Source organism: Candidatus Polarisedimenticolaceae bacterium, from assembly GCA_036275915.1.
Taxonomy (GTDB): domain Bacteria; phylum Acidobacteriota; class Polarisedimenticolia; order Polarisedimenticolales; family DASRJG01; genus DASRJG01.
In genome coordinates this window covers 632,664-690,334 of record DASUCV010000004.1, presented here as the reverse complement: position 1 = coordinate 690,334, position 57,671 = coordinate 632,664, and the positions used below count along the sequence as shown (strand labels likewise).

The 57,671-nt window shown below is 70.6% G+C and carries 47 protein-coding genes (2 of these 47 cut by a window edge); 18 read left to right on the top strand and 29 right to left on the bottom strand.

Annotated elements, in window-relative coordinates; all coding sequences use genetic code 11:
• Together VFV19_05325 and VFV19_05320 are read left to right on the top strand one after the other, a co-directional pair.
• On the top strand, window positions 1–408 hold the 3' portion of the coding sequence (locus VFV19_05325) for a lipopolysaccharide kinase InaA family protein (protein HEX4823709.1). 405 nt of this gene lie to the left of the window's left edge; only the last 408 of its 813 coding nucleotides appear in the window; its start codon lies off the left edge, out of view; it ends in the stop codon at window positions 406–408.
• A complete protein-coding gene (locus tag VFV19_05320) occupies window positions 405–728 on the top strand; it encodes a hypothetical protein (GenBank protein ID HEX4823708.1) in 324 nt (107 codons plus the stop codon). The genes VFV19_05325 and VFV19_05320 overlap by 4 nt, the downstream gene beginning before the upstream one ends.
• Here VFV19_05320 and VFV19_05315 read toward each other — a convergent pair.
• Window positions 725–1,828 (bottom strand): glycosyltransferase family 9 protein, encoded by a 1,104-nt coding sequence (locus VFV19_05315; GenBank protein ID HEX4823707.1) that lies wholly within the window; start codon window positions 1,826–1,828, stop codon window positions 725–727. The genes VFV19_05320 and VFV19_05315 overlap by 4 nt on opposite strands.
• A 59-nt stretch (window positions 1,829–1,887) precedes the next feature.
• Between VFV19_05315 and VFV19_05310 the strand changes: the two genes are divergently transcribed.
• Both VFV19_05310 and VFV19_05305 read left to right on the top strand, forming a co-directional pair.
• Window positions 1,888–2,058, top strand: a complete 171-nt coding sequence (locus VFV19_05310) for a Trm112 family protein (GenBank protein ID HEX4823706.1) — start codon at window positions 1,888–1,890, stop codon at window positions 2,056–2,058.
• Window positions 2,059–2,202: 144 nt separating this feature from the next.
• The gene (locus tag VFV19_05305) at window positions 2,203–4,851 is read left to right on the top strand and encodes a DUF4388 domain-containing protein (GenBank protein ID HEX4823705.1); all 2,649 of its coding nucleotides are present in this window, start codon (window positions 2,203–2,205) and stop codon (window positions 4,849–4,851) included.
• 3 nt (window positions 4,852–4,854) lie between these two features.
• Here VFV19_05305 and VFV19_05300 read toward each other — a convergent pair whose 3' ends face one another.
• The 6 genes from VFV19_05300 to kdsB are packed head-to-tail and all read right to left on the bottom strand — an operon-like array spanning window position 4,855 to window position 10,105.
• A complete protein-coding gene (locus tag VFV19_05300) occupies window positions 4,855–5,292 on the bottom strand; it encodes a LapA family protein (protein HEX4823704.1) in 438 nt (145 codons plus the stop codon).
• 3 nt (window positions 5,293–5,295) lie between these two features.
• Window positions 5,296–5,841: an HAD family hydrolase gene (locus VFV19_05295; protein HEX4823703.1), complete on the bottom strand. Its 546-nt coding sequence runs from the start codon at window positions 5,839–5,841 to the stop codon at window positions 5,296–5,298.
• 9 nt (window positions 5,842–5,850) lie between these two features.
• Window positions 5,851–6,807, bottom strand: a complete 957-nt coding sequence (locus VFV19_05290; protein ID HEX4823702.1) for a KpsF/GutQ family sugar-phosphate isomerase — start codon at window positions 6,805–6,807, stop codon at window positions 5,851–5,853.
• A 7-nt stretch (window positions 6,808–6,814) separates the two neighbouring features.
• Window positions 6,815–7,660: a 3-deoxy-8-phosphooctulonate synthase gene (kdsA, locus tag VFV19_05285; protein ID HEX4823701.1), complete on the bottom strand. Its 846-nt coding sequence runs from the start codon at window positions 7,658–7,660 to the stop codon at window positions 6,815–6,817.
• A complete protein-coding gene (locus VFV19_05280; GenBank protein ID HEX4823700.1) occupies window positions 7,632–9,302 on the bottom strand; it encodes a CTP synthase in 1,671 nt (556 codons plus the stop codon). The genes kdsA and VFV19_05280 overlap by 29 nt, the downstream gene beginning before the upstream one ends.
• Complete coding sequence (kdsB, locus tag VFV19_05275) at window positions 9,299–10,105, bottom strand: 3-deoxy-manno-octulosonate cytidylyltransferase (GenBank protein HEX4823699.1); 807 nt, start codon at window positions 10,103–10,105, stop codon at window positions 9,299–9,301. The genes VFV19_05280 and kdsB overlap by 4 nt, the downstream gene beginning before the upstream one ends.
• 138 nt (window positions 10,106–10,243) lie before the next feature.
• On the opposite strand from kdsB, the gene pepT reads away from it, so the two are divergent.
• Window positions 10,244–11,503: a peptidase T gene (gene pepT, locus VFV19_05270; GenBank protein ID HEX4823698.1), complete on the top strand. Its 1,260-nt coding sequence runs from the start codon at window positions 10,244–10,246 to the stop codon at window positions 11,501–11,503.
• On the opposite strand, the gene VFV19_05265 is transcribed toward pepT, so the two are convergent.
• A complete protein-coding gene (locus VFV19_05265) occupies window positions 11,500–11,808 on the bottom strand; it encodes a hypothetical protein (GenBank protein HEX4823697.1) in 309 nt (102 codons plus the stop codon). The genes pepT and VFV19_05265 overlap by 4 nt on opposite strands.
• Window positions 11,809–11,834: 26 nt before the next feature.
• Here VFV19_05265 and sthA point away from each other — a divergent pair, with 26 nt between their 5' ends.
• Window positions 11,835–13,223, top strand: coding sequence for a Si-specific NAD(P)(+) transhydrogenase (gene sthA / locus VFV19_05260; GenBank protein ID HEX4823696.1), 1,389 nt, complete (start codon window positions 11,835–11,837; stop codon window positions 13,221–13,223).
• On the opposite strand, the gene VFV19_05255 is transcribed toward sthA, so the two are convergent.
• The 7 genes from VFV19_05255 to VFV19_05225 are packed head-to-tail and all read right to left on the bottom strand — an operon-like array spanning window position 13,220 to window position 21,568.
• Complete coding sequence (locus VFV19_05255; protein ID HEX4823695.1) at window positions 13,220–14,893, bottom strand: DUF6178 family protein; 1,674 nt, start codon at window positions 14,891–14,893, stop codon at window positions 13,220–13,222. The two genes, sthA and VFV19_05255, sit on opposite strands and share 4 nt — an antisense overlap.
• Before the next feature lie 24 nt (window positions 14,894–14,917).
• Entirely contained in the window at window positions 14,918–15,751 is an 834-nt protein-coding gene (locus VFV19_05250; GenBank protein ID HEX4823694.1) for a hypothetical protein, read from the bottom strand.
• Window positions 15,748–16,680: an ABC transporter ATP-binding protein gene (locus tag VFV19_05245; protein HEX4823693.1), complete on the bottom strand. Its 933-nt coding sequence runs from the start codon at window positions 16,678–16,680 to the stop codon at window positions 15,748–15,750. The genes VFV19_05250 and VFV19_05245 overlap by 4 nt, the downstream gene beginning before the upstream one ends.
• Window positions 16,677–17,540, bottom strand: a complete 864-nt coding sequence (locus VFV19_05240; GenBank protein HEX4823692.1) for a hypothetical protein — start codon at window positions 17,538–17,540, stop codon at window positions 16,677–16,679. The genes VFV19_05245 and VFV19_05240 overlap by 4 nt, the downstream gene beginning before the upstream one ends.
• Entirely contained in the window at window positions 17,527–18,462 is a 936-nt protein-coding gene (locus VFV19_05235; protein HEX4823691.1) for an ABC transporter ATP-binding protein, read from the bottom strand. The genes VFV19_05240 and VFV19_05235 overlap by 14 nt, the downstream gene beginning before the upstream one ends.
• A complete protein-coding gene (locus VFV19_05230; protein HEX4823690.1) occupies window positions 18,459–21,029 on the bottom strand; it encodes a FecR domain-containing protein in 2,571 nt (856 codons plus the stop codon). The genes VFV19_05235 and VFV19_05230 overlap by 4 nt, the downstream gene beginning before the upstream one ends.
• Entirely contained in the window at window positions 21,029–21,568 is a 540-nt protein-coding gene (locus tag VFV19_05225) for a sigma-70 family RNA polymerase sigma factor (GenBank protein HEX4823689.1), read from the bottom strand. The genes VFV19_05230 and VFV19_05225 overlap by 1 nt, the downstream gene beginning before the upstream one ends.
• An 88-nt stretch (window positions 21,569–21,656) precedes the next feature.
• Here VFV19_05225 and VFV19_05220 point away from each other — a divergent pair, with 88 nt between their 5' ends.
• Both VFV19_05220 and VFV19_05215 read left to right on the top strand, forming a co-directional pair.
• Window positions 21,657–22,295 carry a phenylalanine--tRNA ligase beta subunit-related protein gene (locus tag VFV19_05220; GenBank protein HEX4823688.1) on the top strand — a complete coding sequence of 213 codons (639 nt, stop codon included), beginning with the start codon at window positions 21,657–21,659 and terminating at the stop codon, window positions 22,293–22,295.
• Window positions 22,296–22,473: 178 nt separating this feature from the next.
• Window positions 22,474–22,821 (top strand): RNA-binding protein, encoded by a 348-nt coding sequence (locus tag VFV19_05215; GenBank protein HEX4823687.1) that lies wholly within the window; start codon window positions 22,474–22,476, stop codon window positions 22,819–22,821.
• A gap of 81 nt (window positions 22,822–22,902) precedes the next feature.
• Here the strand turns inward: VFV19_05215 and VFV19_05210 are convergent, their stop codons facing one another.
• The gene (locus tag VFV19_05210) at window positions 22,903–24,270 is read right to left on the bottom strand and encodes a sigma-54 dependent transcriptional regulator (protein HEX4823686.1); all 1,368 of its coding nucleotides are present in this window, start codon (window positions 24,268–24,270) and stop codon (window positions 22,903–22,905) included.
• Window positions 24,267–25,736 (bottom strand): HAMP domain-containing sensor histidine kinase, encoded by a 1,470-nt coding sequence (locus VFV19_05205; protein ID HEX4823685.1) that lies wholly within the window; start codon window positions 25,734–25,736, stop codon window positions 24,267–24,269. The genes VFV19_05210 and VFV19_05205 overlap by 4 nt, the downstream gene beginning before the upstream one ends.
• A 36-nt stretch (window positions 25,737–25,772) precedes the next feature.
• Here VFV19_05205 and VFV19_05200 point away from each other — a divergent pair, with 36 nt between their 5' ends.
• From VFV19_05200 to VFV19_05190, 3 genes are read left to right on the top strand one after another with little or no spacing between them, the layout of a single operon-like run.
• On the top strand, window positions 25,773–26,993 hold the full coding sequence (locus VFV19_05200) for an efflux RND transporter periplasmic adaptor subunit (protein ID HEX4823684.1): 1,221 nt from the start codon (window positions 25,773–25,775) through the stop codon (window positions 26,991–26,993).
• A 16-nt stretch (window positions 26,994–27,009) separates the two neighbouring features.
• Window positions 27,010–30,102 carry a CusA/CzcA family heavy metal efflux RND transporter gene (locus VFV19_05195; GenBank protein ID HEX4823683.1) on the top strand — a complete coding sequence of 1,031 codons (3,093 nt, stop codon included), beginning with the start codon at window positions 27,010–27,012 and terminating at the stop codon, window positions 30,100–30,102.
• Window positions 30,099–31,316, top strand: a complete 1,218-nt coding sequence (locus VFV19_05190) for a TolC family protein (protein ID HEX4823682.1) — start codon at window positions 30,099–30,101, stop codon at window positions 31,314–31,316. The genes VFV19_05195 and VFV19_05190 overlap by 4 nt, the downstream gene beginning before the upstream one ends.
• On the opposite strand, the gene VFV19_05185 is transcribed toward VFV19_05190, so the two are convergent.
• Window positions 31,310–33,763: a thiamine pyrophosphate-dependent enzyme gene (locus VFV19_05185; GenBank protein HEX4823681.1), complete on the bottom strand. Its 2,454-nt coding sequence runs from the start codon at window positions 33,761–33,763 to the stop codon at window positions 31,310–31,312. The two genes, VFV19_05190 and VFV19_05185, sit on opposite strands and share 7 nt — an antisense overlap.
• Before the next feature lie 134 nt (window positions 33,764–33,897).
• Between VFV19_05185 and VFV19_05180 the strand changes: the two genes are divergently transcribed.
• A complete protein-coding gene (locus VFV19_05180; GenBank protein ID HEX4823680.1) occupies window positions 33,898–36,480 on the top strand; it encodes an SNF2-related protein in 2,583 nt (860 codons plus the stop codon).
• 28 nt (window positions 36,481–36,508) lie between these two features.
• Here the strand turns inward: VFV19_05180 and murB are convergent, their stop codons facing one another.
• Window positions 36,509–37,411 carry a UDP-N-acetylmuramate dehydrogenase gene (gene murB, locus VFV19_05175; protein ID HEX4823679.1) on the bottom strand — a complete coding sequence of 301 codons (903 nt, stop codon included), beginning with the start codon at window positions 37,409–37,411 and terminating at the stop codon, window positions 36,509–36,511.
• Window positions 37,412–37,457: 46 nt separating this feature from the next.
• Between murB and VFV19_05170 the strand changes: the two genes are divergently transcribed.
• Both VFV19_05170 and VFV19_05165 read left to right on the top strand, forming a co-directional pair.
• Window positions 37,458–38,072: a sigma-70 family RNA polymerase sigma factor gene (locus VFV19_05170; protein HEX4823678.1), complete on the top strand. Its 615-nt coding sequence runs from the start codon at window positions 37,458–37,460 to the stop codon at window positions 38,070–38,072.
• On the top strand, window positions 38,069–39,076 hold the full coding sequence (locus VFV19_05165; GenBank protein ID HEX4823677.1) for an anti-sigma factor: 1,008 nt from the start codon (window positions 38,069–38,071) through the stop codon (window positions 39,074–39,076). The genes VFV19_05170 and VFV19_05165 overlap by 4 nt, the downstream gene beginning before the upstream one ends.
• 3 nt (window positions 39,077–39,079) lie before the next feature.
• On the opposite strand, the gene VFV19_05160 is transcribed toward VFV19_05165, so the two are convergent.
• Both VFV19_05160 and VFV19_05155 read right to left on the bottom strand, forming a co-directional pair.
• A complete protein-coding gene (locus VFV19_05160) occupies window positions 39,080–39,880 on the bottom strand; it encodes a hypothetical protein (protein HEX4823676.1) in 801 nt (266 codons plus the stop codon).
• Window positions 39,877–40,740, bottom strand: coding sequence for a PhnD/SsuA/transferrin family substrate-binding protein (locus VFV19_05155; GenBank protein ID HEX4823675.1), 864 nt, complete (start codon window positions 40,738–40,740; stop codon window positions 39,877–39,879). Before VFV19_05155 ends, VFV19_05160 begins: the two co-directional genes overlap by 4 nt.
• Between VFV19_05155 and VFV19_05150 the strand changes: the two genes are divergently transcribed.
• Window positions 40,739–43,048, top strand: coding sequence for an MMPL family transporter (locus VFV19_05150; protein HEX4823674.1), 2,310 nt, complete (start codon window positions 40,739–40,741; stop codon window positions 43,046–43,048). The genes VFV19_05155 and VFV19_05150 overlap by 2 nt on opposite strands.
• On the opposite strand, the gene VFV19_05145 is transcribed toward VFV19_05150, so the two are convergent.
• From VFV19_05145 to VFV19_05135, 3 genes are read right to left on the bottom strand one after another with little or no spacing between them, the layout of a single operon-like run.
• Window positions 43,038–45,080 (bottom strand): oligopeptide transporter, OPT family, encoded by a 2,043-nt coding sequence (locus VFV19_05145; protein ID HEX4823673.1) that lies wholly within the window; start codon window positions 45,078–45,080, stop codon window positions 43,038–43,040. The genes VFV19_05150 and VFV19_05145 overlap by 11 nt on opposite strands.
• Before the next feature lie 26 nt (window positions 45,081–45,106).
• Entirely contained in the window at window positions 45,107–46,087 is a 981-nt protein-coding gene (locus VFV19_05140; protein ID HEX4823672.1) for an NAD(P)H-quinone oxidoreductase, read from the bottom strand.
• Complete coding sequence (locus VFV19_05135; protein ID HEX4823671.1) at window positions 46,087–47,274, bottom strand: DUF2062 domain-containing protein; 1,188 nt, start codon at window positions 47,272–47,274, stop codon at window positions 46,087–46,089. Before VFV19_05135 ends, VFV19_05140 begins: the two co-directional genes overlap by 1 nt.
• Window positions 47,275–47,423: 149 nt before the next feature.
• On the opposite strand from VFV19_05135, the gene VFV19_05130 reads away from it, so the two are divergent.
• Complete coding sequence (locus tag VFV19_05130) at window positions 47,424–48,872, top strand: S1 RNA-binding domain-containing protein (protein ID HEX4823670.1); 1,449 nt, start codon at window positions 47,424–47,426, stop codon at window positions 48,870–48,872.
• A 3-nt stretch (window positions 48,873–48,875) separates the two neighbouring features.
• Here VFV19_05130 and uppS read toward each other — a convergent pair whose 3' ends face one another.
• From uppS to VFV19_05105, 5 genes are read right to left on the bottom strand one after another with little or no spacing between them, the layout of a single operon-like run.
• Window positions 48,876–49,562 (bottom strand): polyprenyl diphosphate synthase, encoded by a 687-nt coding sequence (uppS, locus tag VFV19_05125; protein HEX4823669.1) that lies wholly within the window; start codon window positions 49,560–49,562, stop codon window positions 48,876–48,878.
• Between the two features lies 1 nt (window position 49,563).
• The gene (locus VFV19_05120) at window positions 49,564–49,944 is read right to left on the bottom strand and encodes a transcriptional regulator (GenBank protein HEX4823668.1); all 381 of its coding nucleotides are present in this window, start codon (window positions 49,942–49,944) and stop codon (window positions 49,564–49,566) included.
• Window positions 49,937–50,518 (bottom strand): hypothetical protein, encoded by a 582-nt coding sequence (locus VFV19_05115; protein HEX4823667.1) that lies wholly within the window; start codon window positions 50,516–50,518, stop codon window positions 49,937–49,939. Before VFV19_05115 ends, VFV19_05120 begins: the two co-directional genes overlap by 8 nt.
• 56 nt (window positions 50,519–50,574) lie before the next feature.
• Complete coding sequence (locus VFV19_05110) at window positions 50,575–51,840, bottom strand: NAD(P)/FAD-dependent oxidoreductase (GenBank protein HEX4823666.1); 1,266 nt, start codon at window positions 51,838–51,840, stop codon at window positions 50,575–50,577.
• Window positions 51,837–55,364 (bottom strand): multifunctional oxoglutarate decarboxylase/oxoglutarate dehydrogenase thiamine pyrophosphate-binding subunit/dihydrolipoyllysine-residue succinyltransferase subunit, encoded by a 3,528-nt coding sequence (locus VFV19_05105; protein HEX4823665.1) that lies wholly within the window; start codon window positions 55,362–55,364, stop codon window positions 51,837–51,839. The genes VFV19_05110 and VFV19_05105 overlap by 4 nt, the downstream gene beginning before the upstream one ends.
• A 38-nt stretch (window positions 55,365–55,402) precedes the next feature.
• On the opposite strand from VFV19_05105, the gene VFV19_05100 reads away from it, so the two are divergent.
• Both VFV19_05100 and VFV19_05095 read left to right on the top strand, forming a co-directional pair.
• Window positions 55,403–56,476, top strand: a complete 1,074-nt coding sequence (locus VFV19_05100) for an FAD:protein FMN transferase (protein HEX4823664.1) — start codon at window positions 55,403–55,405, stop codon at window positions 56,474–56,476.
• Window positions 56,473–57,671, top strand: partial view of an aldehyde dehydrogenase family protein gene (locus VFV19_05095; GenBank protein ID HEX4823663.1) — the 5' portion only. Its footprint extends 328 nt past the window's final position; the window shows 1,199 of its 1,527 coding nt (coding positions 1–1,199); it begins with the start codon at window positions 56,473–56,475; its stop codon lies beyond the right edge, outside the window. Before VFV19_05100 ends, VFV19_05095 begins: the two co-directional genes overlap by 4 nt.

Below are 57,671 nucleotides of genomic sequence, written 5' to 3'. Positions count from 1 at the left end.
GACATGGGGTCGCGCGCCCGCCGCGGGACGCTCGACGAGCACGCGCTCGCGGCGGCGCTCGCCGCGGTGCGCGCGATGCACGACCACGGCGTCATCCACCCGGACCTCAATCTCGGCAACGTGCTCGTCCGCGAGACTGCGGTCGCGATCATCGACTTCGATCGCGCGCGCTTCCTCGACGGAGGGGCGCCGTTCGCGGAGCGGCAGGCGGCGATTCGCCGGCTCGAGCGCTCGTGCGCGAAGATCACGGGGTGCGCCGGAGCGCTCGGCCCCGGCTCCGAGCCCCTCTGGTACGAGCTCTATGCCGGGGACGACGCGAGCTTGCGCGCCAGGCTCGAGCGCGGGCGCGCCGTCGGGCGGCTCGCGCTCGCCGCTCACCGTGCGCGCTGGAGGATCACCGGAACATGACGAAGGGATCCCGCCTCGAGGCACTGAAGGCGATGGTGGCCAAGATGCCGGACGACCCGCGCGCCCGTTACTTCCTCGCGCACGAGCTGTTCCGAATCGAGGCGTTCCCGGAAGCTGCGGCCCAGTACGAGGCTTACGTGGCACTCGCCCCGGGCGACGAAGGAGCGGCGCTCAAGAGCCTGGGTCTTTGCCGCGAGCGGACCGGCGAGCGTGCGGCAGCGGCCGACGCCTACCGGCGTGGGATCGACGTCGCGCTCGCGAACGGGCACGACGGTCTCGCCGCCGAGATCCGGTTCCTCCTCGACGCGCTCGACGACTAGGCACGGACGGCGAGGACTTCGCCGACGGCCGGTCCGACCACTTCCGGAGCGAGTCCATCGAAGCCGCCGGCGACACGATCCTTCGCCTTGATGCCGGTGTAGGTCCTGCCCGGCGGGGAGAGCGCCGCGAACGGGACGTTCCAAGGCGAGTTCACGAGCGGATCGGTCGGCCCGTACAGGCCGACGACTGGGCAGCCGACCCCGCACGCGAGGTGGAGGGGTCCGGTGTCGCCGCCCACGAAGAGCTTCGCACCGCGTAGCAGCGCGGCGAGCGTGAGGAGCGACGTCGCGGGCGCGATCGATACGCGCCCGCCGGCCGCCGCGGCGACCGCGCGCGCGTCGTCTTCCTCGCCCGGCCCGGCCGCGACGACCGGCACCACGCCGCTCCGCTCGAGCGCCGCGGCGGCGGCCGCGAAGAGCGCCGCGGGCGGCTTCTTGTACGCCTGGCGCACACTCGCGCCGGGACCGAGAACCGCGTAAGGGCGCGGCGCGCCCGGTAAAGCGGCCGCGATGTCGGCGGCCGCACGCGCATCGGAACGAGGGATCGAGAGACCTGCGTCGGGAACCGGACGGACGGGGAAGCCGAGCGCGCGCACGAGGTCGAGGTTCCGCTCCATCCGCGGCGTGCGCCGGTCGCCCGGCGGGACGCGATGGGTCGTGAACAGCCTGTTGCCCTCCTTCTGCTGGTGGCCCGCGTACCCCAGCCGCACGTCCGCCCCCGACCAGCGGCCGATGAGACCGGCCCGCAAGTCGCCGTGAAAATCGAGGACCAGGTCGGCGTGGAGGCCGCGCACGCGCCCCAAGAGCTCGCGCGTGAGGTTCGCGGCGCCGGGCCAGCCTCCCGGGGAACGGACCAGGCGGCGCAGGCGGCCGCGAGGAAGGTGGACGACCTCGTCGATCTCCTCGTTCGCTTCGATGATCTCGGTCCAGGGCTCCCAGGCGACCCAGCAGATCCTGGCGTCGGGGAGCGCGAAGCGCACGAGCCGGACCGCGGGGAGCGTGCGCACGATGTCGCCCATCGCCCCGAGCCGGATGACGAGGACCGTCAGCCCGCGGCCGCCTTCGCGGAGGCGCTCGTCCAACGCGCGGATGCCGAGCATCGGCGCAGTATAGGTTGGGGGTTTTGCGTCGCGGCCGTCGTTCGTTGTATACAGCGCTCATGACACTCGACGCTCGGCTCAAGGAGATGCTCCGTTGTCCGGCCTGCAAGGGGACGCTCCGCCTGCTGCCGGCGGAAGACGGGCTGGTCTGCGATGCGTGCGCCCGCCTCTACGCGATCGAGGACGGGATTCCGGACATGATCGTCGAGAACGCGCGGCCGTCCCGCTAGCCGTCCTCAGCCCTTTCCGGGCTTTCCTTGACCGCTTTCGTAATCGGACTAAGTTTACGAAGCGGGGTAGGACTCCCCAGCGGTCCGGGATTCCCAGGCACGGGTCGGGGTCCGCTGATCGGGTGTTCCGCCGGCGGGACGCGCATGGATGGAAGCAACGGATCTCGGCTCCCTTCGAGCCTGCTCAGCGGGCGGCTGCAGGGGATCAGTGTTCCCGATCTCCTCTGGGACCTCTGCCGCCATCGTTCGACCGGGGTGCTGCACATCGGCACGCGAGGGATCACGAGGAAGGTCTACATCGACGCCGGACGGATCGTCTTCGCGGCGTCCTCGGACCCCAACGACCGGTTGGGTGAGCTGCTCCTCCGCGAAGGGGTGGTGACGCTCGACCAGCTCGAGCGCGCGATCATGCGCCTGTCGGGCGGGAAGCGGTTGGGAGCGATCCTCGTCGAGTCGGGCCATCTCTCGCCGGAGAACCTCGTCCGCGGGGTCCTCAACCAGGTCAAGGCGATCGTCCTCGGTCTCTTTCCGTTGGAGGACGGCGACTACGCCTTCGCCGAAGGGCCGTTGCCGACGGAAGAAGTCGTCACCCTGAACATGAGGACCGCCGAGGTCCTCCTCCAAGGCATCCGTCAGATCCGGTCCTTCAGCCGGATCCGCAAGAGCGTCGGCTCGCTCCAGACCCGTTACCGTCTCGACGCGGGCTGGGCCTCGCAGCTCGATGGTCTCGAGATCAGGGACGGCGAGCGTGTGCTCCTCCAGCACCTCGAGGCGGCGCCCGCCGCCGGCATCTCGATCGACGGCCTCTGCCGCGAGGTCTTCCTCTCGAACTACGAGCTGTACCAGGCGCTCTGGGCGTTCCGCATCCTCGGCATCGTTCACGAGGTCGACCGCCCGGCGGATGCGCCCTCGCGCCAGGCGACCGACGGACGGCTCGATCGCGTCGGTCTTCCGGAGCTGCTCGTCAGGCTGAGCGGCGAAGGCGTCACGGGCGTCCTCCGCGTCACGCGCGGAACGCTCGAGCGCACCCTCCACATCAAGGAGGGGATGTGCATCTTCTCCACGTCGAGCTCGATCGACGACGGTCTCGTCGCTTACCTCCTCCGCCGCGGCGTCATCTCGCTGCGCGATCGTGAGGAAGCCGCGCGGCGCCGGCTCTCGAACAAGCGCATCGGGACGATCCTCCTCGAGATGGGCGTCATCGACGAGAGCGACCTTCGCACCTCCGTGCGCGAGCAGCTCTCCGAGATCGTGTTCGACACGTTCCGCTGGGACGAGGGCGACTGGTCGTTCGCAGCCGGTGAGCTGCCGACGATCGAGGAGATCACCCTTCACCGGAGCGTCGAGGATCTCGTCTTCGCGGGCGTCCGCCGCGTCACGTCGTGGACGCGCGTGCGGGACGGGTGCGGCGGCCTCGGCGCCCGCCTCGTCCTGAAGCCGCAGTACCTGGCGGTCCTCGACCGCATGAGCGTCGGTCCCGAGGAGTGGGAGCTGATCTCGCTCCTCAAGACGCCGAAGTCGGTCGTCGAGGTTTGCCGCGAGAGCGTGCTCGGCGACTTCCGCTCGTGTCAGATCCTCTGGGCGCTCCGCCTCCTCGGCGCCATCGGCGAGGCGGCTCTCGAAGCCTCCGTCGACGCGATCCTCACGCCGGCCGATGCGCCGGTGGCGACGCCGGTCGAAGCGCCCATCGAAGAGCCGGAGGTCGCCGCCGTCTCGGAGACCGCCGGAGACCCGCAGCCGGTCCCGCTCTCGGCCGCGGACGAAACGGCCGAGATCGTCTCCGAGCCGTGGCGGCTCGCCGCGGAGAAGCCACCCGAGGGCTACCGTCCGCGGATGCCGGAGCCGGAACCGGAGCCCGAGATCGAGAGCGAGGCCGTCTTCGAGACGCAGCCCGAGCCGCCGCCCGCGGTCGAAGAGATCCCCTACGAGGCTCCCGCCCTCGACGAGACCATGCACGAGCCGCCCACGATCGAGATGCCCCAGGCGGCCGCGCCGCAGTCGGAGCCGCAGCCGGAGCCCGAGCCCGAGCCGGCGGTGGCGGCCGACGACGGCCTGCCTCGGTTCGAGCTGGGCGCGCCCGGCACCGGGCTCGAGGACATGAAGGTCGACATGCGCCCGGCCGATGCGCCACGCGAATTCGAGGTGGACGCTCCGGGGGCGGCACCGCTGCCCGAGCCCGAGCCGGTCGCCGCCGCTCCCGAGGTCGAGCCCGAGCCAGAGCCGTCGGCGTCATTCGCCGACTTGGCCGCGGAGATCCAGGCCTCGGCGCTCGAAGCGGGCCACACGATGCGCATCTCGCCGGAAGAAGTCGACGCCGCATTACGGCCGCAAGTTCCGGCCCCGGCCTCGACCCCGGCTCCCGCGCCAGCCATCGTCACGGCGGAGGCACCTCCTGTCGAGATGCCGGTCGCGCCGGAGCCTGAACCGGTACCGCCCGGGCCTGCCTGGGATCCTCCCGCCGCGCTCGAAGGGGAGATCGCCGGCTTCAACGCGCGTCACGTCATCCTGTTCCGCGCCCTCCGCACCGAGGTCGGCGCGGGGGCCGCGAACTTCGTGCGGTCGTGCCGCGCCTCGCTCGCGAACGGCTACTCCGAGATCTTCGCGACCGCCGAGCTCAGGGCCGACGGCTCCTGGGACCCGGAGGCTCTGCGCAAGGCGATCGTCGAGCGCCGTCTCGACGACGCGGGATCGGCGTTCCGTCAGCTCCTCGAGCGCGAGATGGATCGCCTGCGGGTCCACCTGGGCGAGAAGCGCGCCACGGCGATCGCCGGACAGCTCGCAGCGATTCCGTAGCGATCAGACGGCGCGGCCGCCCGTGTACGGGTCGTCGTCGTCGATCTCGTCATAAACGGGCGCGCTCGCAAGCTCGCTTCCCGTTTCGTCCTCCTCCCGCGGCGGCCCCGGCTCGCCGTGCTCGGCGTCGCCCGGGACGTCCGGTTCTCGTCGTCGTCCGGCAGGCTGCGTGCGGAGGAAGTTCAGCTCGGTCTCGAGACGCCGGAGCTCACGCGTGATCTGCCGGTTCTTCAACCGGATGTACGCGCCATCGGCGACCGCCAGGATGCCGACCCCGACGACTCCCGAGAGCATCGACAGGAACACAATCGCCCAGACGGGGACATCCTGGTAGGTCGTCTGCCAGAGGGTGACCGGCGCTCTCGTCTCGAGGTTCGTCATCGCGAACCCCCACAGCGTGAGGATCAACGCGAGGATGATCAGAATGAGGAGGATGCGCATCGGTCACTCCTTCCCGGCAAGGTAGGGCGCGGCGACCCGCTCCCAGCCTCCCTTCGCGCGCAGGATCAGCTCGATGACCTCGCGCACGATACCGCGGCCGCCCGAGGCCGTCCCGACGTGGTGGACGTGCTCGAGGATGCTGCGGTCGGCGTCGGCGGGGGCGACGGCGAGGCCGCAGCGGCGAAACGCCGGAACGTCGACGAGATCGTCGCCGACGAAGCAGATCTCGTCCGCGCCCAAACCGCGCCTCCGCGCGATCTCGACGAGGCAACCCCCTTTGGCCGCAACCTTCTGGTGGATCTCGACGAAGTCGAGCTCGCGCGCCCTGGCCTCGACTGCGGGCGACGACCTCCCGGAGACGACGCCGAAATCGAGGCCGCCCTGCTGGCCCATCCGGATCCCGAGGCCGTCTCGCGCGAAGTACGACCTCGCCTCGTTCCCGTCTGCGAAGACGATGATGCGCCCGTCCGTGAGGACGCCGTCCGCGTCCATCAGGACGAGCCGGACCTTGCGGGCCCGCTCGCGGATTTCGTCGGGTGTCGCAGCCATGGGGCGATCCTAGAACAGCTGCGTCCGCCAGAGGTCGTGGATCTGGACGACGCCTTCGAGGCGACGCCCGGGCCCGACGACCGCGAGCGACGTGATCTTGCGCTCTTCGAGGAGGCGCAGGGCCTCGCCCGCCAGCGCGTCGGGCGACACGACGACCGGTCCCTTCGTCATCGCGTCGGCCACGCGGCCCTCGAGCGGGCGCTCGTTCTTGAGCATGCGGCGCCTGAGGTCGCCGTCGGTGAGGATCCCGGCGAGGCTGCCGTCCGTCTCGACGACGCACGTCATCCCGAGTCCCTTCGCCGACATCTCGCGGACCGCCTCGGCCAGGCCGGCGGTCATGGGAACCCGGGGCAGCGCGTCGCCCGTGCGCATGAGCTCGCGGACCGTGAGCACCTTGCGGCCGAGCCGCCCCCCCGGGTGGGTGCGGGCGAAGTCGCCGGCCGTGAAGCCGCGCTTCTCGTAGCACGCGACGGCGAGCGCATCGCCCATCGCGAGCGCCGCGGTGGTCGAGGCCGTCGGCGCGAGGTCGAGCGCGCACGCCTCCCGCTCGACCGAGACGTCGAGATGGAGGTCCGCATACCGGGCGAGCGTCGAGCCCGGCCTCCCGGTGAGCGCCACGATCGGCACGCCGAGGCGCCGGACGAGCTCGAGGCAGCGCACGAGCTCTTCGGTCTCACCGGAGTTCGAGACGGCGAGCACGATGTCGCCCGGGACGAGCAGGCCGATGTCGCCGTGGAGCGCCTCGGCGGGATGGAGGAAGTACGCCGGCGTGTTCGTCGAGGAGAGAGTCGCGGCGATCTTCTGGCACACGATCCCGGACTTGCCCATCCCCGTGACGACGACGCGCCCCTTGCATGAGACGATGAGGTCGACCGCCGCGTCAAACGCGTCGTCGAGGCGGGCGGCGAGCGCGGCGACCGCCTCGGACTCGATCGTCAGGACCTGGCGTGCGGTCTCGCGCGACACGCGCGCATCATAACAGCGGCGTCGGATGCTTCCGCGCGGCGCCGTCCAGGGCGACGAGGCCGTCCAGGATCGCGGGGAACGACGCCAAAGGGATCTGGCTCGGCCCGTCGCAGAGCGCGTGCTCGGGATCGTCGTGAACCTCGAAGAAGAGCGCGTCGACGCCGACGGCGACGGCGGCGCGCGCGAGCGGGGCCGCGAACCCGCGCTCGCCTCCCGACGCGGCGCCCTGGCCGCCGGGAAGCTGCACGGAGTGCGTCGCGTCGAAGCAGACCGGAACGCCCTCACTCCTGAGGCGCGGCAGCGCGCGGAAATCGACGACGAGGTTGTTGTAGCCGAACGTGGCGCCGCGCTCGGTGATCATGACGTTGGCGTTCCCCGCCTCGCGCACCTTCGAAACCGCGTGCAGCGCGTCCCACGGTGCCAGGAACTGGCCTTTCTTGATGTTGACGGCGCGGCCGGTGCGTGCGGCCGCGACGAGCATGTCGGTCTGGCGGGAGAGCATCGCGGGAACCTGGAGGAGATCGACGACGCGCGCGACCTCCGCCGCCTGCTCCGGCGTGTGAAAGTCGGTCGTCACCGGAAGCCCGGTCTCGCGCTTGACCCGGTCGAGGATCCGAAGGCCCTCGGCGAGCCCCACCCCGCGAAAGGAGGAGGCGGACGTCCGGTTCGCCTTGTCGAACGACGATTTGTAGACGAGCGCGAGACCGCGCGCGCGCGCGATCTCCCCGAGCGCCGTCGCCATGCGCAGCGCATGGTCCTCGCTCTCGATCGAGTCGGGGCCCGCGATGAGCAGGAACGTTCCGTCCCCGCCGGCCGTGACGCCGTCAGCGATGCGGATTCGCGGTGACGGCATCCTGGTCCTGGAAGGCGAGCGTTCCGCGCCGCGCCTGCTTGTGACGGTACGCGGCGGCGACGAACTCACGGAACAGCGGATGCGGCGCCAGCGGGCGCGACTTGTACTCCGGATGGAACTGGCAGGCGAGGAACCACGGGTGCGCGGGGTACTCGACGATCTCGACGAACCGCTTGTCCGGCGAGAGGCCCGTGACGCGGAGGCCGGCCGCCTCGAGCTTCGACAGGAATTCCTGGTTGACCTCGTAGCGGTGCCGGTGCCGGTCGACGGCGACGTCCTCGCCGTACGCGCGCCGCGCGTTCGACCCCTCGGCGAGATTGGCCGTGTACGCTCCGAGCCGCATCGTGCCGCCCAACTCGTCGACGCCCAGGAGATCGCGGAGCTTGTAGATGACCTTGTAGGGCGTGGCCTCGTCGAACTCCGTCGAGTCGGCGCCCGGAAGGCCGGCCAGATGGCGCGCGCATTCGATGACCGCGCACTGGAGGCCGAGGCAGATCCCGAAGAACGGGATCTTCCGCTCGCGCGCGAACCGGATCGCCTCGATCATTCCGGCGATCCCGCGAATGCCGAAGCCGCCCGGCACGAGCACCCCGTCGACCCGCGTCAGCTCCTGCTCGAGCTTGCCGTCGACCATCTCCTCGGCCTCGATCCACCGCAGACGCACCTTGAGGCTCGACGCGACGCCGCCGTGCAGGAGCGCCTCGTTGAGCGACTTGTACGAGTCTTCGTAGCTCACGTACTTGCCGACGATGCCGATCGTCACCTCGTCGACCGGATGCTGGATCCGGTGCACGAGGTCTTCCCAGTCGCGGAGCGACTTCCGCCGGTAGGGGAGGTCCAGGAGCTTCATGACGATCTCGTCGATCCCTTCCGCCGAGAGCGCGAGCGGGACTTCGTAGATCGTCTCGACGTCGCGCGCCGTGATGACCGCGTCTTCCGAGATGTTGCAGAAGAGGGCGATTTTGCGCTTGACCTCCTGCGGGATCGGCCGGTCGCACCGGCACAGCAGGATGTCGGGCTGGATGCCGATCGCCCGGAGCTCGCGGACCGAGTGCTGGGTGGGCTTCGTCTTCAGCTCGCCGGAGGTGCCGATCCACGGCACGAGGGTGAGGTGGACGAACGCGGCGTTGTTCCTCCCGACGTCGAGACGGAACTGGCGGATCGCCTCGAGGAACGGCAGCGACTCGATGTCGCCGACCGTGCCGCCGATCTCGACGATCTGGACGTCGACGTCTTCCGAGACGCGGAGGATCGACTCCTTGATCTCGTCGGTGATGTGCGGGATGACCTGAACGGTCGCGCCGAGGTAATCGCCGCGACGCTCCTTCTCGATGACGCTCTGGTAGATCTTGCCGGTCGTGAAGTTCGTGTTCCTCGTTGCGGTCATCGAGGTGAATCGCTCGTAGTGCCCGAGGTCGAGATCGGTCTCGGTGCCGTCGTCGGTGACGAAGACCTCGCCGTGCTGGAACGGGCTCATCGTGCCCGGGTCGACGTTGATGTACGGGTCGAGCTTCTGCAGCGTGACCTTGAATCCGCGACCCTCGAGGATGCGGCCGATCGACGCCGCGGCGAGCCCCTTCCCGAGGGAGGAGACGACGCCTCCTGTGACGAAGATGTACTTGGGCGTGCGCTTCGGCTTCATCGAGTCATCTCCTGACGGGTGGTCGACATGAGGTGGGCCGCGGCCCGCGCGAGGTCGTCGGGGGTGTCCACGGCGATCGAGCGGAAATCCGACTCCAGGACCCGGATCGTGATCCCGGCCTGGAGGGCGCGCAGCTGCTCGAGGCCTTCGTCGATCTCGAGCGGTGAAGGGGCCATTCCGGTGAGGGCGAGGAGAACGTCTCGCCGGTACGCGTAGAGACCCTGATGCTTCCAGTACCCGGCGATGCCGCCCGGGCGTGAGGCGAGGACCGAGCGGAAATCGGCCTCGAGCACGGTGGAGGACCCGCGGTGGTACGGGATCGGCGCGCGCGAGAAGTACAGCGCGCGCCCGTCGGCGGCGCAGACGACCTTGACGGTCCCCGGATCGAAGAGCGCGTCGGCGGACGGGAGCGGCTCGGCGAGGGTCGCCATGCCCAGCTCGGGGCGATCGTCGAACGCGCCCACGAGACGATCGAGCGCGGTCGCCGTCACGAGCGGCTCGTCGCCCTGGATGTTGACGACGAGGTCGAAGTCCGGGCCGATGCGTTCGACGACCTCGGCGACGCGGTCGGTGCCGGACGCGTGGGCGGGGGAGGTCATGAGCGCCTCGGCGCCGAGGTTGCGGCACGCGTCCGCGATGCGGCGGTCTTCGGTGGCGACGACGACCCGCTCGATCCGCTTCGCCGCGCGGGTCGCGGCCCACACGGCGGAGAGCATCGTGCCGTGTCCGAGGGGAGCGAGGGGCTTTCCGGGAAACCGGGTCGAGGCGTAGCGGGCTGGGATGACGCCCAGGACACGCAGCATCGGCACTCCGCGTGTCGCCCGGCGAACAACCGACCGTGGCGACGTCGCATCCTAGCAAACGGAGGCTGAAGGAACAAGACGGTCTTGCGAGCGGACGCCGGATGCGAGTAGCCTCGCGATCTTCCTCGAGGTGATTCCATGGTGACGACCGACACGAGCCTTCGCGAGGCGTGCCTCAAACGCTTCCTCCACTACGTGACCTTCGACACGCAGTCCGACGAGAACTCCGAGAGCTATCCGTCGACTGCGAAGCAGCTCGACCTGCTGCGGCACCTCGTCGACGAGCTCAAGGCGATCGGCATCAAGGACGCGGCGATCGACGCGCACGGCTACGTTTTCGGGACGATCCCCGCGACGTCGAAGAAGAAGGACGTGCCGGTCGTCGGGTTCATCGCGCACGTCGACACGAGCCCCGAGATGCCCGGCGCGGGCGTCAAGCCGATCGTCCACCGGAACTATCGCGGCAACGATCTCACACTGCCGGACGATCCGGCGGCGGTGATCACGTTCAAGGACAACCCGGCGCTCGCCGACCAGATCGGCTGCGACGTCGTGACGGCGTCGGGAACGACCCTCCTCGGGGCGGACAACAAGGCCGGCGTCGCGGAGGTCGTGACGGCGGCAGACTACCTGATGCGTCATCCCGAGATCCCTCACGGCACGATCCGGGTCGGCTTCACCCCGGACGAGGAGGTCGGGAACGGCACGAAGTACTTCGACGTCGCGAAGTTCGGCGCGGCCTGCGCCTACACGATGGACGGCGAGACGCGGGGCGAGATCGAGATGGAGACGTTCTCCGCCGACGCGATGACGATCACCTTCCAGGGGTTCAACACGCACCCCGGCTATGCGAAGGGCAAGATGGTCAACGCCATCAAGGTCGCCGCGGATTTCATCGGACGGCTGCCGAAGGATGGCTTGAGCCCGGAGAAGACCGATGGGTACGAAGGCTACGTCCACCCGTACGTCATGACCCCGTCCGTCGACAAGACCTCGGTCAAGCTCCTGATCCGCGACTTCAAGGACGCGGGGCTCGGCGAGAAGGAGGCGTGGCTCGAGAAGCTCGCGAAGGAGACGGTCCGCGACTGGCCTGGGTCTACGGTCGAGTGCAAGGTCGAAGAGTCGTACCGGAACATGAAGTCGGTCCTCGATCAGCACCCGCAGGTCGTCGAGAACGCGCGCGAGGCGATCCGACGGACCGGTCTCGCGCTCCGCGAGCATCCCATCCGCGGGGGCACCGACGGCTCGAAGCTGTGCTTCATGGGGCTGCCGACCCCGAACATCTTCGCCGGCGAGCACAACTTCCACTCGCGGCTCGAGTGGGTTTCGGCGCAGGACATGGAGCTCGCGACCCGGGTCATCGTCGAGCTCGCGAAGGTGTGGGAGGAGCGGGCCTAGCCTTCGCCCCGCCGGACCTTCGCGACCGCGGACTCCATCCGCGACTCGATACGGCCGCGGTCGATCCCGTACGCCTCTTCGATCTTCGCGGTCCCCTCCGGATCGCCTCGCGCGCCGGCGATGTTCTTCCGGTGAAGGATCTCCATCTCCGCGAGCTTCGCCTTCGCGTCGCGGCGGATCTCGGCGATGCGCTCCTTCTGGGCGTTCGTGAGCGGGGCGTCTTCCTCGACCCCTTCCTCCCGGTCCTTCGCCTTGAGGCGCTCCATCGCCAGCTCGTACGCGGACTTCAGCGGTGAATCGGCCATACCCCCCATTGTAGTAGGCTTCGCCGATGCCGTACGACTTCGACCTGATCTGCATCGGAAGCGGGCCCGCCGGGCAGCGTGCCGCGATTCAGGCGGCCAAGCTCGGGAAGCGCGCGGCGGTCGTCGAGAAGCGCCGCGAGGTCGGCGGCGTCTGCATCGACACCGGGACGATCCCGAGCAAAACGCTCAGGGAGGCGGTGATCGGAATCGTGCACGAGTCGCGCGGTCCTTTCGCCGAGCGGAACGGGATCCGCGACCAATCGCCGATCACGGCCGAACGGCTGCTCCGCCGCGTCGACGAGACGGTCCGGCGCGAGCAGGAGGTCGTCGAGGACCAGCTCTGCCGCAACGGCGTCACGATCCTCTCCGGGCAGGGCCGCTTCGTCGACGCGCACACGATCGGCGTCAATCGCGAGCGCACGGAGCAGACCTACACGACCGAGTTCGCGCTCGTCGCCGTCGGCACGAATCCCGCCGTCCCGCCGGGGGTCACCGTCGACGGCGAGGTCGTCATGACGAGCGACGACGTCATCAAGCTCAAGACGATCCCGAAGTCGATGGCGGTGATCGGCGGGGGGGTCATCGGCATCGAGTACGCGTCGATGTTCGGCCAGCTCGGGATCGACGTCACCGTGATCGAGCGGCGCGACCGGCCGCTCGAGTTCGTCGACAACGAGATCGTCGTCGAGCTGGCGCACCAGCTCCGCGATCGCGGGGTGAGCTTCCGGCTCGGAGAGACGGTCGCCAGCGTGACGGTGGAGGGCCGGCGGGCCGTCATCCAGCTCGAGTCCGGAAAGCGGGTCGCCGTCGACATCGCGCTCTACTCCGCCGGGCGCGCCGCCGCGACCGAGGGCCTCGGTCTCGAGGCGATCGGTGTCACGGTGGGCGAGCGAGGCAAGATCATCGTCGATGCCGCGTTCCGGACCGTGGTGCCGAACGTCTTCGCGGCCGGCGACGTCATCGGCGCGCCGTCGCTCGCGGCGACCTCAGCCGAGCAGGGCCGTCTTGCGGCCCGGGCGGCGTTCGGCGTCTCGACCGGGCCGATGCCGTCGCACTTCCCTTATGGGATTTACTCGATCCCGGAGATCTCGATGGTCGGGCCGACCGAGCGCGAGCTCACCGCGGCGAAGGTGCCCTACGAGACCGGCGTCGCGCGGTACCGCGAAATCGCGCGCGGGCAGATCCTGGGCGACGACAGCGGCTACTTCAAGATGCTCTTCCACGCGGAGACGCGCGCGCTCCTCGGCGTGCACGTCATGGGCACCTACGCGACGGAGCTCGTCCACATCGGTCAGGCCGTGCTGGCCTTGGGCGGCGGGCTCGATTACTTCCTCGAGACCGTCTTCAACTACCCGACCCTCGCCGAGTGCTACAAGGTGGCCGCGCTCAACGCGGCGAACAAGCTCCAGTCCTAGGCGAGCCTCAAGGACCCCACGACGCGCGGCGTCACCGGCAGGCCGGGGTCCAGGTTCGCACAGTCCGCGGCGAGGCGATCGAGCGCGGTCGTCCCGAAGGCACGGAGGGCGGCCGCGGCGCGGCGTGAAAGGCTCGACTCGGCCGCCAGCACGCCGACCAGGCGGTCCATCGATCTCGAAGGCGCTTCGGGGTCCGCGGTTCGCCGGGACGCGACGATCCGCAGGAAATCGGCAACCGCATCCTGGGGCAGCCGGTCGACCCTGACGGCGCCGCGCACCGCGTGCCACGCGAGCGCGGTGAGGAGCAGGGTCGAGAAGCGCGGGAGGTCCTCGAAGGGACGCCTCTCCTCGGCGGCGAGCCTGCGAGCGTCGGTGCCGCGCCGCGCCAGGAGCGCCTGGACCAGGGTCTCGCAGAGCTCGAGCGTCACCTTCGTCTCCTCGATCTCGGCGACCGTGCGGAAATCGCGCGCCGGCTCGTCGCCCTCGGCGACGAACTGGGGCCTCGGGGCGCAAAGAGCCCGGACGCGCGCCAGGAGCGGTGCGTCGAGGAGAGCGTCGCTCCCGAGCGCGGCGACGAGCGCACGCGCGCGGGCCGCGAGCGATGCGGCTTCGGCGTAGCCTTCGCGAAACAGCTCGATCGGCGACGTCGTCCGGAGCACCGCGGCGGCGGGCGCCGGCTCGCGCGCGCCGCGCCGCTCGAGTCCGATGCCGACGTAGGCGCCGGCGCGAAGGAGCACGGCGCGCTGCGCGTCGAGCGAGCCCGGGTCCGCCCCGTCCGCGACGAGCACGCGGTGCGCGACGTTCGTCAACCCTTCCAGCACCCGCTCGCGCTCGCCGGGCGTCAGGAGGTCGATCGCGGCGACCACGGCGTTATCCCGCCGCAACGACCGGAGCGCGGCCCTCGGCGCCGCCGCCTCGCGCTCGCCGGACGCCGCCTCCGCCGTGGTCCTCGCCACCGGCGCGGCGTAGACGGAGAGCGCCTCCTCGAACGGCGGGTAGCCGTGCTCCTCGAGGCGTGAGTTGCGCCAGCGCAGCGCCTCCTCCTCGACCTCCGACGGAAGCTCGAACAGGGCCGAGCGGACGATGCCGAGATAGCGAGCCTGGTCGTCGAGGAAGAGGATTTCGGCGAGCCGCCGGCCGGCCGGCGCATGCTCCGTGTGCTCGGGCGCGAAGAGATGGCTGCCGTCGGGCGCCACGAACCCGCGCTCGTCACCGGCTTCCGTCACCCCGTGGCCGCGTGTCGGCTCCTCGTGGTCGATCTCGAGCGGCCGCACATGGAGCCAGCCGTGGAAGAGCAGGATCAGCGTCTCGTCGTCGGCCGACCGAGCGAACCGCCGGAGCGTCGCCTCCCCGGATTCGGCGAGCAGGGCGACCCACGCGCCGAACCGCGTCGGGTCGATGCGGTCCCCGCGCCAGCCCTCGAGATCGAGCAGATGGGCGATCTGCGGAGACGAGGCCAGCGCGAGGAGGGGGAGCGCGTCCTGCGGTCCGATCTCGCGGACCGTCAGGTGGAAATCGGCGTCGGGAAGCGTTCGGACCAGAGCCATCGGCTTCGGCGCGTCGAGGAGGAGCTTGAGGCGCTCTTCCGGCGAGGCGAGGCGAAGCACGGTCTCGGCCTGCTCGCGGAGCGAAAGGGTCGTTTCGTTCTTGTGCGGATCGTCGCCCAGCATGCCGGGGATCGTAGCAAGGGCGCGCTACTCGATGCCGTAGAGGACCTCGAGGCGGCGTGCCTTCGCGGCTGCGAGGGCGACGAGGACTGCGGCGAGCGCCAGGAGGCCGGGGATCGCGACCCAGGGAGAGGCCGGGTCGGCGAGGATCGCGATCCCGGAGTCGGGCGGGACCGAGACCGGGCACAACGATTCCAGGTAGTGGATCAGGCTGAGCGACTTGAGCACCGGCGGCAGGAAGATGTTGATCAGCTCCCACCCGAGGAAGAGGAGCGCGGGGAAGATCGGATTCCGGAAGTACACGCCGGCGGCGAGGAACGCGGCGCCGTAGCCGATGCACGCGAGCGTCGTCACGAGGAGGTAGGCGCCGAGCTCGGCGAGGCCGTGCCCGGACGTCGCACGGTCGATCAGCGCCGCCGGGCCGTGCCCTCCGTACCAGAGCAGCCAGGTGGCGAGCGTGGTCCCGTTGAAGAGAAAGAGAGCAGCGGCGAGCCCCGACAAGTACTTGGCGATCGTCAGCGTCCGTCGGGTGAGCGGCGCGAGCAGGTAGTAATGGAGCGATCGGTCGAGGATGTCCCCGCGGAAGAGCGGTACGAAGACCGCGACGCACCCGAAATAAACGACGAAGCGCAGGATGAGCGTGCGGAAGAGCACCGCGTACTCCACCTGGTCCTGCGCGATGCTGTGCTCCATCATGTGAAGGAAGAGGATCGCCAGCATGCGCATGCCGGTGAGCCCCAGAGGAATGAGCGCCAAGAGGTACACGAGGATCGAGCGTCGGCCGAGGAACCGCTTGCGCAGCTCGAGGGCCTGGACGGCCATGATCTGGCGCAGGACGAGCGAGCGCGTCTCGGCGGTCACGACGGGGGACCCTCCTGCTCGATGAGGTACTTGTAGACCGCCTGGACATCCTCGTCGGCGGGCATGACCGCCTCGAGGTCGAGCTCGTGCTCGAGCACGAGGCGGTTCAGGAGCAGATAGAACTTGTCGGCGTCCCTCGTGTGGACGAGGAGCCCTCGGCGGTCGTCGTGGATCTTGATCTCGACCGCGCTGTCGAGCTCGAAGATCCGCGACGCGACGAGCGCCGGACGATCGCATCGCACGAGGACCTGCGCCGGGTGCTGCTCGATCTCGTCGCGGACGCCGGCGATCTTCCCTTCGGCGACGACGTATCCGTGATGGACGAGGATGACGCGGTCGGAGAGGAGATCGACCTCGTGGAGGATGTGACTCGAAAGGAGGACGAACCGCCCCTCGTCGGCGAGCTGCCGGAAGAGGGCGATCGTCTCGGCGCGCGCCATCGGGTCGAGGCCGTTGAGCGGCTCGTCGAGCACGATGACCTTCGGGTCGTGCGCGATCGACTGCGCGAGGCGGATCCGCTGCCGCATCCCCTTGCTGTACCCCGCGACGCGGCGTCCCGCGGCCTCGGTCAGGCCGACCCGCGCGATCGCGCGCGCGGCCAGCTCGCGGCAGCGTGATTCGGGCAGGCCGTGCAGGCGAAGGGTGGCGTGGACGAACTCGTAGCCGGTGAGCCCCGGAGGGAAGGCGTCGTACTGCGTGCAGTAGCCGACGAGTCGACCGAGGAGCTCCGGCCGGTCCGGGGGGACGCCGAGGATCGAGAGTGTGCCCTGGGTCGGACGCAAGAGGCCCGCGATCAGGTTCATGAGCGTCGTCTTTCCCGAGCCGTTCGGCCCGACGAGGCTCGTGATCCCGGGTCCGACCGTGAGCGTCACGCGATTCACGCCGAGGACCTCGCCGTAGAACTTCGAGACGTTGTCGAGGACGATCACCGCACGACCTCGAAGGCGCGGAGCCGGCGCGCGACGATCGCGACCGAGAGGCCGCACAGGAGGACGAGCGCCGCCCACGCGACCGCCGGGGGGAGCTGAGCATGCAGCGGCACGCGGTAGAGCCCTTCCCAGACCGTGTGCATGAGCTCGGGGATGTTGAAGACGAACCCGAGGCGCGTGCCGAACATGACGTTGATCGCCTGACCGGCGACGCTTCCGAAGATGACCGCACCCAGGAGGAACGTCTGGGCAACGACCTTGCGCTTGGCGACCGAAGAGGTCGCGAGCGCGAGCAGGGTGATCGTGGCGATCCAGATCCACGCGCCGAGCACGATTGCGATCCCGACGTGGAGATGATCGGCCAGCCATCCCCACCCTTCGAGCCAGCTCTGGAACAGGAAGAGCAGCAGGCCGGGGATCCAGGTGATCGACGAGAGGAGGACGATGAGCGCACCCATCTTGCCGAGCGCGTAGGAGCGGCGGGTCAGAGGCCGTCCGAGAAAGAGGGGCAGGGCGCCGTTGGCGAGATCCGGCGAGACGAGGCCGGGACCGACGAGGAGGGTCATGATCCCTCCGAAGAAGAAGCACTGCACTCCCATGAAGGTGGCGAACGCGGGAGCTTCGACGGGTGCCAGCCGGAGCGCATCGAGCTGGAGCGCGGCAAGCGCGCTCAGATTGTGGTGCAGGTAGACCCAGCCGAAGAGGACGAGCGGATACCCGAAGCACAGCGTGTAGAACGCGACGAACAGGCGCGAGCGGAAGACCTGGCCCCACGCGTAGCGTGGCAGGACGCGCCAGCGTGTCGCGAGCGGGGTGAGCGGGCCCTCGTAGCCGCGGTAGCGTCTGTCATAGACGGCCAAGGGACCCCTCCATCGCTTTCAAGAAGATGTCCTGCAAGGAATCCCGCTTGTAGTCGAGCTTGCGGATCTGGAGCTGCTGCGCCGCGGCGAGCTTGTAAAGGTCGCGCACCGCGACCGACTCCGGGAGCACCATCCTGAGCCGGCCCGGCGACACGAGCGCGCACGTGCATCCCAGCGCCTCGGCGGCGGCGGCGAAGGCGCGCTCGTCGCCGCGCGTCTCGACCTGGAGGAACTTCCGGTTCGCCTTCCGCTCCTCTTCGAGGTCGCCGTGGAACGCGATCGCGCCGTCCTTGAGCACGAGCACTTCGTCGCAGCATTCCTCGACGTCGCGCAGGAGGTGCGACGAGAGGACGATCTGCGCCTGGCCCGAATCGCGGATCTCCTTGACGAGGCGGATCATCCGCGCGCGCGCCGGCGGATCGAGGCCGTTCGTCGGCTCGTCCAGGAAGAGGATCTTCGGCGCGTGGACGATCGCCTGCGCGAGCTTGGCCATCTGCTTCATGCCGAGCGAGAACCCCTCGAGGGTCCTGTAGCGCGCCTCGCCGAGCCCGACATACTGCAGCGTCTCGTGCGCCCGCTCGAGCGCGGCACCCGGCGGGAGCCCGGACAGCTCGGCCATCATCCGGACGAACCGGACGGCGGTGATCCCCGCGATGAAGGCGTCGCTCTCCGGCATGTAGCCGACGATGCCCTTGAGCGCCATCGCCTCCCGGACGACGTCCTTGCCGTGCATCCGGGCGCCGCCGGAGGCGGGAGCGTGAAATCCGAGCAGGGTGTGGAGGAGGGTCGTCTTCCCGGCGCCGTTCGGGCCCAGAAGTCCGATCGCCCGCCCGGACATCGTGGCGGTAAGATCGTGCAGGATCGGACGTGCGCCGAAGCGCACGCCCAATCCCTGGAGCTCGATGGCGCCGGGTCCCGTCACGGGGTCCGGTCCGCCTTGGCCCGTTCCGCGAGGCGGCCGAGCATCTGCAGCTCGTTCGCCGACATGATCGACCCGAGGAGCGAACCGATGCCGGCCTCGCCGCGCGAGCCGACCACGATGCGCTGCGGCTCGGCGTAAGCGGTGACGAGACGCGGCCGGCTCTCGCCCGCCATCGCCTCGAGGCGCCGCGCCTCTTCGGAGTCGACGATCGCGGAGAACTGACCCGCGAGCTGCCCGACGACCGGGCCGAGCTTCTGCCAGACTGCGGCCGAGACGTTGACCTCGCCGTCCGTGGGCAGGAGCGCCTGGAATTCCTTCGAGCGCGTGAGCGTGTACCCGTTCTGCCGCTGCTCGATCGCGTGGTCGATCATCACCTGGCTCGGCGCCGCGACGAGATAGCCATCGACGAACGTGTAACGCATCGGCGTGTTGCTCCCTCCGTTCCCGGTGTAACGCACGACCCAATCGGTTCGGTTCCCGGCTTGAACCGGCTCGACGACGATTCGTCCCTCGTGTCCCGACGCGGCGAGCTGATCGTTCGCCTTGGCCACCAGGGCGTCGAACGCCCGGCGGAACGCTTCCGTGTCGTAGACCTCGATGGCCAGCTTCCACGAGGGAACCGGGAGGACGGGACCGTCGAGCGCGAAGACGACGTCGCCGCCGAGGGTCCGTGCGAGATCCTCGAAGAGGGCGACGTTCCCGTCGTCCTTGACCATCACGCCGGGTCCGACCCAGGTGAGGGCTTCGGACAGCAGCAGCTCGGGCCGGCGCATCACCGCCGCGGCCATGAACGAGGCGTCGGGAGAGACGAATTCGGCCGCGCCGAGGGGCGCGGGCGACGCGAGCCACCCGGCGATCCCGCGCCGCGGCTGATCGAACGAGATCTCGGCGCGGTGCTCGGCGCCGCCCGGCTCCTCGGTCCTCTTGAAGACGACGTACTCGGCGTCGAGGAGGCCCGTCCGCTCGAGCCCCTCGGCGTGGCCGCCATGCGCCTCGGCCTCTTGCATCACGCGGCCGAGCATCGTCTTGAGGTCGGCGGCGAAGAGCCACGAGGCTCCTTCGGCATATGCGGCCTGGAGCTTCTCGTGGAGAGGGGCGACGGCCCACGGGCCGCCGGCGACCGCGGCCGCCGCGTGCTCCTTGCACTCGAGGCGCATGAGATTGCCGTCGAACGTCAGCGACGCCTTGTCGGCGATCTCCTGGCCGTCGGGAGCCGACCGGAGGTCCTTCGCGATCAGCCTCCGGAGCGCCTCCGGGTCCTTCACGACGGACGTCACGATCGGTCCGCGGACGTGACCGGCGGCGTCCATCGACAGCGACACGACGATCTCGTCGCCGAGCTGATGGCCGTACGCCTGAATGCGCTCGAACGTCTCGTCCATCTCCTTCTGCTGCTCGGGCCCGCGCATGTGCTCGTTCCACCACGCCTGGAGCGCCTCGCTCTGGGCGATGTGCTCCTCGAAGACCCGCTTCGACTCGACGAGGGCGTCGGTGACGTTCGGGATCGCCGCGTACAGGACAGTGCCGTCGGGCATCTTGTCGAGCAGCTCCGAGCGATACCGCATCGCCGGGTTGGGAACCCGGGCGTCGAGGTCCTTGCGCAGGGATGCCAGCTCGCGGAGGAGCTGGTCGTACCGCTCGGCGTCCTTGCTCCAGGCGATCTCGTCCTGGACGGAGACCGCCGCGAGCGCGTCGGTCGTCGTGACCTGGTCGCCCGGCTTCAGGAGGCTCTCGCGCCCGTCGGCGGCGACGCGCACGGCGCCCTCGACGACGGAGACACGCGATCCGCGCGTGCCGTGGTTCACCGAGAAGATCGTGCCCTTGACCGCGACGAGGCAATCGTCGGTGCGGACGTCCAGGTGTCCCGAGCCCTGAGGCGAGGCCTCGACGATGATCGCGCCGGCGCCCAGGCGGACGGTGCTCCCATCGCGCCCCCGGTCGACGGCCAGCTCGGTGCGGTCGCGCATCTCGATGCGCGAGCCGTCGTCCATCATGACGAGCGCTCCCGAGTCCTTCGCCGTCCGCACCGCTTCCTTCGCCGAGACGGTCATCCCGGGCCGCAGGGCGACGAGGTCGCCGGCGCGGACCTGGAACAGATTGCCGTCGATGCGCATGACCTTCAGGTGCGGATCGGCGCCGAGCGCGGGCAAGACCCGCCACGCCGTGTACGCGCCGACGATCGCCACCGCCGCCACCGCCGCGGCGGCGAGGAGACGCGTGCGCGACGTCCGTCGGGGGACATCCGCCGCCGATCTCGCGTACGCCGCCGGCTGCCGCGCGATGAGGAGCGCGCGACGGCACGGGATGCACTCGCGGCTGTGGTCTTCGAGGAGGAGCGCGGTCTCGCGGGGCAGCTTCCCGCCGAGGTAAGCGGGGATCAGCGCCTGGAATCCGGCGCAGCTCTCGATGTGAACGGTGGTCTCGGCGGCGGGAGCCGCGCCTTCGAGACCGAGGCGCGTGCGCACGCGCGCCGCCGCGCCGTCGATCTCGTCCCGCGAAGGCGTCGTCGTCCGGATCGTGTCGACGATCTCGTCCAAGGACGGCCTGGTATCGTCGTGTCGGCTCATCACAGATCTCCCTTGAGTTCTTTCTGGAGCTTGGCGCGGGTCCGGTGGAGCGTGACCGCCACGGTGCTCCAAGACGTGCGGAGCATGCGGGCGATCTCTCGATTCCCGTACCCGTCGAAATAACGAAGGACGAAGATCTCCGCGGCTCGCGGTGAGAGCGCAGCGAGCGCCTCCCTCACCTTTGCTTGCAGCTCGTCGCCCCGGCTTTGGGCTTCCGGAGAGGGGGCGGCATCGGAGAAGCGGTCCGCATCGTCGATCGATTCCGATCGTGCGGCGCGCCGCCGCCGGATCAGATCGAGCGACGCGTTCGTCGCGGCCCGGTGGAAATAGCTCGCGGCTTCATCGGCGCGGATGGGAGCGTCTTCCCGCCGCACGATCCGGAGGAAGACGGTCTGAAGGACGTCTTCGGCATCTTCGGCGCGACCGGTGATCCGTCGCGCGACCCGGTAGACGCGCTCGTGGTGGGCCTCGAAGAGCGCGGCCGCCGCGGCGTGGGCGGCTCCGTCGGTCTCGGGGCGGGGTCGGGTCAAGGCGTGCACGGCCTCCTCCTTCGTCGTGTCGTCATCCTTCACAACGCACCCACCGGGCCGGCCATTAACCGGATTCGACCTGACCTATCCTAAGTCCATGCCCGAATTGACGATCGCCCCCGACATCCGGCAGCTGGTCTCGGCCGCGGTTGTCGCGGCGGAGGGGCTCCGCATCGGCGCCGCGGGGCCGAACCTGACGGCGGAGATCGACGCTCTGGCGGCCTCCCTGCGGGCCGCGTACTCAGGCAAGAGTCCCGGGGAGATTCCCGGCCTCTCGGCGGCGCGCACGCTGTACCGTGCGTTCGGCCTCGATCCGACGTCGACGAGGCCCTCGTCGGAAGCGCTCGTGCGCAGGGTTCTCCAGGGGAAGCCGTTCCCGGCGGTGAACGCCGCGGTGGACGTCGCCAACCTCTGCTCCGCCACCTTCCTGTTGCCGATCGGACTCTACGACGCGGCGAAGATCGACGGTCCCGTCATCCTCCGCCGCGGGGCGCCCGGCGAGTCGTACCCCGGCATCCGGAAGGATGATGTCCACCTCGATGGCCGGCCCGTGCTCTCGGACCGTGTCGGGCCGTTCGGCAACCCGAGCTCCGACTCAGCGCGTACCGCGGTCGACGCGGCGACGGTGTCGCTCTTGATGGTCGTCTTCGCGCCTGCCGGCTACGACCCCGCAGCGCTTATAAGTCATGAAGTTTTCGCGCAAAATGCGATCGATCGTCACCTGCGCCGTGCTTGACAGCCTGCAGTCGCTCCCGTAACGTGTGGGCAGGTCCTGGCGGCATTCTTATCGTACAGAAACGACTGAATTGCGTGCCATCACCTGCGTGGCGCTTTGGCACGCGTACTGGGCCGAAAGTTCGGCTCGGGGGTCAGGATCTGGTTTCGGCTCCCGCGGGAGCGGTAGAGGTTCGAGCATGGGTACGAGACTGTACGTCGGCAACCTTCCCTTCAGTGCGGACGACGATCAAGTCCGCGAGCTCTTCGGTCAGAACGGCCGCAACGTGGTCGAGGTCAAGCTCGTCACGGATCGCGACACCGGCCGCCCGCGCGGTTTCGGTTTCGTGGAGATGGGATCGTCCGAGGACGCCGACAGCGCGATTCGCGATCTGAACGGACGTGAGTTCGGAGGCCGGCCGCTGACCGTCAACGAGGCGCGTGAGCGCAGCTCGGGCGGCGGTGGCGGGTTCGGCGGCGGTGGTGGCTACGGCGGCGGTCGCAGCGGTGGTGGCGGCGGCGGTCGCGGCGGCAATCGCCGGTACTGAGCGACACACACACATCGACAACTCGAAGGGCGCTCTCCGGAGCGCCCTTTTTTCTTACTGTGAACTGTTGACTATCGACTGTTAACCCGTTTCCGCTTCGTCGCCTTCGCCGTTCCCGAGCATCCGGTAGAGCGTGCGGCGGTCGATGTCGAGCGCGCGCGCGGCGGCCGCCTTGTTCCCCTCGTGCGCGTCCAGGACGCGCCGCGCGTAATCGCGCGACAGCTCGGCGAGCGTGAGGCCGAGGGCAGGGGATATGACCGTCGCCGCGGCCGGCCGCGCGCCGATCCCCGCGAGGTCCTCCGCCACGATCGTGTCGTGATCGGAGAGCGCGACCGCGCGCTCGAGCGTGTTTGCCAGCTCCCGCACGTTCCCCGGCCAGTCGTGGGCCATGAGGAGCCGCATGGCGTCTTTCGAGATCCCCGCGACCGGCCGCCCGAGGCGCTCGCAGGCGCGGCCGAGGAGGCCGTCGATGAGCGGGAGGATGTCCTCGCGACGGTCTCGAAGCGGCGGCACGTCGATGCGGATGACGTTGATGCGGTAGTAGAGATCGGCGCGAAAGCGCCCTTCGGCCATGAGGGTCTCGAGAGGCCGGTTCGTTGCCGCGACGACCCGCGCGTGCGCGTCGAGCTCCTCGACGCTGCCGACCGGGCGGACGCGGCCCGACTCGAGCACGTGGAGGAGCTTCGCCTGGGTCTCGGGCGCCAGCTCGCCGACCTCGTCGAGGAAGAGCGTGCCCGCCGAGGCCGCGACGAAAAGACCCTTGCGATCTTCCTTGGCGTCGGTGAACGCCCCGCGCTTCACGCCGAAGAGCTCCGACTCGACGAGGGTCGCCGGGAGCGCCGCGGCGTTCAGCCGCACGAACGCTCCGTTGCGGCGCGGCCCGCTCTCGTGAATGATCCGCGCCAGCTCGCCTTTTCCGGTCCCGCTCTCGCCGGTGAGGAGGACCGTGGCATCGGTCCCCGCCGCGCGCCGCGCGAGATCGACGGCGCGCCGCATCGCGGGGCTCACGGCGACGACGGTCGGGTCCGGATCCTCGGCGAGGCGGCGCCTCAGGCGCACGATCTCGTGCCGCATCTGGCGCTCGCGGAGCGCGCGCTCGACGACGAGGAGGAGCGCCTCGATGCGGAACGGCTTCGCGACGAAGTCGGCGGCGCCGGCGTGGATCGAGCGCACGGCGAGGTCGATGCTCCCGAACGCCGTGATCAGGACGACGAGCTGGTCCGGGCGCCGGGACTGGATCGCCGCGAGCAGATCGGTCCCGCGCATCCCGGGCATCTCGATGTCGGAGATCACGAGGTCGAAGTTGTCGCGCTCGATCCGCGCCAGCGCGTCGGCGGGGTCGGTGGCGCCGGTGACGGCGAACGCCTCGCGCTCGAGCTCCTCGGTGAGATAGGAGACGACCTCGGGATCGTCGTCGAGCACCAGCAGACGGCGCTTGCGCGCGCTCATGCAGAGGCCCCCTGCGCTGGAAGGTCGATCGTGAACTTCGTGCCCGATCCGGGCGACGTGACGACGCCGAGGCTTCCGCCGTGCGCGCGCACGATCGACTGGACCACGGGGAGGCCGAGCCCGGTCCCCCCTTCATTCTCGCGCGTGGTGAAGAACGGCTCGAACAGGCGGGCGCGCACGTCCTCGGTCATCCCGCACCCGTCGTCCTCGATCTCGAGACGCGCGGCCGGAATCGGCCCGTCGGGACTCTCGATCCGGCCGGGGCCCACGCGGATCGAGATGTGCCCGCCGTCCCGCGTCGCGGCGAGGGCGTTCTTCAGGAGGTTCAGGGCCACTTGCTGGATCTGATCGACGTCGGCGACGACGCGCGGAGGCTCCGGCGGACATTGGAAGGCGACGCTGATGCCGCGCCGCCGCGCCGACGGCTCCATGAGATCGAGGACGGTTCGCACCGGAGCGGCGAGGTCGGTCTCCGCCATCCGCGGCGTGCGGCGCTGCCCGAACAGCAACAGGCGCTCGACGATCCGCGCGATCCGGTCGGATTGGTCCGCGAGGACCGCCGCATTCTTCCTGACCTCGTCCTCGTGGGTGGACCGGGCCATGAGCGCGCGAGCGCGCCCGCTCATGACCTGGAGCGGCGAGCCGATCTCGTGGGCGAGCCCGGCGGAGAGCTGACCGATCGTCACGAGCTTGTCGACGCGCTGGAGCCCTTGCTCGAGCGCGAGACGCGACTCGACCTCCCGCGCGATCCGGTCGCGAGCCACCCTGAGATCGGCAACGAGCGCGTCGAACTCCTTGCCGAGTCGGCCGACCTCGTCGTTCCGGCGCGTGCCGGCGACATGAGGGGGCCGTCCCTCGCGCAGGCGTTGCATGCCGCTCGCCAGCGCGGAGAGCGGGCGGGTCACCCAGAGCGTTCCGAGCAGCGCCTGAACGCCGGTGAGCGCGATCACAAGGATGCAGAGCGAGACCAGGATCCCGCGCCGGGTGTCGACGAGGTCGCGCCGCACCTCGACCAGGGGCTGGACGAGGACGAGCGCGCCGGCGTCATGGCCTTCGTCGTCGACGAGCGGGAGGCCGAGCGTCGCCCGCCACGCCTGCTCCGCGTCGATCTCGAGGACCGGCTGGCGGGACGAGGCCGCCCGTGCCGCGAACGTCCGCAGGATCGGCTCGTCGACGCTCCCGATCGAGCGTGCCCGGAGACCGCCTTCCGGCGCGAAGACGAAGAGGTCGAGGTCGGGAGCGATCCCCTCGAGCGAGTCGAGCGCGCCCTGGATGTCGGTGTACTGCCGGTCGCGGAGGGCGTGCTCGAGCGACACCTGGACCGCGTTCCCGACGGTCCGGAGGTCGCGCTCGATCGCCCCGCGGAGATCTTTGCGCTCCTGCACCATCTGTCGCCAGCCGTGCGCGCCGGCGATGAGGAGGCTGACCACGCTGATACCCACGGTCAGCTTGGACGAAACCCGCATCCGTGCTCCCGCTGGCCCCCTGGGAGTGGGGACAGCATGTACCGAGTGTGGCGTGGATGCCAGTGCCGCCGCGCCCACAGCGCGCGATTGCGCCCGTTCGGAGTAGGCAAGGCCCTTGCAATAGAGCCGCTCACGATGGGTCGACAGTCCAGGCTCCTCCTTGTTCTGTTCGCCGCCTGCGCCGCTCCGGCGTGTACGACCTCGTTGGGCACCGATCGGGTTCAAAACCCGGCGGCGCAGGCGGCGACACCCCTTCCCCCTGGGACCGTTCGACTCCCTCGTGCCTCCCTCTCCTACGTGAAGGTGGCGGCGGTGGGCGTGGCGACGGGTTCAGTCGACGTGGCGGCACCGGCGCACGTCACGTTCCGGGACGGCGCGCGCTCGCGCGTCGGTGTGCCGTTCTCGGGTCGGGTCGTGTCGGTCAACGTCAAGACCGGCGATCCGGTGCGGGCCGGCGATCCTCTCCTGACGGTGGCGGCTCCGGACGCGGCCGCGGCGCGCACGGCCCGCGAGGCCGCGCGCGCCGCGCTCGAGGAAGCGCAGACGGCGGTCGAGCGGGAAGACCGCATGAAGGACGCGGGTGTAGGCATCGAGCGCGAGCGACTGGAGGCGGTGGCGCACCTGACGACCTGCCGCGCCGAATCGGACCAAGCGGAGGCGACGGCGAGGGTCATCGGCGAGGGCCGTGGGCTCGATCTCGTCGTCCGTGCGCCGATCTCCGGTATGGTGATCGACGTCAAGACATCGACCGGCGCCTCGGTCGAGCCCGGCGGCGACCCGCTCGTCGAGATCGGCGACCCCAACGCGCTGTGGGTCGTGGCGGACGTCGCCGATCACGATCTTCCATTCGTGGGCCCCGGCTCCAAAGCCATCATCGAGCTGGATGCGGCCTCGGCGCCGCTGACCGCTCGCGTGGTCGCGGTCGGTGCCGTCGTGAGCGACGCGCTCCGCACGGCGCCCGTGCGGCTGGCGCTCGACGCGCCGCCGGCCGGCCTCAGACCCGGAACGTTCGGGCGGGCGCGCATCGCGACCACCGTGTCCGGAACGACCCTCCCGTCCGAGGCGGTCCTGATCAAGGGCGGGAAGGAAACGATCGTCTACGTCGCCGCCGGTGACGATCTGTTCGAGCGGCGCGTCGTCTCGGTCGGGCGCCCGGTGGAGGGACGAGTTCGCGTCCTCTCGGGCCTCGCCCCCGGAGACCAGGTCGTCGTCGAAGGAGCGCTGCTCCTCGACGGCTCGGCCGAGCAACTCCTCTGATCCTCGCGAGACCCTCGTGCTCTCGTCTCTGATCCAGACCTGCGTCCATCGCCGTCTGCCGGTCCTCGCCGTCATCGGCGGGATCGCCGCGTACGGCGTCTTCGCCTACAACGAGACAGCGATCGAAGCTTTCCCGGACGTCACGAACATCGCGGTCCGCGTCATCGCGCAGATGCCCGGCCAGGCGCCGGAGGAGATCGAGAGGCAGGTGACGATCCCGCTCGAGCGCGTCCTCAACGGGACGCCCGGGATGATCCAGATGCGCAGCGAGAGCCTCTTCGGGCTGTCGCTCGTCTTCCTGACCTTCGAGGACGGCACCGACGGCTACCGGGCGCGGACGATCGTGACGGAGAAGCTCAACGAGGCCGACCTGCCGGAGGGCGTCTCGCCCGTGCTCTCCCCGGACGACACGCCGCTCGGCGAGATCTACCAGTACCGGCTCGTCAGCGACCGCCACACGCCCGAGCAGGTGCGCTCGGAGCAGGAGTGGAACGTCTCGCGCATCCTGCGCCAGGTGCCGGGGGTCGCCGACGTCGTCAACTTCGGAGGCTACCTCAAGGAAATCCACGTCCTCGTCGACACTCCGGCGCTCATCGCGCACGGTCTGACGCTCCAGGATCTCTGCGACGCGATCCAGCGGTCGAACCACAACGTCGGTGGCGGCTTCCTCCGGCACGGCGACCAGGAGCTCGTCATCCGCGGCGTCGGCTACCTGAGCGATCCTCACGAGATCGGCCAGACGGTGCTCAAGAACGAGGACGGCACCCCCGTGACAGTCGGCGACGTGGCGCGCCTCGTCGTCTCCCACACGCCGCGACGAGGTAACATCGGCTACAACGAGGCCGTCGACGTCACCGAAGGGTTCGTCCTCCTCCGGCGCGGCGAGAACCCGTCGCGAGTCTTGGAAGGCGTGCACGCCAAGGTCGGGGAGCTGAACGACAAGATCCTCCCGAAGGGGATGAAGATCGAGCCGTTCTACGACCGCACCACCCTCGTCGACCTCACGCTCTCCACGGTCCATCACAGCCTCCTGTTCGGCGCTCTGCTCGTCGCAGGGGTCGTCTGGCTGTTCCTGCGGAGCCTTCGTTGCTCGCTCATCGTCGCTTCCGTCATCCCGCTCGCGCTGCTCACCGCGTTCATCGGCCTGAGGTGGCTCGGCCTTCCCGCCAACCTGATCTCGATGGGCGCGATCGACTTCGGCATCCTCGTGGACGGCGCCGTCGTCCTCGTCGAGAACGTCCTCCACGAGACGGCGACGCACCGGCCGCAGACCGCGCGCGAGATGCTCTCGCTCATCGCGGGCGCAGCGCTCGACGTCGCCTCGCCGACCTTCTTCGCGATGGCGATCATCATCGCCGCGCTGATGCCGGTCTTCACGCTCGAGCGCATCGAGGGGCGGATCTTCCGTCCGCTCGCGATGACGTACAGCTTCGCGCTCGCCGGCGCGCTCGTCTTCGCGCTCACCGCCGTCCCCGCCCTCTGCGCCGTCCTGCTGCGCGCGCGCGCGGTTCCCGAGGGTGACCCCAAGTTCCTCGTGGTTCTACGCGCGGGCTACCGCCGGGCGCTCGCGTTCTCCCTGGCGCACCGCTGGGCGATCGGGGGCGGCGCCGTCGTGCTCGCCGTCCTCGGCGGAGCCGCGGTGATGGGTCTCGGCAGCGAGTTCCTGCCGGAGCTCGACGAAGGGGACTTCGTCATCTTCGTCGAGATGCCTCCGAGCATCTCGCTGGAGAAGGGCCAGGAGGTGCTCACCGATGTGCGGCGCCGCCTGCAAACCTTCCCCGAAGTCATCGAGGTCCTGAGCGAGCAGGGGCGCCCGGAGGACGGCACGGACGACGAGGGCGTCAACATGAGCGAGACGTTCGTGCACCTGAAGCCGCACGAGGCATGGCGGCACGGCGTCACGAAGGACAAGCTCATCGAGGAGATGCGCGCGTCGCTCACCGAGATCCCGGGCGTCGACTTCAACTTCTCGCAGCCGATCAAGGACAACGTCGAGGAGGCGATCACCGGCGTGCGGGGCAAGGTCGTGCTCAAGATCTTCGGGACCGATCTCGAGGCGATGCGAGACACCCTCGAAGCGGCCAGGACGTCGCTCTCGAAGGTCCGCGGCATCGTCGACCTCGAGCTCTATCGCGACGCCACGGTGCCGCAGCTCAACGTCACCCTCGACCGCAAGGCGCTCGCACGCGCCGGGATCACCGTCGGCGCCGCCGAGGACGTTCTCGAAACCGCGCTCGCAGGGCGCGTCGTGACGGAGATGTGGGAAGGCGAGCGGCCGATTCCCGTGCGCGTGATGCTGCCCGAGACGGAGCGCGGCGACCCCGAGGCGATCGGCGCGATCGCGGTCCCGGCGGTTGCCGGGAGTCGCCCGCTTCGCGACCTGGCACGCGTCTCCACGGACCCCGGCCGGGCCTGTATCAACCGCGAGGCGAACAGCCGCGTGCTCGCCCTCAAGTTCAACGTCGACGGCCGGGACATGGGCGGTGTCGTCAAGGACGCGATGGCGGTCGTCGACCGCGACGTCAAGGTGCCGCCCGGCCACTTCCTGACCTGGGGGGGCGAATTCGAGAATCAGGCGCGCGCGATGCGCCGGCTCGGCATCGTCGTGCCGATCTCGGCGCTGATCGTCTTCGCGCTCCTCTACATGGGGCTCCAATCGGCGCGAAGCGCCGCGGTCGTGATCGGTGTGACGCCCTTCGCCTTGACGGGGGGCGCCATGGCGCTCCTCGTGTGCGGCATCAACCTCTCCGTGAGCGCCGCGGTCGGATTCATCGCGCTCCTGGGACAGGTCTGCCTGGCGGCGCTCCTGGTCATGAGCGCCATCGATGCGCGCCGGCGCGCCGGCGTGCCCCTCCGGGAGGCGATCGTCGAAGGCGCGACGGGACGCCTCCGCGCCGTCCTCATGACCGCGCTCCTGGCGATCCTGGGGCTCACGCCGATGGCCCTCTCGCGGGGAGTCGGCAGCGAGATCCAGCGTCCGTTCGCCCTCGTCATCATCGGGGGCCTCGTGACCTCGATCGCCGTCGTGCTCTTCGTGCTGCCCGTCGCCTACGCGACGTTCGGCTCCGCCCCGCTTCCCGTTCCCGAGGAAGGAGATCCGCTCGCATGATCGCGCCCGCGTGTCTCGTTCTCGCCGCGCCGGCCGCGACCGAGATGACGTTCGCCGAGGCGCTTGCCGCCCTCCGCGCGTCGAATCCGAGGAGCGAGGCCGACCGCGCGCGCATCGCAACCGCTCAGGCGGAGGTCGTGGCCGCCGGCGTCGCGCCGAACCCCGAGTTCTCCTACGACGCGACGCGTCTCCACTCCGGGACGAACACCGGCGCCGCGGACACCGATCAGTACTCGCTTGAATGGCCGCTCCTCGTGTTCGGCCAGCGGGGCGCGCGCAAGGCGGCGGCGAAGAGCGGGGTGACGGCCGCGGAGGCCGGCGTGGGCGCGACCTTCGCCGAGCGCGCGCTCGCCCTGCGCAAGGCGTTCGGCACGCTGTGGGTGCAGCAGCAACGTGTCACGACCCTCGAGGAGGCGAGCGGCGACCTCGCGCGCGTCTCGTCGATCGTCGCCGGGCGTCGCGAAGCCGGCGACGCATCGCCGTACGACGCGCTCCGCGTGGACACGGAAGAGAGGACGCTGACCGCGCAGCTCGGCGACGCGCGCGCGGATCTCGCGGATGCTCAGGGCCAGGTCGCGCGGATCCTCGGGCGTCCCGGGTTCGCGCCCCACGCCGCCGCCTCGGTCACGGCCGACGCGCTGGCGACCGTGGCCCCCGAGACGGCCTGGGATGAGGCCAAGGCGCACGCGCCGGCGCTCGTCGCGGCCCGGAGCGGCGAGGATGCCGCCGCCGCGGCCGAGCGTGCCGCGCGCCGCGACCGCTATCCGGTTCCGAGCCTGACCGGCGGCGTCGAAAACACGCGCGACGCCTCGAGCCGGTCCGCGCTCTTCGGCATCTCGGTTCCGCTCCCGTTCCTCGACCGGAACCAGGGCGGCGTGGCGCGGGCGCGCGCCGCCGCCGGCGAGGCATCGCTCGACCGCCTGGCGCTCGAAGCCGAATGGCACGCCGATCTCGACACGGCGCTCGCCGTCGATTCCGAGCGGCGCGCGGCGGTCGCCACGATCGAGTCCGGTGTCGCCGCGCGACTTCCCGAGCTGCGCTCGATGGCGGAGACCGCGTACAAGGAAGGGCGGGGCGGGATCCTCGACTTCCTCGACGCGCTGCGTACCCTGACCGCCTCGCGTCTCACCCGCCTCGATGCGCTCGAGGAGGAATCGCACGCCGACGCGGAGCTGCTCTTCCTGCTCGGCCGGGTGGAGGAGACGCCTCAGTAGGCGAGGAGGAGACGCGCCGCGCGGAGCACACCTTCGTCGCCGGGGAGATACGCGTCCTCGAGCGGCGGCGAGTAGGGCGCCGGCGTGTCGAGCGCGCCGACGATCCTGACCGGCGCGTCGAGCTCCTCGAAGCACTCTTCCTGGACGATCGCGGCGAGCGACTCGCCGATCCCGCCCGTGCGTGTGTCCTCGTGCGCGATCAGGACCTTGCCGCAGTGACGCGCCACGGTGAGCAGCGCCTCGCGGTCGATGGGCTGCAGCGAGCGGAGGTCGAGGACCGAGGCCTCGAAGCCCTCCTTCGCGAGCGTCTCCGCCACGCGGAGGGCGACGTGGACATAGGCGCCGTAGGTCACGATCGCGAGGTCGGCCCCGGCGCGCCGCAGGGCCGCCTTTCCGATCGGGATCGGCCGGGGCGGCTCCGCCGCGAGCCGCTGCCGCACCCTGGGCTCGCGGTACAGGGCGATGTGCTCGTAGTAGAGGACCGGGTCGGGATCGGCGACCGCGGCGGCGAGGAGTCCGCGGGCGTCGTGGGGCGTCGAAGGGCAGACGATCTTGAGGCCCGGGGTGCGGTAGAACCACGCCTCGGTGTTCTGCGAGTGATAGGGCCCCGCGCGCCTCAGGCCGCCCCACGGCATACGGACGAGCATGGGGACCGAGCCGCCCCAGCGGTAGCGGATCTTCGCCGCGTTGTTGACCAGCTGGTTGAAGCCGGTGGCGACGAAATCGTTGAACTGGATCTCGCCGATCGGCAGCGTGCCGCCGAGCGCCGCGCCGACGCAGACGCCGAGCACTCCGGCCTCGGCGATCGGCGCGTTCACGATGCGATCGCCGAACTCCTCGAGGAGGGGGCGCAGAAGGAGGAACGCGTTCCCGTACTTGCCGCCGACGTCCTCGCCGTACACGAACGCGAGCGGGTGGGCGCGAAGGGCATCCCCGATGCCCAGGGTGATCGCCTCGAGGAACGTCGTCCCCTTCGGGTCGTACGGCGGGGCGTCCTCGACGGGCGGCAGGGGAGGAGTCCGCCGCGCGAGGCGCGCGCCGGGATCGCCGAGAGGCTCGACATGCCTTCGCTCCGGCTCGCCCGCGAAGACGCCCGTCCCCGCTCGGGACGCGTCGGGCCAGGGGAGGTCGATGACGGCCCGGGCTTCGGCCTCGACCGTCGCGTCCGCCTCGCGCTGCCATCGCGCGAGATCGTCCGCGGCGATGACGCCGTCGGCGGCGAGACGCGCGGCATACGTGGGAATCGGGTCGCGCACCGCCCATCGCGCGTAGAGATCGGCATCGGCGTACCCGGCGGCGGTGGGTTTCGGATAGTCCCACGATGGGGCGGGGTCCTTCCCGAGGTAGAGCATGTCGTCGTGATGCGCGTGGCCGCACATGCGCATCGCGACGAGCTCGAGGAGGACCGGCCCGTCGCCCGCGCGCGCGCGCTCGACGCCCCACGCGAACGCGGCGGCGATCGCGTCGGGATCGGTGCCGTCGAGGGTCAGGCCGGGGATGCCGTAGCCCGCGGCCTTGTCGGCGAAGACACGCACCGCCGACTGGTCGGCGACCGGCGTCGAGAGCGCCGTCTGATTGTTCTGGACGCAGAACACGGCGGGAAGGTGGCGTGCCGCGCAGAGATTGATCGCCTCGTGCCACTCGCCGAGGGAGGTCCCGCCTTCGCCGATGTACGTGACGGCGACCCGGTCCTCGCGCCGCACCTTGAACGCCATGGCAAGCCCTGCGGCGGTGAGCGACGAGATGGCGAGCGGCGCCGACGCGGGCAGGATCCCCCAGCCGAAGTCGCCGACGTGGAGATCCTTCCCGTCCATCGGCGGGCCGGCCTTTCCCATCTGGCCGCTCAGGATCATCCGCACCGTCGCCGGCTCCGGCCGCATCGCGAGCACGGCTCCCGCATCGCGGATGAGCGGTGCGACGACGTCGCCGGTCCAGCGCCCGTCCTCGCCGCGATACCGCGCACCGCGCCGCAGGCGGATCGCGGACGCGTAGATCGCCTCCTGGCCGAGCGAGCGGAACCCCTTCCCCTGAAACGACGCCTTCCCGTAACGCACCTCGCCGCCGGTGAAAAAGGCCTTGAGCCGGTTGTCGACCGCGCGGGTGAGGATCATCCCGCGGAGGATCTCCCGTCTCTCATCTGGAGTCAGCGACGCACGGAGCGACTCCCGCCTGAGGAAGCCGTCGCACGAGATCACCACCGCCTCCTCGGCACGACGGAGCCGCTCGGTGGCGGTGACGCCCGGCGTCGTCTCGTGGCTCACGCCGGCCGCGCGAAGCCCCAGCGCCTCGCGCACCGCTCCCGCGAGGTCGTGGCGGAGCGATTCCGGATCGCCGTGCCCGAGCCCGGCGAACGCCGCGATGAGCCTCTCGGCGGATTCGGGGTGCGCCTCGGTGACGAACGCCGCGAAGCGTGCGGCGATCGGGGCGAGTGTGTCCGGCTTCGGCATGCGGGATCCGTGGTCTTTCGCGCGCGCGAGCCGCCGATCGTACCGCCCAGGGCCCGGCGGCGGCAAGCCTGGCGTTCATTCCCGCCTTAAGGCACACTCTTCGGCTTGATCCCCCCGTTTCGCGAGAAGGGCTCTTGAAGACACGAAAGTCCAAGCCAGCGCGGCCGGCGTCCTCCGCGGTCCCCGCGGATCACGCGCTCCTCAGCTTCGACGTCCGCGAGTGGGCGGGCGAGAGGATCGCTCACGCAGGGCACGAGAGCGCCCTCCTCGGCAAGGTCGCGTCGCTCCGGCTCGCGGCGGACGGCCGCTCGGTCGAGGGCAAGGTGCGCGACCAAGGGCCGACGCCCTATCGCGTCAGCGTCGCGCTCGTCGACGAGAGCCTCGAGGCCCGGTGCGAGTGCCCGTACGAAGAGGGGCCGGTCTGCAAGCACGCGGTCGCGGTGATCGAGGCGCTGCGGTTTCCGCGTCCGGCGCTCGTCCAGGTCGCCGGATCGCAGCGCCGCGCACGGCGCGCGGGGCGGCTCGCACGCGGCCAGGGCCGCATCGTCACCCACGCGCCGATGCAGACGGGGATGCTCCTCGCGGCACCGGGCGAGTGGGCGCTGACGCGCGACGAGCGCGTCGACCTGGCGCGCGAGGAGGAGCTCAAGGCGAGGAAGCAGCGGGCGAGGAAGGAGCGGCCGACGATCACGCGCCTCGGGCGGCAGCGCGGCGTCATCCCGCGCTTCCGCGTCGCGGGCCACGGACGCTCGGGACCGTACACCGTCGCCCTGCGCGGCTCGGAGGCCCGCCTCGCCTCATGCACGTGCCCCGACTACGAGAAGAGCGAGATCGGCACCTGCAAGCACATCGAGCGCGTGCGGAGCTGGTATCAGAGGCAGACGAAGAAGCCGCAGGCGCCGGCGCTCGCGATCTGGTGGCGGCCGGCGGAGTGGCTCGCCGGAGTGCCGGACGCGCTCCGCGAGATCCGCTGCGACGCCGTCGAGACGTACCCGCCCGGTGGTCTGAGGACCTGGTTCGACGGAGAGGGGAGCCTCCTCCCGGCACCCGCAGACACCCCGGCGCTCACGTGGATCGAGAGCGCGATCGTGGCGGCGCGTCAGATGGCGGAGGACGGCGGCCTTGCCTTCGATCTCGATCCGGCGGTGACGGCGAGGATCGACGAAGCCCGCGAGCAGGCCGAGCTGTCGGCGCGCCTGCGCGCCGTGGAGGTCGGCGACCCGGTCTGGAACGAGGCGATCACCGGACTCGGCTTCCAGCTCCACCCCTACCAGGCGGAAGGGGCGGTCTTCCTCGCGCAGAGCGGACGCGCGTTCCTCGCCGACGACATGGGGCTCGGCAAGACGCTCCAGGCGATCGTCGCGACTCTCCTCATGAGGCGCACCGCGGGGATCGCGAAGACGCTCGTCGTCTGCCCCGCGTCGCTCAAGCATCAATGGGCCGGCGAGATCTTGAAGGCTTGCGGCGAGAAGGCGCGCGTGGTCGAGGGCTCACGCGCGCTGCGTGCCCGGACGTACCGCCGCTGGAAGCGCGGGTTCCTCGTCCTGAACTACGAGCTGGCGCTCCGCGACCTCGACCTCGTGCGCGCCGCGAAGGCGGAGCTCGTCGTCCTGGACGAGGCGCAGCGGATCAAGAACTGGGACACGAAGACCGCCAAGGCGGTCAAGGAGCTCCAGAGTCCGTTCGCCTTCGTGCTCACCGGCACGCCGCTCGAGAACCGCCTCTCCGAGCTGCACTCGATCGTCGAGTTCCTGAACCCGCGCGCGCTCGGCCCGCGCTGGAGGCTCCTCCCGTTCCACGCCGTCACCGAGCCCGGCGGCAAGATCGTCGCGTACGAGTCGCTCGACGTCCTGAGGTCGCGTCTCGCCGGGTTCTTCATGCGGCGCGAGCGCGTCGAGGTCCTGGACCAGCTCCCGCCGCGCACCGACAACACCTTCTGGACCGAGATGACGCCGGCGCAGCTCCGGCCGTACCGGCGGCACGCGCGGAAGGTCGCAGCCCTCCTCGCGCAGAATCGCCCGCTCAAGACCGCGGAGGTACGCCTGCTCCTCCAGTCGCTCACGTCGATGCGCATACTCTGCAACGCCTGGGCGCAGTACGAGTGGGAGAGCTCGGAGGGCCGCCTCAAGGACGGTCACGGTGCCGACGGCGATCTCCGCTGGATCCACTCGCCGAAGCTCGAGGAGTTCACGCACGTTCTCGAAGACCTGCTCGAGCGCCCCGGCGCGAAGGTCCTCGTCTTCAGCCAGTGGGAGCGCCTCCTCCGCCTCGCGCACTACGCGGTGCGGCCGCTCCTCGAGCGGCGCGGCGAGACCGCGACCGTCTTCCACGGCGGGATGGACTCGCGCGCGCGTCTCCTCATGATCGAAGGCTTCAAGAACGACCCCGCGCGCCGCGTCCTCTTCTCGACCGACGCCGGCGGCCTCGGCCTGAACCTCCAGGACGCCGCCTCGGTCGTCGTCAACCTCGAGGTCCCGTGGAACCCGGCGGTCCTCGAGCAGCGCATCGGCCGCGTCCATCGCATGGGTCAGCGCAAGAGCGTGCAGGTGCTCCACTTCGTGACCCGCGGCGCCATCGAAGAGCGCGTGCGCCAGGTCGTCGAGAACAAGAAGGCGCTCTTCGACGGCCTCCTCGTCGACGAGGTCGACCGCGTCGTCCTCGACGAGGCGGTCCAGGCGAGCTTCGTGGAGCGGGTGCGAAGCTTGATGACGGCGTAGCGAGGGGTCAGCGCCGGATCAGACCGAGCTACCAGGCCTCGAACTCCCTGACCAGCCTGACGCCGAGCTTGCGCATGACCTCGCTCTCGACGGCTTCGACGAGAGCGAGTACGTCCTTCGCGTTGCCTCCGCCGAGGTTGACGAAGAAATTCGCATGCTTGGGGGAGACCTCGATCGCGCCGATGCGCTTCCCCTTCAAGCCGGCGGCTTCGATGAGCCGGCCCGCGAAGTCGCCCTCGGGTTTCAGGAAGACGGAGCCGCAAGAAGGAAGCTCGGTCGGCTGATGCGCTTTTCGGCTCTCGGCGAACGCCGTGAGTCGCGCCTTCACCTCCGCAGGATCGTCCGGAACCAGCGTGAAGCGCGCACCGCCGATGACCACGGGACGTCCGCGAAACGCGCTCGTCCGATAAGCGAAGGCGCAGCCCGCGCGATCGAGCGTTCGCTTCACGCCATCCTCATCGAGGAACTCGACGGACGTCACGGCGTTGCCGGTCTCGTGCTCGTGCCAGCCCGCGTTCATGACGACGGCGCCGCCGACGGTTCCCGGGATTCCGGCGGCGAACTCGAGACCGGCGAGGCCGTGCTCGGCGGCGAGGTTCGCGACCCGCGGGAACGAGGCGCCCGCGCCCGCCGTGAGGACCGGTCCCTCGACGGCGCAGGCGCTCTGCGCACCGCGGAGGCGCAGCACGAGTCCGCGCACGCCCACGTCGGGGACGAGGAGGTTCGATCCGTTCCCGAGGACGTGCCAGGGGAGGGCGCGCTCGCACGCGAACCGGAGGGCGATCGCCGCGTCGTCCAGATCGGCGGGGGTGGCGAGGACCTCGGCCGGCCCGCCGATGCGCCAGGTGGTGAGCGGCCCGAGCGGCGCCTCGCCCTGGATCTCGCCGCGAAATCCGGCCGTACGGAGCGCTTTCGCGAGCGGCGACGCCATGGGGGAACTCTAGCAGCCAGGCGCGGTCTCATGGGCGGAGGGAACGATGGGCCGTGGCATGCTTCGACGGATGCGCGACGAGGCCCCGCCGGCGCCGCCTTCGACCGACGACGAGCCGGCGACGATTCGCCGCGCGCAGGCGGGCGACCGCCGCGCGTTCGACCGCCTTGTGTCCACGCATCTTCCTCAAGTGTGGGCGACGGTCTACCGGATGCTCAGGCACCGTGAAGACACCGAAGACGTCGTCCAGGAAGTCTTCGTCACCGCGCACCGATCGATCGCGAGCTTTCGCGGCGATGCCAAGCTCTCGACCTGGCTCCATCGCATCGCCGTGACCCGCGCGCTCAATCATCTCGACCGCGCGGAGGAGCGCCTCCGCCGCGCGTCGGATCCTGTGGACGACGAGCCGGCCGCCGCGGCGTTCCGCATCGAGCGCGGCCCGCTTCACGCGCTCGAGGCGAAGGAGCTCATGCGGCTTCTCGCGGCGTGCTTCGAGAAGCTACCCGCGGCCTTCCGCGCGGTTCTCGCGCTCCGCGATGCGGAGGAGAAGAGCTACGAGGAGATCGCGGCGGTTCTCGACATCGAGCTCGGCACGGTGCGGTCGCGGCTGGCGCGGGCGCGCGGCTCGCTCAAGGATTGCATCGAAGGGGGGAGCGCATGAGCGAGCATCCGCGCGACCTGTTGTCCGCGTACCTGGATGGTGAGCTGACGGCCACCGACCGAGCGGACGTCGACGCGCACCTCGCGGCCTGCTCCGAGTGCCGCGAGCATCTTCTCTCGCTGCGTGCGCTCACCGCCGCACTTCACGGCGAGAGCGTTCCCGGCGTGCCCGAGGACCTCGAGACGCTGATCGGGCGCCGCATCGACGCCGCGACCGTCGTGCCGTTCCGGCGGCGCTTCGCCATCCCTGCGACGATCGCGGCGACGATCGCGGCGGTCGGCCTCGTGAGCCTGTTCGTGGTCGAGCAGCGGCTTTCAGTGGCGCCGCGGGTCGCACGGGAACGGGAGGCCGTGCGTCCGGAAGTCCTCCAGAACGAGGAGACCGCACCGCCCGTTTCGGAGAGCAAGGACAAGAAGAAGGCCGAGCGCGATGCGGTGCGCCCGATGGCGAAGCAGAAGACGGCTCCCGAGCCGCTTCCACCGCCGCCCGTCCCACGCGAGCTGCCTGCCGATCAGCCCACGCAAGTGCCGTCCGATGCGCTCAGCGGAGGTGCCGTCGGCGGTGCCGTCGGCGGCGCACCGGCCCGGAATTCCCGTGCCGACGAGTCGGCCGCGAAGCGCATGACATCGCTCGGCTACGTCAACGCCCCCGCTCCCCAGGCCAAGGCGGAGGCCGAATTGGCGACGACCGCCCGGCGGGCGGCGAGCGACCCCTGCGCGGCGGGGGTCGCCGACTCACCGGTCGAGGCGTACTGGCTGGTGCGCGACACCGACGAGGCGGCGCGACAGATCGTCCTCGCGACGGTGGCTTCCGAAGGGCAGATGCTCCCCTCCGCACCGGACGCACCGCTGACGCTCGTGACGGTGGTCCCGGCCAAGAGCTATCCCGCGTTCGTCGTCCGCCTCCGGGCGATGGACGTCCTCGGCCTCGACGACGTGCGCCGCGTGGAGACGGCGGGGTGCGTACGTCAGCGGATCGTGCTGCGCCGCGTCGCCGTCAACTGAGGTTCATCTGAGCTTGGCGAGCCCTTGCTCGGCCTGCGCCTGCCAATCGGCGGCGTCCGGGTCCCCGGCCGTGCCGCGATCCTCGGCCAGGCTCTTCGCGCGCGCGTACGACGCGCGAGCGGAGGGTCGATCTCTCTTCGCCGCTTGCGCCTCGGCGAGCGCGAGAACGTTCGGCGGGTAGTCGCCTTCCAACGCGAGCGCGTTTTTCGCGTGCTCGAGCGCGGCGTCCGGGTCGCCGGGGCCGATCGGCCAGCCGGGCGCGCGCACGAGCACGATCGCGAGGACGCGCTCGGGGCCGCCGTGCTCGTAGCCCGGCTCGCGCTGGCTCGCGCGGTCGAGCGCCGCGACCATCTTCTTGACGCCGTCCTCGGCGGTCGCCGCGACCTCGCGTGCCTGCAGCCCGAGCCCGATGGCGAGCCAGTAATCGCATGCGGCGCTGGCGGGCTCTCGTTTGGCGCACCACTGAGCCGCGTGGACGCAGCTCACGGCTGCGTCCAAGCGACGCTTCGGGTCGGTCTCCTTGTCGGCGAGCCACGCCTTGGCACGAGCCGCGGCGACCAGCGGCGCGGCGCCGCTCGCATCGTCCTGCGCGGCTTCGAGCGCGAGCGCTTCGGAATTACGCACGGCGAAGAGATCGGGCCGGCGCGCCCACGCGGCCTCGGCGTCACGGAGCAGGCCGGCCGTGTCCCGCTTCTCGGCCGACGCCGGGCGCTTCGCGAGGGCGCCGATGGCCGGCGGCTCCTTGAGCGCCGGAGCGCACGCCGCTGCGAGGAGTGTGACCGCAGCGGCGAGGAGGCGTTTCACTTCGCGGCGGTCTGAACGCGCTGGCCGTAGCTGTGGCGCGCCTGGGCCAGGGCCTTGTCGTCGAGCGGCACGAAGCGCGCGATCCGCACCACGTCGAGCGCCTTCGCACCGTCGGGCGCATTCGCCATCTCGAGGAGGCCGGCCACGAGCCGCTTCGCGTCGTTCGGCCCCAGCGCCGGGCCGACCGTGCTGAGGACGCTCGTCGGGAGCGCCGGCGACTTGGCCACCGTCTCGAGATCCGCCGCGAAGGGGAGGGTGGAGAGCGACGCGGATTGCGTCCCGTCCAGGAGGACGGCCACGTTCTCGCCCGAAGCCGCCTGACGCAGGGCGGACAGGACCTGCCCGGTCTCGACGAACTGGACCCCGGAAGGCAGCGTGCCCCAGCCGGCGAGCGCGACGTTCCTGATGAAGTCCGGAGCGTACGCGGCAAGGCTGGCGATCTTCCAGCCCGCGAGCGACGCGGCGCCCGTCACGCGCCCCTTCTTGGCGACGAGGGTCCAGACCTCGGTCTCGTGCGCGTCCTTCAACACCGCCTGGACGCGAGGTGTCAGCTTGAGATCAGCGGCGTGCGCGAGGAAGAACGGCAGCGGGACGAGCGCGAGCGTGGGCGCCGCACCTTTGAAGCGTGCGACGCCGCCGGCCTCCGTCTCCTGGTACTCGGCTTTGACTGTTCCCGCAGGCCATCCCGCCGCGTGCGACACCGCGGCGGCGAGCGTGTCCATGCTAGGCTGCGCCTCCGCCGTGGAGCCCGGATAGCCGGGCGCGCAGATCACGAGGGTCAGCGGCGTCGGCGGCGTCCCGGCCGCCGCGGCGAGCGACAGCAAGGCGATCGCGAGTGGGATCGAGGTTCGCTTCGGCATGACCGCGGCACATGATGCCACGACCCCGGAACGGTCGCCTTCCTTCGGTGCGCGGCTCGCGCGCCTCGTCGTCGAGCGCCCGTGGATCGCGATCCTGCCCTGGCTGCTCGCGGCGCCGCTCGCGCTGCGTTTCGCGCTGGGCGTCACGGCCGACAACTCGCCGGGCCGCCTGATCGTCCCCGACGACGAAGACTTCCGTCAGACGCAGGCGTTCGCGCGCGTGTTTCCGGAGGGCGACTACGTCGTCCTGCTCTGCGAGTCACCCGAGATCTTCTCGCCGGCCGCGCTCGCGCGCGTCGCCGAGATCGAGAAGGCGCTCGCGCGCGTGCCCGGGGTCAAGCCGATCTCGGCGATCACGATCTACGAGCAAGGTCACGGCCAGATCCGCGGCGGCGCCGACGAGGCGCGCGCCTTCGAGGCGTTCGCCACCGGAACGCGCCTCTTCCGCACGCAGGGGCTCGTCGGTGACGGCACGCTCGGCATTCCGATGGAGATCGAGGCCAAGGGGCGCGACGAGCTGCAATCGGCGCTCGCCGCCATCGACGCCGCGGCGGCACCGTTCGCCGAGCATCCGGCGCCACTCCTCGCGGTCCGGAAGATCGGCGGTCCTTACGTCGATCGCTATCTCTCCGAGGAGACGCAGAGGTCGACGCTCCTCTACATGCCGCTGTTCGGGCTGTTCATCGTCGCGCTCAACCTCTTCCTCTACCGGTCGTTCCGCACGCTGTTCGCGTTCGCCCTGACGATCGCGGCGACGATCCTCTTCACCGAGGCGTTCGCCGGGGTCATGGGCTACGTCGCGACGATCGTCTCGTCGCTCGTCCCGCTCACGGTGCTCATCACGTGCACCGCCACGCTCGTCTACATCCACTCGCTGTACGTCGCGTGCCCCGAAGGCGTCGATGCGAAGGAGCACCAGATCTTCACGCTCCGCAACAAGTTCCTCCCGTGCACCGCGTCGATCTTCGCAGCCGCGGTCGGCTTCGCGGCGCTGTCGGTCTCGGGAATCCGGCCGATCCGCGAGATGGGCCTCTGGGTCGCGGCCGGCATGGTCCTCACCTGGATCGCCGCGTTCACGCTCTTCCCCGCGCTCGAGCGGCGCCTTCGCACACCGACGCAGGCGGAGCGGAAGACCGCCGGCGCGTGGTGGCCGCGCATCGTCGACCGGCTTCCCGCCTTCACGTACCGCTACCGCCGGCTCCTCGTGTCGGGTGCGCTCATCGCCATGGCGGCCGGTCTCGTCGCGCTCCTCGGCGTGCCCGGCCGGATCGACGCGATGCGGCTCGAGACCGACTCGCTCGACTACATCGACAAGAAGATCCCGCTCTACCAGGACACGCGCCGGTTCGAGGCGACGATGGGGGGCCTCGCCGTCGTCGAGGCGTGGGTCCGCGTCCCCGGCGGACGCGCGCTCGATCCGGAGGTCTTGAGGGGCATGGACGGCTTCGCGCGGGCGCTCGAGTCCGACCCGCGCGTCGCGTCCGCGATGGGCCCGACGACGCCGCTTCGCCTCATGCGCTACCTGCAGGGGCAGGGCGACACGCTGCCGCAGGAGCCCGCCGCGTGGCCGAAGCTCGCGGGAGACCTGGAGCAGCTCGTCCTCCAGCACCCCGAGCTCAGGAGCGGCATCGACGTCGGGACGCTCGAGAACGCGCGCCTGCGCATCGTGACGCGGCGCGACAACGGCGGCTACGCGGCGCTGCAGGAGCTCGTCGCCGGCGTGTGGTCGCGCGCCCAAGCCGAGTTCCCCGCTCTCAAGGACTGCACGGTGCGCCTCGTCGGCCAGGGCCTCCTCCAGGCGAAGATCGCCCACTACCTCGTCCCCACGCTGACCGAAAGCTTCGCGATCACGGCGGCGATCATCTTCATGGCGTTCCTCGTCGTCTTCCGGAGCCCGGCGGCGCGCCTCATGGCGATGATCCCGTCCGTCTTCGCCATCCTCGTCATGTTCCTCGTCATGCGTGTCTCGGGGATCGCGCTCAACGTCGCGACGATCCTCATCGCGTCGACGGTCTTGGGCGCCTCGGAGAACGATCAGATCCACTTCTTCTTTCATTTCCAGGAGGGACGGAAAGGCGGCACCGAGCACGCGCTGCGCCACGCGCTCCTCGTCTCGGGGCGCGCGATCGTCTTCGCCACGATGATCAATGCCGGCGGATTCCTCGCGCTCGCGCTCTCGCCGCTTCCGCCGATGCGCCAGTTCGGGATCATGGCGTCGTCGGCGTTCCTGCTCTCGATGATCGCGGATTTCACCGCGCTGCCGGCGGCGCTGTGGCTGTTGTCGAAGGACAAGCCGACTACAAACTGATCTCGGGCCCCGCGCCTTCCGCTTCCGTGGCGCGCCGCGCATCCCAGTAGAGATAGCCGCCGAGCGCGACGAACACCGCGAGGCCCAGCCAGTTGCCGGCGGGGCCGTCGTTGCCGAGGCTCCAGGTCACCTCTCCGTGGAAGAGGTCGACGATCAGGCGGATGATCCCGTCGAAGACGCCGGCCAGGGCGCCGCCGGCGATGAACCCCGACGCGATGAGCGTGCCGCGATTGCCGCGAGCGCGGAGGAGCGCGGGAGTGGGGCCGCGCTTGACGAGCCACGCGACGACGGCTCCGGCGAGGATCGGCGTGTTCAGCTCGATCGGCAGGTACATCCCGAGAGCGAACGCGAGCGCCGAGATCCCGAGCGACTGCATGATCACCGAGACGACGGCGCCGATCCCGTAGAGGAACCACGGCGCCTGGCCCGACTGCATGACCGAGCCGATGACCGCCGCCATCGCCGTGGCCTGCGGGGCCGCGACCGGATGCGGATGGATCGCCGTCGGCTCACCGAAGCCGTAGACCTTGTTGAAGACGAACATCATCGCCGTCACGGTGAGCGCCGCCACGACGGAGCCGCCGATGAGCGTGAGCTCGATCCGCCTCGGGGTCGCTCCCGTCCAGTAGCCGACCTTGAGCAGCGTCACCATCGAGCCGGTCATCGAGAGGGCGGTGCACACGACTCCGCCGATGAGGAGGACCGCGATCATCCCGGAAGCGCCCGCGAGCTTCATCGCCGAGAGCACGATCGCCGAGATGATCAGGGTCGTGAGCGTCATCCCCGAGATCGGCGTCGTCGAGATCATCGCGATCGCCCACGCTGACACGGCCGCGAAGAGGAAGGTGATGACGAGCGTCAGCGCCAGGGCGGCGAACGAGGTCGCTGTGGGCGCCGCCTGGTCCGGCAGCACGAAGAAGCGGAAGTAGAGGAAGAGGAGCGTCCCGACCGCGATCGTACCGAGGACGACCGACCGGATCGAGAGATCGCGATCGGTCCTGACGGCTCCGCTCGCGGCTCCCTGGCGCGCGCGGGAGATCTCGCCGAAGACCTGCCGTATCGCCTGCACGATGATCGGCGACATCTTGAGGACGGAGAGCACGCCCGCCGCGAAGATCGCGCCGATGCCGATGTAGCGGACGTATTGCTTGAAGATGTCCTCCGCCGCGAGCCCCGGGATCGGCGGGCGCCCGGGGAAGAGCGGCCCGGGCACCATGCCGCCGAGGTGCCCGAAGAGCGGGATGAAGACGTAGTACGAGAGGAACGAGCCGGTGCAGATGATCGTCGCGTAGCGCAGGCCGACGATGTACCCGAGTCCGAGGACCGCCGCCGAGGTGTTCAGGACGAAGATCGCCTTCAGGTCGTCGGTGAGCTTGCGGCACGAGGGAATGAGCACGGTCGTGAAGGTGTCCCGCCACGCCACGAAGTGGAGCGCCATGAAGTCGACGGCCATCCCGATCCCCATCGAGTAGAGGAGGACGACGGCCTGCTTCCCGCCGCGCGCGCCGGTGACGAGGATCTCGGTCGTCGCCGTCGCCTCGGGGAACGGGAGCTTCCCGTGCATCTGGGCGACGAAGTACCGCCGGAATGGGATCAGAAAGAGGACGCCCAGGACGGCGCCCAGGAGCGGCACGATGAAGATCTGCGCGAAGCTCGAGTGATCGATGAGCCCCAGGATGAAGATCGCCGGCATCGTGAAGGTCGAGCCTCCGACGACGATCCCCGCCGTGGCGCCCAAGGTCACGATGTTGACGTTCTCGAGCAGGGACGATTTCCGCGCGACGAGCGCGGAGTAGCCGATGGCGAGGATCGCGATCGGGATCGCCGACTCGATCCCTTGGCCGAGCTTGAGCGAGATGAACGCGGCGGCCGCCGAGAAGAGGGCGGTCATCGCGAGGCCGAAGGCGATCGAGCGCCGGGTGATCTCGGGGAGCTGCGCCTCGGCCGGGACGATCGGCTGGTACGTCTCGCCCGGCGCGAGCTCGCGATAGGCGTTCTCGGGGAGGTCGGTGACGGCCGGATCGGCGCCCATGGCGGCGGATTCTACGCGGGACGAGGTCAGATCCTGAGGACGATCTTGCCGAAGTTCTCGTTCGCCTCCATCGTCGCGTGCCCGGCGGCGGCGTCATCCAAGGCGAGGACGCGGTCGACGACCGGCCGCAGCCTCCCGGCGGCGATGAGCGGCAGCATCGTTCGGGAGAACGACTGAACGAGCTCGATCTTCTCCTCCAGCGGCCGCGAGCGGAGCACCGTGCCGATCACGGTGAGCCGTTTCCGCATGAGCGCCGACAGGTCGGCCTCGACCCGGCCGCCGCTCATCGTGCCCACGAGGACGATGCGCCCGCGGATGGCGGCGACCTCGACGTCGAGCGCCCACGTCGCCGCGCCGACGAAGTCGACGGTCAGGTCGACCCCCTCGCCGCCGAGCGCCATGCGGATCGCGGAGGCGACGTCCCCCTCGGCCGGGTCGAGCACCCGGTGCAGTCCCATCGCCGACAGTCGCCGCCGCTTCTCCGCCGAGCGCGAGAGCGCGACGACCCGCGCCCCCGCCGCGGTCGCGATCGCAGCGGCGGCCGTGCCGACGCCCGATCCGGCGGCATGGAGAAGGACCGACTCGCCGGGGCGGAGGGATCCGCGCGCGAAGAGGGCGTCGTAGGCGGTCAGGAACGCTTCCGGGACCGCGGCGGCCTCCTCGTAGCCCACCCCGGGAGGGATGCGCAGGCAGAGGCGCTCGTGAAGGCGGAGGCGCTCCGCCTGGCCCCCGCCTCCGACGATCCCCATGACACGATCGCCCGGCTGGAGAGTCGTGACGAGGGCGCCGCACACGACGACGTCCCCGGCGAACTCGAGCCCCGGAATGTCGGCCGGCGCCCCCGCGGGGGCGGGGTAGAGACCGCGTCGCTGGAGGAGATCGGCGCGGTTCAGAGCCGAGGCCCGGACGCGCACGACGACCTCGTCGAGCCCGCCGACCGGATCCGGGACCTCCTTGACCTCGAGGACCTCGGGACCTCCGGGCCGGCTGATCGTGAGCGCGCGCATCACGCGCGACCGACGGAGGCCGGCCGGCGAATGCCCTCGAGCAGCACCCACGCGGCGGAGGATCCACGGGGCGGCGTGCGGTCGCTCACGGCGAAGCCCGCGGCCACGAGCGCGTTCCTGAGGTCTTCGGCGCGGCGGTAATGCGATCCGTGCAGCGGACGGCCGGGCACGAGGAGGGACAGCCGGTCGCCGAGCGACCGCAGCGCGAACCTCCACCCGCCTCCCGCGTCTTTCTCGCGGACGAAGATGCGCGCGCCCGACGGGAGGACCCGCGCGACACGGCGGAGGAGTGCGTCCTGCGCCGTGAACGGCAGGTAGCGGAGCACGTCGTTCACGAGGACGACGTCAGCGGCCGGAGGATCGAAATCGCGGAGGTCCATCGCCTGGACCACGCACCCGCCGAGATCGTGGAGCGCGTGCCGCGCCGCCCGCACGTAGCGGTCGCAGGCATCGATGCCGAGATACCAGAGACGTCCTCCCGCGGGGTGCAGCTCTCCCGCGAGCGCGCCTCCGACGGCGCGCCCGCAGCCGAGATCGAGGATGCGGACGCTCGACACGAGCACACCCTCCTCGATGAGGAACGGCCAGATGGGATCGCGCAGGAGCCGCGCGCGCGCCGCTTCGGCGTCGCGGATGGAGACGTCGACGTAGCGGACGACGATCGCGTCGACGACCTCGCGGTAGGCCTCGTGGTGGCTGCTCGACTTGGCGATCGCCCACGCGAGGAGCCCCGCGAGCGCCCCGAGAGCGGCGCCGACGACGATGCTGCCGACCGCGAGGTTCACGACGACACCGCCCAGACCGAGCGTCTCGACGTCGGCGAGGGTGACGGGAAGCCAAGCGTGGTGGAGCAGGCGGTGGCCGATCTGCAGCTCGGCGAACAGGATCGGGGCGGCGGTGAGCGGATTCCCGGCGTAGGCGCCCGCGTAGACGATCATCCGGTTCAGCCGGAAGACGGTGGCGAGAAGGACGCAGAGCGGAAAATGCAGCCCCCACAGGGGCGAGCATCCTACGAAGACTCCGACCCCGACACCGAACGCCACCTTTTCCGGGGTGCGATGCTCCGTCCTGAGGGTCATGTAGAGGCGGCGCAGCCAGTTCCGGCGCGGCGACCCGCCTTCGGTGTCCTTTTGAGGCCCCCCCGGGGCGGCCTCTTGGCCGGAAGGGTCTCGATCGGCGGAGCTCATCGGTGCGTCATCGCCTCGAGGCATCCACATTCGCCCACATCACCTGTGGCAGAATGCCGGGTGCACGGGTAGATATCTTAGGGCCGTTCGCGACTACCGCCGGTGACGTTCCGGCGGGTCAGGGCGTTCGACCGAGATCGAGGAGCAGGTTGACCGAAGAGCACGAGCACGACGAGACGCCCGGCGGCGAGATCGCTCCTCCTCCCGCGGCGGTCGAGCAGGCCGACGGTGGACCGGCGGAGCCGTCCCCGGCGGAGGCCGTCGCCGGCCCCGAGGGCGGTGCCGACGGCGAGGCCGGGGCACCTGCGGCTGCGAAGCCCGCCAAGAAAGATGCGCCCCGGCGGCCACGCGACCCGGCGGTGATCCGCGCGTTCCGCGCGGGGCATCCGATGGAAGGTCTCGTCGAGAAGGTCATCAAGGGCGGGTACGAGATCCGGATCGGGAAGTGCCGCGGATTCTGCCCGCACTCCCAGATGGACATCCACCGCGTGGAGAACCCCGAGGAGCACGTCGGGAAGACGCACGCGTTCAAGATCCTCCAGCTTCGGCGCGGAGGCGAGGATGTCGTCCTCTCGCGCCGCGCGCTCCTCGAGGCCGACCACGAAGAGGAGATGAAATCGGTCCGCGCCACGCTCATCGAGGGCGCGGTCATGACGGGGCGTGTCGCGCGGCTCACCGAGTTCGGCGCGTTCGTCGATCTCGGGGCGGGCGTCACGGGCCTCGTTCACCTCACCGAGCTCGCGCACGGCCGCGTCGTGCGCGCATCGGACATCGTGGCGCTCGGCGATCGTGTGCCGGTCAAGATCATCAAGCTCGACGAGGCGAGCGGCAAGATCTCGCTCTCGATCAAGCAGGCGATCACCGATCCGTGGGACTCGGTGCCGACGCTCTTCGAGGTCGGCAAGGTCTACCCGGGGAAGGTGAAGCGCTTCGCCGACTTCGGCGCGTTCGTCGAGCTGCGTCGCGGGATCGAGGCGCTGGCGCCGGCGCGCGAGTTCCCGCCATCGACCGGAAGCTGGCGTGAGGGCCTGGAGATCGACGCCCCGAGCGAGTGGGTCGTCATCGCGCTCGACCTGCCGCGGCGGCGCATCACCGTGCTCCCCGGCGGCGAAGAGGTCGCCGCCCTGCTCGCGTCCGAGCTGGCTCCCGGCGCGAAGACCACCGGGAAGGTCGTCAAGGCAGAGGTCTTCGGCATCTTCGTCTGGCTCGGCCCGGGCCGCGTAGGGATGGTTCCGCGGGTGTGGAGCGGAGCGGGCGAGGGGGCAGGATTCGAATCGCGCTTCGTCCCAGGAAGCGACCTTCCTGTCGAGGTCGTCGACGTCCAGGAAGGTGGACGGCGTATCCGGCTGTCGGTCCAGGGGGTCGACCGCGACGCGGCCGACGCGGCGCGCGCGGCGGCGCAAAAGCCGCGGGCCGAGCGTGCGGAAGGCCCCGAGCGTCAGCGGGACAGGCGCCCCGTCCGCCCCGAGCGGCGGCCGCCGGCCGACCGGCCTCGCCGCAACGAAGAGCCCCGCCCGGCGGCTGCCTCCTCCGACCCGGGGGCCGGGTTCGGAAGCCACCTCGGCGAGGCGCTGCGCGCCGCGCTCAAGCGCCAGTAGCCGTCAGACCGCGGCCGCGATCCGTCCGAACCGGCGCTGCCGGCGCGCGAACTCGTGGAGAGCGCCTTCGAGGTGGTCGCGGCCGAACTCCGGCCAGGGCACGTCGAGGAACACGAGCTCCGCGTATGCCGCCTCCCAGAGGAGGAAGTCCGACAGACGCTGCTCGCCGCCGGTGCGGATGAGCAGGTCGACGTCCGGGCCGCCGATGAGCCGGGCGAGATCGTCGCGGGGCGCCCTGGAGGTCGGGGACAGGCGGTGCGCGGCGGCGGCGATCGCCTCGCGCGCGGAGTAGTCGACCGCGACGCGTAGTCGCATCGCGCTCGAAGCCGCCGTCATCGCTTCGGCCCGCTCGACCGCCTGGAGGACGCGCGCCGGAAGGCGATCGCGGCGTCCGATGATCTCGAGACGGATCCCCTCGTCCCGGCACCGTGCCGTCTCGGCCTCGAGGAACTCCCGGAAGAGGACGAACAGGGCGCTGACTTCCGTCCTCGGCCTCTCCCAGTTGTCGGAGGAGAACGCGAAGAGGGTCAGGACCGGGAGGCCGAGATGACGCGCCGCCTCGACGGTGCGGCGCACGGCGGACGCGCCCGCACGGTGGCCGAAGATGCGCGGTCGTCCACGCGCCGTCGCCCAGCGGCCGTTGCCGTCCATCACGATCGCCGTGTGGAGCGGGAAGGCGGAAGCGCTCACGCTAACCTTTCCGCGTCGCGCGGATGAGCGCTTCCATGTGGGCGAGGTACTTCTCGAGTGCGCGACGCCCGGCGGCGGTCAGGCGGTACTGCGTGCGAGGCAGACGCCCGTCGAACCCCTTCTCGCATTGGACGTAGCCGGCGTCCTCGAGCTTGCGCGCGTGGACGCTGAGGTTGCCGTCGGTCGTGCCGAGGAGGGCCTTGAGGTCGCGGAAGGTCATCGCGTCGTTGACCGCGAGCGCGCTCACGATCGCGAGCCGGAGGCGCTCGTGGATCGTCCGATCGAGATCGGGCACCGCCGCGCGCGCCCTCGCCGGGCGGGCCGCGGGCGCCGCGGGACGGCCCGCGGCCGGATCGCCGGTCATCGCATGCTTCCTAGCCACCGTGCTTCCTCGCGATCAAGAGGCCGAAGACGACGTGGAGCCCGCCGAACCCCGCCGCCATGAAGAGATTCGGGACCGCGGGCGCGACGATGAGCGCGGCGGCGCCGAGGGCCATGAACGCCGTGCCCATGAGCGGGACCAGGCGAACCGAGAGCGAGCCCGCCGCGACGACCGCCGCGCCGTAGAGGAGGAGCCACGTGCCCGGAAGGAGGGCGCCGAGTCCGTGCATCGCGAGGGAGGTGGAGAGGATCGCGCCGGCGGCGAGCGACGGAAGGAAGGCGAGCGCGAACTTGCGGGCGATCGCAGAGGTCAGGGGGAGCCCCAGCCGGCGCGCCTTGAGCATGATCGCGCCGACGGCGAGCGCGCCCGCGGCGAACCCCTCGACGAGCCAGAGCCGGAGCCACGACGCCCCGTCGCCGATGCCGGCGGCCGCCGCCGACGCCACGAGCGCCGTGACGCCGATGACGACGGTCCCCCAGCCGGGAACGGCGGTGAAGGTGCCGGCCCGCTCCATCGCGTCGCGAATGACGCGCAGGTGCTCGACGGCGCGGTCGCGGATCGGCTCGGGCCTCATGACGCGGTGATCTTAGCGCGCGGGACGATTATCGTCAAGTACTTTGCAATACAAAGTCAATCGGAGCGAGGACGGGGCGCCGCCTCGAGGATGATCGGCGAGGCGGGGCGGTAGAGGAGGTATTGCCACGCCCAGTCGACGAAGACGACGACGCGGTTGCGGAAGCCGACGAGCTGCATGAGGTGGACGAAGAGCCAGACGATCCATGCGGGAAATCCCCGGAGGTGGAACCCCCGGATCGACGCGACCGCGGCGGACCGGCCGATCGTCGCGAGCGTTCCGGGGTCGCGGTACCGGAAGGGGACGAGGGGCTCGCCCCGGAGCCGGCGCCGGACGTTCCCGGCCGCGCACGCGCCCATCTGGATCGCCGGGGGCGCGAGCATCGGCACCGCGGCGCCGCCGGCCTCGAGATAGGCCGCGTCGCCGATGACGAAGACTCCCGGCTGTCCCGCCACCTCGAGCGTGGGCTCGACGACGATGCGGCCCCCGCCCCGGGCGGGCAGCCCGAGCATCGATGCGAGGGGCGCCGCCGCGACCCCCGCGGCCCAGACGAGGGTCCGGGCGGGGATCGTGCGGCCCCCCGCCAAGCGGACCGAAGCACCGTCGTAGCCGGCGACCTTGACGCCGGTCTCCACCACCACCTCGATCCGTGCGAGCGCCTTCGCCGCGGCCTCGGCGAGGTCGGTCGGGAATGCCGCGAGGACGCGCGGGCCCGCCTCGAGGAGATGCACGGCGATCTCGTCACGCGAGAGGGCGGGGTAGTCGCGCCCCAGCACACGCCGAAGGAGCTCGGACGCCGCACCCGCGACCTCGACTCCGGTCGGTCCGCCGCCGGCGACGACGATCGTGAGGAGAGCGCGCCGCTCGTCGGCGCTGCCGCTGGCGACGGCCCGCTCGAAGCAGCGCAGGACATGATTGCGAAGCCGCAGCGCGTCGGGAAGCGATTTCAGATCGAACGCGTGCTCGGCGATCCCCGGGAGGCCGAAGTCGTTCGTCGCGGCGCCGGCGGCCACGACGAGGGCGTCGTAGGGGACTTCACCGCGGTCGGTGATCACGACCTTGCGTGCGAGATCGCACCCGGTGACCTCGGCGACGCGGAACGCGACGTTCTCGATCCGCCGGACGATCGGCCGCACCGGGTAGGCGATCTCCGCCGGAGGCAGAGCGGCGACCGCGACCTGGTAAAGGAGTGGCTGGAAGAGGTGGTAGTTGTTGCGATCGAGGAGGACGACGTCGACCTCGGTCTTCGCGAGCGCCTTCGCCGCGTGGAGGCCGCCGAAGCCGGCGCCGACGATGACGACGCGCGGCCTCCCCGAGCTCACCGGCGCGCCGGGGCCGCCTCGGTCGTGACACCGGAGAGCGCTTCGCGAACCAGGGCGCGCTGCTCTTGCAGATGACGCGAGTGCGAGCCGGTCGCGGGGGACGCGCTCTCCGGGCGGCCGGCGTAGCGGAGCGTGCGATGCAGTCGATCCTCGACGAATCGCCAGGCACCCATGTTCCTCGGCTCCTCTTGCGCGAAGCAGATCTCGACGGCGGCGGGGTAGCGGGCGAGCACGCGATCGACGCTCGCAGCCGGGAATGGGTAGAGCTGCTCGATCCTGACGATCGCGACGTCGTCCGCCGTGGACTCGCGCCGCGCGGCGTCCAGATCGTAGGCCACCTTGCCGGTGCAGAGCACGACGCGCCGCACGGCCGACGGCTTGGTGACGCGCGTGTCGTCGAGAACCGGAGCGAACCTCCCTGCGGCGAGCTCGGCGGCGGTCGAGACGGCATCTTTGTGACGGAGAAGGCTCTTGGGCGTCATGACGACGAGCGGCTTCCGCTCCGCGGCGAGCGCCTGCAGGCGCAGGAGGTGGAAGTACTGCGCCGGCGTCGAAGGCGAGGCGATCCGCAGGTTGCGCTCGGAGGCGAGCTGGAGGAACCGCTCGAGCCGCGCGGACGAATGCTCGGGGCCTTGGCCCTCGTAACCGTGGGGCAAGAGGAGCGTGAGGCGGCTCGTCTGCCCCCACTTCGCCTCGGCCGAGGCCATGAACTGATCGATGATCACCTGGCCGCCGTTCGCGAAGTCGCCGAACTGCGCTTCCCAGAGGACGAGCGTGTCGGGGTCGGCGACCGAGTAGCCGTATTCAAAGCCGAGGACCGCGAACTCGGAGAGGTGCGAGTCGTAGACCTGGAAGCGCCCTTGGTCCGAGGCGAGCTCGCCGAGCGGTATGAAGCGCGCGCCGGTCCGGTGGTCGTAGAGGATCGCGTGGCGCTGGCTGAACGTCCCGCGGCCCGAATCTTCCCCCGAGAGGCGCACCGGCACGCCGCCGAGGACGAGCGTGCCGAAGGCGAGCGCCTCGGCGAGCGCCCACTCTATCGTTCCGTCCGCGTACTGCGCGCGCCTCTTCTCGAGCTGGACGGCGAGCTTGGGGTGGATCTCGAAGCCGTCGGGCACGCGCGCCAGGCCGGAGAGGACGCGTCCGAGCGCGTCGTCGCCGGCCTCCGGCACGGTCCCGATCGTTTCGTCCCCGGCGGAAGGCGTGGCCGGCGCGTCGTCTCCGGCGCCTGTCTCCGCCTTCATCGCGCGCACGGCGGCGAGCGCGCTCTCGAGACGCCCGCGGAAGTCGTCGAGCGCGCGCTCCGCGTCGTCCCCGGTGAGGTCGCCGCGGCGCAGCAGCTCCTCGGTATAGAGCTTCCGCGGGGAGCGGTGCCCTTCGATCTTCGCGTAGAGGGTGGGGTGGGTGTACGACGGGTCGTCGCCCTCGTTGTGGCCCCACCGGCGGTAGCAGACGAGGTCGACGACGACGTCGCGCTGGAACGCGTTCCGGAACGCGAGCGCGAGGCGGACGATGCGCACCGCGTCCTCGGGCCGGTCGCCGTTGACGTGGAAGATCGGCGCCTGCACCGTGCGCGCGACGTCGGTCGCGTACGGCGACGAGCGCGCGTCCTGCGGGCCGGTCGTGAAGCCGATCTGATTGTTGATGACGATGTGCACGGTGCCGCCGGTGCGGTACCCGCGGAGGCGCGAAAGGTTGAGCGTCTCCGCGACGACCCCTTGGCCCGCGAACGCCGCGTCGCCGTGCATCAGGATCGGGAGGACCCGCTTGTGCATGAGGTCGCCACGGCGGTCCTGGCGCGCGCGGACCATTCCCTCGACGACCGGGTCGACCGCCTCGAGGTGGCTCGGGTTCGAGGCCAGGGTGAGCGCGATCCGCCGGCCCGACGGCGCGTCATGCGCGCCCTCGGCGCCGAGGTGGTACTTGACGTCACCTGACCCCTGCACGCTCTCCGGGTCGACCGCACCCTCGAACTCGCGGAAGATCGCCTCGTACGACTTGCCGACGATGTTCGACAGCACGTTCAGGCGGCCGCGATGGCTGGTTCCGATGACCGCCTCGTCGATGCCGGCGTCGGCCGCGTCGGACAGGAGGGCGTCGAGCATCGGCACGAGCGTCTCGGCGCCCTCGAGCGAAAACCTCTTCTGGCCGACGTACGCCTTGTGGAGGAACTTCTCGAACGCCTCGGCGGCGTTCAACTTCGCGAGCACGCGTGCCTGGTCGTCCGAGGATAGCGGCGCCGCGTTGCGCGAGCTCTCCATCCGTTCCTCGAGCCACCGCCGGATGGCAAGCTCCTGGATGTGCATGAACTCGACGCCGACGTACCGGCAGTAGGTGTCGCGGAGGACCTCGACGATTTCGCGGAGCGAGCGCGCACGCCGTGACCCGGCGAGGACGCCCGGTGCGAACGTCCGGTCGAGGTCCCATACCGAGAGATTGTGGAACCCGAGCTCGAGCTCGTCCTGGTGCAGCGGCGGCGAGCCGAGCGGATCGATGTACGCCGAGAGATGGCCGCGCACGCGGAACGCGCGGATGAGCTGGATCACGCCGGCCTGCTTGTCGATCTCGGACGCCGCTTCCGTCGCCTCCGCGGCCGCCCCCGGCTCGCGCGTCACCGGCTGCCGCGGGACGCCGAGCTCCGCGAAGATCCGCTCGTAGAACCGGTCGTCGCCGAGGAGGAGCGATTCGATCGTCGCGAGGAACGCGCCGGAGGCCGCCCCCTGGATCACGCGGTGGTCGTAGGTCGAGGTGAGCGTCACGGTCTTCGAGAGGCCGAGCCCCGCGATGCGCTCGTCGCTCATGCCCGCGTACTCGGGCGGGTAGCCGATCGCCCCGGTCCCGACGATCGCTCCCTGCCCCGGCATGAGCCGGGGAACGGAGAGCGTCGTGCCGAGCGTGCCCGGGTTCGTGAGCGAGATCGTCGTCCCGGAGTAGTCGTCCACGCCGAGGGTTCCGGCGCGCGCCTTCGCGACACGGTCGTCGTAGGCGGCGACGAAGCCGGGGAAATCGAGCGTCTGCGCGTTTTTGACGTTCGGGACGACGAGGATCCGCTCGCCCTTGCGCTCGGTGTCGACGGCGACGCCGAAGTTCACCGAGCGAGGCGCGCGCGCGTGCGGAACGCCCGCGACCTCTTCGTAGGCGCCGTTCATGACCGGATGCTTCTCGAGCGCGCGCAGGACCGCCCATCCGATGAGATGGGTGAACGAGATCTTCGCGGCGGAGAACGCGGCCTGGTGGCGGTTGACGATCCGCCGGTTCTCCTCGAGGAGCTTGACGGCGATCGTGCGGACCGAGGTGGCCGTCGGGATCGCGAGCGAGGCCTCCATGTTCCCGGCGATTCGCGCGGCGATCCCCGAGAGGGGCCGCGCATCCGGCGGAGCGGTCTCATGCGCCGGAGATGGCTCGGCCGTCTGAGGCTTGTAATCCTCGAAGAACTCGCGCCAGGCCTCGCTCACCGATTCGGGGTTCGCGAGGTAGCGTCGGTACACCTCGTCGACGTACCCCGCGTTCTGACCGAAGCCGCTCATCGTGACGGCTATCCTACGTTTGGGAGGACGGCAGGGCAATGAGGCGCGGTGTCGTCGGGATCGGACTCGCCGCGATTGTCTCGTCGTGCGCCGGGCCGGGGCTCACGCGGTCCTGGCCGGTCATGGGAACCTTCGCCCGCGCTACGGTGACCGACCCCGATCCGGCCGCCGCCGAGCGTGCGGTGGCGCGGGTCCGCGAGACGTTCGGCACCGTCGACGCGGCGATGAGCAACTGGACGGAGGAGAGCGAGCTCTCGCGTTTGAACCGCGAGGCCGGCCGCGGGACCTATCGGATCGCCGACGCGAACCTCGCGGCGTGTGTGGCCGCAGCGCTGGACGGGGCCGCTCGCACGGGCGGCCTGTTCGACCCGACGGTCGGACCGCTCATGACGCTGTGGGGGTTCCGGCCGAAGACGCCGCGCGTTCCCGGCGATGCGGCGATCGCCGAGGCGATGGCGCGCGTCGGAGCGGCCCGGGTGCGATTCGATCGCGCCGCGGCGTCGGTGCGCTTCGAGCGCGAAGGCATGGAGATCGATCTCGGCGGGATCGCGAAGGGGTGCGCTCTCGACGCCGCGCGCCGGGCGATCGTCGCGCCGCGCCGGTTCGGCCTCCTCGATCTCGGCGGAGGCCTCGCGTTCTTCGGCGAGCCGCCCGGGCACGTGGTCGACGTCGATCTGCGCGACCCGCGCGACCCCGAGGCGAGCTGCGGCGAGGCTCGCCTGCCTCCGGGCATCACCGCCTCGACGTCGTCCGATCTCGAGAACCGGAACGTGATCGGCGGCGTCGTCTACGGCCACATCATGGATCCGCGCACCGGGAGACCGGCGGTGACGGCCGTCGTCCAGGCGACGGCGTTCCACACCGAGGCGACGATCAGCGAGATCCTGAGCAAGGCGCTCTTCATCGGAGGTCTCGACGGTGCGCCCGCCGTCCTCCGCGCCTACCCGGATGCCGAGGCGGTTCTCATCGTCGCGGAAGGTGACCTTCTGGCGGTCGTTGCGTCGCGCTCGCTGCAAGGTCGCTTGACGCTCACGAGGCCCCTAGGCTTCACGCCGGACTCCCCGAGGTTCACGCTCCCCGCTGCTACCATGACCGGACGGAGGGTTCCATGACGACCGCCACTCGCAACGACGTTCTGGCCAGCCTCGGCATCGAGACCACGAGCTCCGGGGCCGCGATCGGCACCTGGCTCGCGACGCGAGGGCCGGAGCTGGTCTCGTTCGATCCCGCGTCGGGTGAGCCGCTCGGCCGCGTCGTCCAGGCGACCGCGGAGGACTACGAGACGGTCGTGAGATCGGCGGCCGACGCGTTCACGCGCTGGCGCATGGTTCCCGCGCCGAAGCGCGGCGAGATGGTCCGCCAGCTCGGCGAGGAGCTGCGCAAGCACAAAGAGACGCTCGGGCGCCTCGTCTCGCTCGAAGCCGGGAAGATCCTCTCCGAAGGACTGGGCGAGGTCCAGGAGATGATCGACATCTGCGACTTCGCGGTCGGGCTCAGCCGGCAGCTCTACGGGCTCTCGATGCACTCGGAGCGGCCGAAGCACCGTATGTACGAGCAGTGGCACCCGTTGGGGCCGATCGGGATCGTGACCGCTTTCAACTTCCCCGTCGCGGTCTGGGCGTGGAACGCGGCGATCGCCGCGGTGTGCGGCGACACGATGGTCTGGAAGCCTTCCTCGAAGACCCCGCTCACCGCGGTCGCCGTCCAGAACATCGCGCACCGCGTCATGGAAGCGAACGACGCCCGAGGGGTATTCAACCTGGTCATCGGCCGCGGCGCGGATGTCGGCGAGCTCATGCTCGCCGACAAGCGCCTGCCCCTGATCTCGGCGACCGGCTCGTGCCGCATGGGGCGGCGGATCGCCGTCGTCGTCGGCGAGCGGCTCGGTCGGACGCTCCTCGAGCTGGGCGGCAACAACGCGATCGTCGTCATGGACGATGCGAACCTCGACCTCGCCGTGCGCGCGGTCCTCTTCGGCGCCGTCGGCACCGCGGGACAGCGCTGCACGACGACGCGCCGCCTCATCGTCCACAAGAACGTCGCGAGCGAGATGGTCTCGCGCCTCGAGAAGGCGTACGCCCACGTCCGCATCGGCGACCCGCTCGAGCCGGAGACGCTCATGGGGCCGCTCATCGACGGCGGCGCCGTCGAGGACATGATGACCGCCCTCGACCGCGTCCGGAAGGAAGGCGGCTCGGTCGTGAGGGGCGGCCACCGCGTCGACCGGCCCGGGCACTTCGTCGAGCCGACGATCGTTCGCGTGAAGCGCGGAATGGCGACGCCGAAGGACGAGACGTTCGCGCCGAT

Coding starts and splice junctions, on each gene's coding strand:
- VFV19_05280 (HEX4823700.1), bottom strand. CDS start 9,302: ATGAAGCCGAAGCGCACGCCCAAGTACATCTTCGTCACAGGAGGCGTC.
- pepT (HEX4823698.1), top strand. CDS start 10,244: ATGGTGACGACCGACACGAGCCTTCGCGAGGCGTGCCTCAAACGCTTC.
- VFV19_05165 (HEX4823677.1), top strand. CDS start 38,069: ATGAGCGAGCATCCGCGCGACCTGTTGTCCGCGTACCTGGATGGTGAG.
- kdsA (HEX4823701.1), bottom strand. CDS start 7,660: ATGCCGTCACCGCGAATCCGCATCGCTGACGGCGTCACGGCCGGCGGG.
- VFV19_05305 (HEX4823705.1), top strand. CDS start 2,203: ATGGATGGAAGCAACGGATCTCGGCTCCCTTCGAGCCTGCTCAGCGGG.
- VFV19_05190 (HEX4823682.1), top strand. CDS start 30,099: ATGATCGCGCCCGCGTGTCTCGTTCTCGCCGCGCCGGCCGCGACCGAG.
- VFV19_05105 (HEX4823665.1), bottom strand. CDS start 55,364: ATGAGCGGCTTCGGTCAGAACGCGGGGTACGTCGACGAGGTGTACCGA.
- VFV19_05320 (HEX4823708.1), top strand. CDS start 405: ATGACGAAGGGATCCCGCCTCGAGGCACTGAAGGCGATGGTGGCCAAG.
- sthA (HEX4823696.1), top strand. CDS start 11,835: ATGCCGTACGACTTCGACCTGATCTGCATCGGAAGCGGGCCCGCCGGG.
- VFV19_05205 (HEX4823685.1), bottom strand. CDS start 25,736: ATGCGGGTTTCGTCCAAGCTGACCGTGGGTATCAGCGTGGTCAGCCTC.
- VFV19_05265 (HEX4823697.1), bottom strand. CDS start 11,808: ATGGCCGATTCACCGCTGAAGTCCGCGTACGAGCTGGCGATGGAGCGC.
- VFV19_05135 (HEX4823671.1), bottom strand. CDS start 47,274: ATGAGCTCCGCCGATCGAGACCCTTCCGGCCAAGAGGCCGCCCCGGGG.
- VFV19_05315 (HEX4823707.1), bottom strand. CDS start 1,828: ATGCTCGGCATCCGCGCGTTGGACGAGCGCCTCCGCGAAGGCGGCCGC.
- VFV19_05185 (HEX4823681.1), bottom strand. CDS start 33,763: ATGCCGAAGCCGGACACACTCGCCCCGATCGCCGCACGCTTCGCGGCG.
- VFV19_05200 (HEX4823684.1), top strand. CDS start 25,773: ATGTACCGAGTGTGGCGTGGATGCCAGTGCCGCCGCGCCCACAGCGCG.
- VFV19_05115 (HEX4823667.1), bottom strand. CDS start 50,518: ATGAGGCCCGAGCCGATCCGCGACCGCGCCGTCGAGCACCTGCGCGTC.
- VFV19_05150 (HEX4823674.1), top strand. CDS start 40,739: ATGACCGCGGCACATGATGCCACGACCCCGGAACGGTCGCCTTCCTTC.
- VFV19_05100 (HEX4823664.1), top strand. CDS start 55,403: ATGAGGCGCGGTGTCGTCGGGATCGGACTCGCCGCGATTGTCTCGTCG.
- VFV19_05145 (HEX4823673.1), bottom strand. CDS start 45,080: ATGGGCGCCGATCCGGCCGTCACCGACCTCCCCGAGAACGCCTATCGC.
- VFV19_05255 (HEX4823695.1), bottom strand. CDS start 14,893: ATGCTGGGCGACGATCCGCACAAGAACGAAACGACCCTTTCGCTCCGC.
- VFV19_05155 (HEX4823675.1), bottom strand. CDS start 40,740: ATGCCGAAGCGAACCTCGATCCCACTCGCGATCGCCTTGCTGTCGCTC.
- kdsB (HEX4823699.1), bottom strand. CDS start 10,105: ATGCTGCGTGTCCTGGGCGTCATCCCAGCCCGCTACGCCTCGACCCGG.
- VFV19_05140 (HEX4823672.1), bottom strand. CDS start 46,087: ATGCGCGCGCTCACGATCAGCCGGCCCGGAGGTCCCGAGGTCCTCGAG.
- VFV19_05230 (HEX4823690.1), bottom strand. CDS start 21,029: ATGAGCCGACACGACGATACCAGGCCGTCCTTGGACGAGATCGTCGAC.
- murB (HEX4823679.1), bottom strand. CDS start 37,411: ATGGCGTCGCCGCTCGCGAAAGCGCTCCGTACGGCCGGATTTCGCGGC.
- VFV19_05300 (HEX4823704.1), bottom strand. CDS start 5,292: ATGCGCATCCTCCTCATTCTGATCATCCTCGCGTTGATCCTCACGCTG.
- VFV19_05220 (HEX4823688.1), top strand. CDS start 21,657: ATGCCCGAATTGACGATCGCCCCCGACATCCGGCAGCTGGTCTCGGCC.
- VFV19_05210 (HEX4823686.1), bottom strand. CDS start 24,270: ATGAGCGCGCGCAAGCGCCGTCTGCTGGTGCTCGACGACGATCCCGAG.
- VFV19_05295 (HEX4823703.1), bottom strand. CDS start 5,841: ATGGCTGCGACACCCGACGAAATCCGCGAGCGGGCCCGCAAGGTCCGG.
- VFV19_05310 (HEX4823706.1), top strand. CDS start 1,888: ATGACACTCGACGCTCGGCTCAAGGAGATGCTCCGTTGTCCGGCCTGC.
- VFV19_05170 (HEX4823678.1), top strand. CDS start 37,458: ATGGGCCGTGGCATGCTTCGACGGATGCGCGACGAGGCCCCGCCGGCG.
- VFV19_05215 (HEX4823687.1), top strand. CDS start 22,474: ATGGGTACGAGACTGTACGTCGGCAACCTTCCCTTCAGTGCGGACGAC.